The organism is Leptolyngbya sp. CCNP1308, assembly GCF_034932455.1.
In the GTDB taxonomy this organism is placed as follows: Bacteria; Cyanobacteriota; Cyanobacteriia; order Phormidesmidales; family Phormidesmidaceae; genus Nodosilinea.
This window is the reverse complement of sequence record NZ_JAYGIH010000105.1, coordinates 113603-170534: the sequence shown is the minus strand read 5'-3', so window position 1 is coordinate 170534 and position 56932 is coordinate 113603. Positions and strand designations below refer to the sequence as shown.

Genomic DNA, 56932 nt, shown 5'->3' with positions numbered 1-56932 from the left:
CTCCAAACCGTTTACGACCAGGCCGAAAGCCTTGATCTGTGCGATGGGTTTTACCAGCCTGAGGTCGCCCAGGCAGACTCTCGGGTCTATCGGGTAGGCGATCGCGCCCTGGTAGAGCTGGTCTGCGCCAACGCCGCCTACCAGGCGGTCTACGCCTACGTCGCCTACCAACCCGATGGCTCGTGGCAGCCGCTGTCGCTCGACGTGTTTTATCCCGACGAAACCGGGCAATTTGTGCGCACCAGCGAGGGCACCGTGGGCGGCCTGGCCACCTTTGACCCCGAGCAAGGTCTGCTGACGGTGTTCAGCAAGGCGCGGGGCATCGGCGACTGTGGCTCACTGGCCGACTACCGCTGGTCGGGGGGCGAGCTAGCGCTAGAAACCTTCCGCTATCAAGAGTGCAGCGACTCACCCGAGGAGAACTTTGTCGATCCCGCCGACTATCCCCAGGTTTATCCCTAACTGGCGCTAAAGCTTTAGCTCCGCCCCACAGCCCTTGCGCTACCCTGGGGGCAACCCTACAGCCATTACCCATGCTGGATCTACAGCAGTTTTACGATGCCTGCGACCCCACCCAGCCGCTGCGGGGCAAGCGCTACTATATCGACTTTTCGGCGGTGCGCGGCGGCGACATTGTGCAAGAGCTAGAGCGCAAAATCGCCCGCCTGGCCCGCAACCGACCCACCACTCAGCTGTTCACTGGCCACATTGGCTGCGGCAAATCAACCGAGCTGTTTCGCTTGCAAGACGCCTTAATGCGGCGCAGCTTCGAAGTGGTCTACTTTGAGTCAGACCGCGACCTGGAGATGGCCGATGTGGAGATCTCCGATATTCTGCTCAGCATTGCCCACAACATCAGCGAGCATCTGGACAAATTGGGCATTGCGACTAAGCCCACCTACCTGCAAGGCCTGTTTCAAAACCTGGCCGACACTCTGCGCACCCCGATGGAAATCTCCGACGTGAGCTTTTCGGCGGGCATTGCCAGCATCACCGCCTCGGCCAAGCAGAGCCCCGACATGCGCAGCCAGCTCCGGCAGTACCTGGAGCCGCGCACCCGCAGCATTATCACCGCCATTAACGACGAGCTGCTCACCCCCGCCAACGATCGCCTCCAGGCCCAGGGCAAAAACCGCCTGGTGGTGATTATGGACAACCTCGATCGCATCGACAGCGCCCCCCGCTCCCAGGGGCGGCTCCAGTCGGAGTACATTTTTGTCGATCGGGGGGAGCAGCTTAGGCAGCTCGACTGCCACATGGTTTACACCATTCCTCTGGAGCTGATGTTTTCGAACGATCTGGTGCGGCTGTCGAACCGGTTTGGCACCAACCCCATGGTGCTGCCTATGGTGCCGGTGCGCGATCGCAGAGGCAGCTCCGACGAGGCAGGCATGGCGCTGCTGCGGCAGATGGTGCTGATTCGCGCCTTTCCAGAGCTGAATGTAAACCAGCGCATCGACGCGGTGGGCCACGTATTTGACGAACTGGCCACCCTCGATCGCCTCTGCCAGATGAGCGGCGGCCACATGCGCAACCTGATTCGCCTGCTGGATGGCTGCCTGCGCAAGCAAGACCCGCCCTTCTTGCGCGACACCCTAGAGGCGGTGATTCGCAACGAGCGCGACAGCCTGATGGGCCTAGTCAGCGACCACGAGTGGGATCTGCTGCTCCAGGCCGTCTCCCGCCGGGATGTGCAGGGGGATGAAGACTACAACATTCTGGTGCGCAGCCTGTTTTTGTACGAATACCGCGATGCCCAGGGCCGCTGGTTTGGCCTCAACCCCCTGCTGGCCGAGACCGATCGCTACCGCAGCTGGCGCGCCCAGCAGCCCCAGCCATGAGCGGTCTGCAGCGCTTGGGAGCCAGCGATATGGTGGCCCACAACCAGGCCGCCCTGGCCGAGCTGAAGCGGGCGATTACCCTCAGACCCAACCGCTTTTCGCTGGTGCTGGCCCGGTGCAACTACTCGCGTTTGCAGCGGTTGATGGTTGACCATTTGCAGACTCAGACGCCTTTGGTAGAGCGATCGCTGCCCGCCCACGTCACCACCCTACTCCAGGCCCTCACCCCCGCCGCCGCGCCGCTGCTCCCCGCCCTGATGGTGACCGGCCTAGAGCAGGTGCAAAACCCCACGGCGGTGTTTAAAGCCGCCAACCTGGGGCGCAATGCCTTTCCCAAGATCCTGCCGTTTCCGGTGGTGCTGTGGGTGAGCGATCGCACCCTGGCCATGCTCAACCGCCACGCCCCCGACTTCAAAAGCTTTGCCGCTGCCCCCATTGCTTTTGAATACCCCCCCGGCGAGCTGATCGACTCGCTCCACGCCAACGCCAACGACCTGTTTGCCACCATGCTCTCGCTGGGCGACAGCAGCCCCCACTCCACCGAAGCCCCCGACTACCAACCCGGTTCGACCCTGCGCACCGAGCTGGAGTTTGCCCTGACCGACATTGCCCAAACCCACGCCACCCTCGACAGCGAACTCAGGGCCAGCCTCGACTTTCTCAAGGGCCGCGACGCCTTTAGCCGCAGCGACCTCGATGTCGCCCGCTACCACTTCGAGCAAAGCCTCGCCTACTGGCAAAAATCCCCCCGCCCATCAAAAATCGAAAATCGAAAATCGAAAATCGAAAATTCCCCGCAGCAGTCTGAGTCCTCTCTGCCCCCACCCCCCTTCACCCCCCCACCTCCCACCCCCCGCCAAAAACAGGCCGTCCTCCTCTTCTACCTCGGGGCGACCACCCGCAGCCAGGCGACCCTGCAGCGGGTGGTGTACGATCGCCTGCTCCACAAGGCCGAGAGCTACTTCACCGCCTGCCTGCGCATCTTTCGCGATCTGGAGCAGCCTGACCTGGTCGGCAAATTTATCCACGCCCTGGCGGAGGTGCAGCAAAAGCTCGGGGCCTGGCCCGCCCTGGCCCGCACCGCCCAGGAGGGGCTGACCCTGCACCGCCAAGACCCCATTCGCCTGGCCCGCAACCACGGCTATCTGGCAGAGGTGGCCCTGGCCCAAGGCGATGCTGCCACCGCCAAAACCAACGCCGAGCGGGCGCTGGATATTCTGGCGATCGCGGGGGCCGTCACCGCCGGTTCCCCTAGCGAAACTGAATCCAGGACAGAGCAAAACGCCCTGGCGGTGGCCAACCAGTATCAGCGGGGCTGGTACCTCTACCTGCTGGGGCGGGTGTATATTGCCCAGGGCCAACCCGAGGCGGCCACCACCCTGCTCGAAGCAGCCTACACCTACACCGACCCCAAAGCCGACCTGCCCCTTTACCGCAGCATTCTGCAAACCCTGCAACAGCAGTACTACCAGCAAAAAAAATACCGCGCCGCCTTTGGGGTCAAGCTCAAGCAGCGCCAGGTTGACACCCGCTTTAAGCTGCGGGCCTTTATTGGGGCAGGTGAAATTCAGCCTCAAGAGCTGCCGCTGAAGGGCGCGGGCTCGATCCAGGCGCTGCTGGCCACCGAGATTCAGGCTTCGGGCCGCCAGGCCGATGTCGAGGCTCTTACCGATCGCCTTGAGCAACCCCGCTACCCGCTGGTGATTATCCACGGGCCGTCGGGGGTGGGCAAAAGCTCGATTCTCTACGCCGGGCTGGTGCCGGCCTTGGCTAAGTCGTTCCCCGAGGGGCGATCGACCCTGCCCGTGCTGGTCAAGGGCTACCGCGACTGGCCCGACGAGGTCAACCAGGCCCTGGCCCGCGCCCTGCAGCAGCAGAACGAGGCCGACGGCGATGGCATTCCGCCCGCTGCCCCCATCGACCCGACCGATCTCAGCGATCGCCTCCAACGCCTCACCGAGCAGCGCTATCGGCAAATTGTGCTGATTTTTGACCAGTTCGAAGAATTTTTTGTTGATGCGGTAGAGCTCACCCAGCGCCGCGATTTCTACGCCTTCTTGCTCGACTGCCTCAACACCCCCTACCTCAAGGTGGTGCTGGCCCTGCGGGAAGACTACCTCCACCACCTGCTCGAAATTGAGCGCGGCTTTGACCTCGATATTCTCAACAACGACATTCTCAGCCGCGACTACCGTTATTACCTAGGCAACTTCAAGGCCACCGATGCCAAGTTTTTGATTCGCCGCCTCACCGACGACGCCCATTTTTATCTCGAAACCGCCCTGATCGACCAGCTGGTGGCCGACCTGTCTACCCCCATTGGCGAGGTGCGCCCCATTGAGCTGCAGGTAGTGGGTGCCCAGCTCCAGCGTCAGGAGATCAACACCCTAGAGGAATACCTCGACCTGGGCGACCACCCCAAAGAGACGCTGGTGCAAAACTTTTTGGGCACCGTGGTGGACGACTGCGGCGCTGAAAATGCCGATTTGGCTCGCCTGGTGCTTTACCTGCTCACCGATATCGATCGCGACAGCCGCCCCTATCGCCCCCAAAAAAGCCGCGAAGACCTCGAAGAAGAACTCAGCCTGCGCGGTGCTGCCTATCAAGCCGACCAGCTTGATCTGGTGCTCGACATTTTAGTGGGCTCGGGCCTGGTGTTCTTGCTGCCCGATATCCCCATCGATCTCTATCAGCTGGTGCATGACTATTTGGTCAGCTACGCCCGCCGAGAACCGCCTGGGCGCTTACTTAACAAGCTGCGGCGCAGTCGAGTCTTAGGGTAACGCTAGAGGTCGAGCTGCTCCACGGTTGCGGACAGCAGGGAAACATTGGTAGACGGTCGAGCCGACCAACGGGGTGAGCACGCCACTTTGGTTTAGGGCACCATTGATTTACATCTACCTTAGGGCGTAGTCTGAATCTATGCCTCAAGGTAGATGCAACGTTGCCTGATAGAGTTCCCCATGAATGACACCTGGCTTTCGGATTACGTTATTTACTCTGAACGAGCCGGACAGGGCTATGCGCGACGAGCCTGTCGACCCTTAGAATCCCACATCAAAAAGATGCTGGGGCTGCCAGTTAGCGAATTCTCTATCCATGCCGAAATTAAATATCTCACCCTGGTTGAGGGGGGCGCGACCTGCGAGTGCCCAGCCTGCAAGCTCAGAGCCCCAGGCAGTGCCGGGATTTTTTGGGCTGTCAACCGCATTGATTCAAAGGAAGCGGTTTCTGAGGCAGAAGAAATTTGAGGCCTTGCCAAGTCATACTAAATTCCGCTCAGGAGATTTCTAGAAAAGAAGATCGCCGCTTTGTTGGGCGATTGTAGCCACCGTAGAGGGGCACAGCCCACCATTGGGGAGAAGGTTTTCCGAAAATCGCCTTAATTGCCCAGTTTGCTGGAGCGAATGGTTATTCGCCCCGACAAAACCCTGCTTTCTATAGCTATAGTCACTGGGTTAGGACATTCAGAAAACGTTGGAACTTTGGAACGTTTATGAAGAGAAATGACTTAACCAGACTGGCTACAGCTATAGATTTAGCAAAATCTAGGCTACCGCTGCTGCCGCCAGGTAGCCCATGGCTTCGAGCTTGTCGATCACCTGGGCGACGCTTTCCTCAACGCTTTGCTGGTCGGTGTGGCAGTGTACTTCGGGGTTGAGGGGGGCTTCGTAGGGGTCGTCAATGCCGGTGAACTGCTTAATTTCGCCAGCGCGGGCTTTTTTGTAGAGACCCTTCACGTCGCGGTCTTCGCAGACGCTGAGGGGGGCATCGACAAAGACTTCGACGAAATCGCCGATGCGATCGCGCACCGTATCCCGCGCCTCGCGGTAGGGCGAGATCGCCGACACCAGCACCACCACACCGTTGCGGGTCAGCAGGTGCGACACAAAGCCAATGCGGCGAATGTTTTCGTCCCGGTCTTCCTTGCTAAAGCCTAGGCCTTTGGTGAGGTTGGTGCGCACAACGTCACCGTCGAGCACCTCGAGCTGGCACCCCCGCTGGCGCAGTTCGGCCTCCAGGGCGCGAGCAATGGTCGATTTACCCGACCCGCTCAACCCCGTAAACCAGATCGTGACTCCGCGCTGCGCTGTAGCCATTGGCCTATTCCGTAAACTGCTCTATAAATTAAACCACTTACTGGCCCGCCCTTTCACTGGCTCCCTATCTTGGCCGTCAGCTTTTTCTGCCCCCTGCGGCTGCCAAACTGGTGGGCATAGACATAGGTAAACTCGCCCCCCAAAAAGAAAATCTGGCTGGTGAGATAGATCCACAGCATTAGCACCATCACCCCGCCCACCACCCCGTAGGAGCGAAACTGGCTGCCCAGGCTAATGACGCTGTTGCTGATTAACTGCTGCAAAATCAGCCACAGAATGGCGGTGAGCAGCGACCCTAGCCACACGTCTCGCCAGGCGACGCGGGTGCTGGGCAGGGTTTTGTAGAGCACCATTACCACCAGCGTCAGCGTCACAAACGAGACGCCCAGCCGCAGCCACGACAGCAGCTGCACCTGGTCGATTGCCAGCACCGTCACCCACTGGTTGACCCCTTCCAAAATTTTGGTAATGGTGTCGATGGCAATGTTGGAGAGCAGCGACACAAAAATCAGGCTGGTAGCCCCAATCACCAGCAAAAACGCCAGAAACCGCCGCCACAAAAAGATAAACGCCACTTCCCCCACGCCGCCGAAGCGGTGGTGGCTGGGCCTGGTATGCCAAATTTTGTCAAAGGAGCGACTGAGCGCCCCAAAAAAACCGCTGGAGGTAAACAGCAAAATGCCAAAACCGACGATGCTGGCACTGGTGCTGCCGTTGTGAAATTCGATCAGAGTAGCCTGCACCAGGGGAAAGGCGTCGGGGGGCAGGGTTTCTTGGGCGAAGTGGAGCACGGCGTTGTAGGCGTCGGTGCTGGGGCCAATCAAAAAGCCCACTATACTCAACGACACCAAAATCATCGGAAACATTGAGAACAAGGCGTAGTAGGCGAGGGCGGCACCCATCTCGAGGCAGTCGTCCTGCTGCCACTTCATGAGGGTGCGGCCAATCAGCTTGGTCCACGCTGACTGCCCCACTCGATATTTAAAAAAATCGAGCATAGCCGCGTTATTGATCCAGTGGTGTGCCAGTGACCATGCGCGTCGCCAGTGCTCAAACCGCGCCAGTTGTCTCCTCATTCTACCGACCCTGTATGTTCGTTAGAGTGCTGTGCCAGCTACCTACATTGGCACAAAACCTAAAAAGTAGAGCACCACCGCGAAAAATTGGCCGAATTTCGGGCGAGTCTCTTCCAGAGAGGCTTTCTCTGAAAGAAACGCTTCGCGAACGCCAGCGCCCTCAGACCCCCAGGGTTTTGGTTCCCCAGGGCTCTAGATACCATCCTGTCAAACCCCTGTCGGGAAAGACGGGTCACTGTGGCAGTTTTCTCGTCTATGGTTTAGCAGAGCGCGCTATCCACCCTCTTGGTACGCAGGGCATAACGCTACGGATGCGTCGGGCTAGGCGAGAGGCGCAGCTGGTTGGCTCTGCACTGCACGACGGTGGCACTACTGCTAGGAGCAAGACGCATTGGCATCTATCACCCCAGCAAAATTGTTAATCTCTAATTCTGTTTTTATAGACGTGCAAGTGACGTTACCGCTGATACCAGGCCGCTAGCGCCAGCGCCAGTCCATCCGCCGCATCGTCAGGGCGAGGAATGCGCTCTAGACCTAGCTCTCGGGCCACCGCCTGCTTCGCTTGGGCCGGGGTGAACTCCACAAAGGGTTGGCTCTGCTGGGCCAACACCAGCAGAGCCAACCCCCCGCGTCTGGGTTTATCAAGATGGTGTTGCCCTATGGTAAAAATTGCCCTTCTGCCAAAGCCTGACGTATTTTCTTGCGAGAATTCCCAGCTTTGCGAGCTGAGTCAATTTCTTCAATTAGATAACCTGTGATTGTCTTGCAGGAAGGAATTAATTGAAATAACTTGTCACTGAATTCTTCATTTGGCCGGTTCGACAAAATCTCAATGTCTTCAGGCGACAAAGAATAGCTGTCACCATTACTCGAACAGTATTCGAGATCACGACTCAAGTGTTTGACTCGCAATAAGCTAGCTTCTTCATGTGATATGACCCTCATCGATTCCCACATGGCTCTTTCGGAATCGTTCATCAGTATCATTGGATCGCTACATCCTGACATAACGATCGCTAATAAAAATATGGTTGAAGCCGAAAGAAAATTCACTGCTTTTACTCAATCATGCCGAGAAGACAGCGATCGCAATACTTATCTGCTAGCAAGGAGTCTATTATAGTCAGTAGCTTGAATGTATATCCATTTATGTTCCGTCACTCAATATTGCGCATAAAGGTTTTGAGGTATTCATAGTATTTGGGATTTTCGCCTTCGAAGATTTCTTGGCCACCACCCAAATATGCTCTTGCCAGTTCATCCTTCGCTTTGTCAAAATTGCTCAGTTCAAATAATGCCTGTCCCAATCTTAAGTGTATAAATGGATTGCCAACTGCTTCTGGGCAATACATCGCCTCTTCTAAAGCATGTAGAGTATTTGTGTAGTCTTGCGCAAGGAAATACGTATCTCCGGTTGCCGTTAGCAGCCAAGTGGAGGCTTTATAGTCCTCAAAGGGTTCGGGGATTAAGTCAAATGCTTTGTGATACTGCTTAATGGCTTTTGAGTATTCTTTTTTCTCCGAATGACTATCACCTATCTCCGACAACTCACAAATATTTTTATAGATGTCATCGCTAATCTCACCATTAGCAGCTTTATCGCTATCCGCAGCACTATTTTTTCTGAAGAAATTCATGTATTTGTCAGGACAAAAAACTACCAAGCTCAGGTCACTTAATTTTTCTCATGTAGGTAGGTAAAATAGAGCATAATGAGCGATCGCCTTCTAGTTGCTTAAGCCTTCCTTCTCTCCGCAACATCGCCTCGTAATACGCCGCTTCCGAGTCGCTGAACGTTAATGTGTTGACGTTTGCACAGCTTGCGAATAAGGCTGCTGAAATGCCTAAAATAGAAGCCAAAATACTTAGAAAAGTCGTAAGTATGTAGAGCTTGAATTTAATCCCGTCGAGAGGCATGATTGTCAGTTTTTAGACAGATCTTTGATTCGCCTAGCTAACAATAAAAACTGTGTAGTGGACTGAATGGTTCATCTCTAATTCTATTCGATAGAAATGCAAGTGTCATTACCGCTGGTACCAGGCCGCCAGCGCCAGTGCCAGCCCATCTGCCGCATCGTCCGGGCGGGGAATGCGCTCTAAACCCAGCTCTCGGGCCACCGCCTGCTGCACCTCAGACTTATCAGCATTGCCGTAGCCCGTCAGCGCCTGCTTCACCTGCGCCGGGGTGAATTCCACAAAGGGCAGGCTGTGCTGAGCCAGCACCAGCATTACCACGCCCCGCGCCTGGGCCACCAAAATGGTGTTGCCCATGCGGTAAAAAAAGAATTTCTCGATCGCCACCAAATCGGGCTTGTACAGCTCTAGCAGGCTGTGCAGATCGGTATAGATGGTGCAGAGGCGATCGCCCACCGGAGTCTTAGCTGGGGTTTCAATCACGCCAAAATCGACCACAGTGGCCTCGGCATGGCCTCGGGTGGCTGGCAGTAAATTAGGGTCGTCGCCGTCGATTACCCCAAACCCCAGAATGGCTAACCCTGGGTCAAGCCCGAGAATGCGCTGACCCACAGGGGTGCTTACCGTGCCCCCACCGGCTGGCGACCGTTGACCGCCGCTTCGTCGGGATCGGCTAGGCCAAACACCTTGCAGAACACCTTCTCGACCTTGTATCCCGAGTCGATGCTCTCTAGGGGGTCTTTGCGCAGACGGTGGCGCAGGCAGAGCACAATCACCCGCTTGATGTCGTCGAGGGTGACTTCGGTGCGGCCCTCGTAGGCGGCGATCGCCTTGGCGGCCCGGTTGGTGACAATATCGCCCCGCAGCCCGTCCACATCTAGCTCTGAGCACACCTCAGAGATCCGCACCCGATCTTCGTGGTCGAGGTTGACCGAGGCCAGCCGCTGCTGGGCCTCAACTAGCTTGACCTGAAGCGCCTCTTGCTCGGCCTGGTGCTTGGTCAGGTAGGCGGCGGGGTCGGCGTCAAACTCAGAGCGCTGCTCCACAATTTGCACTCGCAGCTCGGGGTCGCGCACGGTGCGAATTTCGGCATGCATACCGAAGCGATCGAGCAGCTGGGGCCGCAGTTCGCCTTCCTCGGGGTTGCCGGAGCCCACCAGCACAAATTGAGCCGGGTGGCGAATGGAGATGCCCTCGCGCTCTACGGTGTTCCAGCCGGAGGCGGCGGAGTCGAGCAGCACGTCAACGAGGTGGTCGTCGAGCAGGTTGACCTCGTCCACATAGAGAATGCCGCGATTGGCCTTGGCCAGCAGGCCCGGCTCAAAGGCTTTGACGCCCTCAGACAGGGCTTTCTCGATGTCGATGGTGCCGCAAACTCGGTCTTCGGTAGCGCCCAAGGGCAGATCCACCATGGGCACTTTCTTGTGCGCCACGGGTAGGTCATCGGTGCCGCGCTCGGCCCACACGTCGCGATCTTGAGGCGAACGGCTGAAGGGGTCATCGGCTACGACCTCGATTTCGGGCAGCAGGTCGGCCAGGGCGCGAATGGTGGTGGATTTGCCGGTGCCGCGATCGCCCATGATCATCACCCCGCCAATTTTGGGGTCGATGACGTTGAGCAGCAGGGCCAGCTTCATGTCGTCTTGGCCAATCACGGCGGTGAAGGGAAATACCGCGCGGCGGGCGGGGGCAAAGGTGGCCGAGGGGGTCGCAACAGTAGAATTCACAGGCGTTTCAAAGATGACGGCAAAATTTAAGACTGTCTTTCATTGTGCCACAGTACCTGCGTCCCTTCGGCAGCGGCGATCGCAAACCCCAGTATTCTCCATCGGTGGCTGAGCGGCGTCGAAGCCACCAATGGAGAAACTACTGGAATTACTGAGCCATCAAAGTGCCAGGAGTTGATCCAGGGCATCGAGCGCTTCGCACTTAGGTGAGATAGGAGCCGATCGCTTAGCCTGAGCAGACTTTGCCTCCCCATAGAGCGGAAAGCTCTCTTCCCGCGCCGCAAAACTATCTACCCCTTCGGGAGGGCGACCGTAGAGATAGTCGTCGCAATAGCGGCGAAATACGGCTTCTACGGCGGCGCGGGCGTTCTTAAGGCCCCACTCAGCGGCGATGCGATCGGCTTTTTCCAGCACGTCTTGACTCAGACGCACTTTGTTGTCGTGTCGGGCTGGGCGACCCGAGGTAGGGACGTGTTGAGTTACTTGGTGGTCATGCATAGTTGGGTATCCCCGGTCATCAAAAACAAGCCGCGAACGTTGGCAAACTGAGGGTCGCCCATGACGGCGAACAGATCGTGCCCTTGCAGGCGATCGGCGATCAGGTGGGAGCCACCACCGGTCACCAAAAAGCGCGTCACTCGGGGCATATAGGGGGTGTACTGAGCTTTCACAGTTTGGAAGATGCCCTTAAACCACGGGTCTAAATACTCATCGAGCCAGTCGGCCCAATCTAAGCCCGTGTCAGCGTAGACGTGGTCAATGCGAAAGCCATCCATGACGATGCAGGGATCGGCGCTGCTGCCGAGGAGATCGGTGAGGCGGTGGTCAAAGCTGATGGCGGTGGCCAGTTCGTAGGTGCCGCCGCGATCCATGATGTTTTCATCGATGACTTCGCCATCGGCATCTACCAGACGGGTGAGCCAGGTGCCGCCGCCAATATCGACCACAATGGTGTAGCCCTGGCCGGGGATAATGCCCTGGGCCTTGGCGTAGTGGTAGGCCCCCATGCCTTCGCGTCCCACCTCCACCGATGCCACATTGACGCGAAACTCAACGTCGTTGCGGACAAACTCATGGACACCGAGTAGCTGCGCCTGGATGTCTTCGCCGTTGCGGGCCGGATCGGGGGTAGAAACGTGGAGATTGAGATTGTAGTCGGCCACATCGCCAGCCAAGGGCTCTAGGCAGGCGTAGAGGTGCAGCTTGGCCAGTTCCACTTTGTTTTCAATTACGGTTTGTTGCTGGCGGCGATATTTGTAGGCCTGGGCACCAAAGTGGTAGCGGCGACCATCGGGCAGCTCGATCAGCGGGGAAGCCTCTGAAAAACTGACGGCGTCGCGCCCCTGGGGCAGCTGATAGCGCACCGAGCGAATGGCCTTGGGGTGGCCGCTGCCGGTAAAGAATTTGAGGTCGTAGTTGCCGGCATCGAGGGCAAGCACCGGGGTGGTGGCGCTGGCCGCCTGGGTGCCGCGAGCCTTGGCCGAAGACCGGGTCGCACCAGCGGCGGAGCGGCTGCGGGGAGCGGTAGTCGTGGTCATAGGAAACTCTCGTGGGGGATATCAGGTCAGCGGTGCGCTGGGCTACCGTTGCAGCAGGGTTGGGAACGGTTGTACCCATAAGTACGCATGAACCAATACTAATGCATCTGTACTGTAGTGGCAAGGGTATGATTCAGGGTCCGGAGCCAGGCATTCCTTAAAATTTGTGGGATCTTTGTTTGGGCCTGGGGCGATCGCCTACAGTCTCTAGTAGCAAGCTCGTTTTTGGATGGAGACCCTGGTATGGACGGGTGCACAGTCACGGATCTGACGGTTCACGGCAAGCACAACTGCTTTCAGTTTGGCCCTGAGCAGATGGAGGCTTTGCAGCGCACAGGGGTCTCGGTGCGGCTAGAGCCGGGTACTAATATTGTCAAAATTCGCGCGGGCTCCTTTGGCTACGGGGCCGATGCCCTGCGCAATGAGCCGGTGGTGCTGCTGTGGATCTACGGCGGTCGGGTGATCAACCAAAAGACCAATGTGGCGGTGAATGCCACCTGGGTTTCGCTCAACGGCTACGACGATGCCCTGGTGATGGAGGTGGTAGAGTCTGCCACCCTCTGCGCCTTTTTCTTTGATACCTATCTAGAAGACAACGACGAAGAACTGACCCTCTCGATTGTGCGAATTTAGCGGAGCGGTTAGGGATACTACCATGGCAACTCAATCGCCTTTTTCGGCGCTTTCTTGGGCGCTTTCTCTGGCTCGGGCGGGGGCGCTGCTGCTGGCCACGGCAGCGGTTTACCCGATCGCTGCCGATCGCCTCCTGGCCCAAGCCCCCGGCACCCTGCCCGACCCAGTCTCAATCCCCACAGAGCTACCGGCGGGTGCGGTGCTGCGTCTCGATGGCTCTAGCAGCATGGCGCTGGCTAATGAGGATTTGCGCGATCGCTTCCTCGAACGTTTCCCCAATGCCTCGGTGGATTTGGGGGTCAGCCGCACCGATCAGGCGCTGCGGGCGCTGCTCAATGGCGAGCTAGATATTGTGGCTGCCGGGCGGCCTTTAACCGCCGCCGAACGCAGTCAGGGCCTGGTAGAAGTGCCCATCGAGCGCGAAAAAATTGCCGTGATTGTCGGCCCCCAAAACTCCTTTGACGGCAGCCTCAGCTTCGACCAGTTTGCCCGCATGTTTCGCGGCGAAATTAGGAACTGGTCAGAGGTGGGGGGTGCCTCTGCTCGGATTCGCGTGGTCGATCGCCCCGACTTCAGCGACACCCGCATCGCCCTGAGCCGGTACGCCGCCTTTGAAGGATCGTCTTTTGGTACCGGCTCCACCGCCGACCCTGTCGATGACGATGACACCGAGGCCGTAGTCGAGGCCCTGGGCGCTGACGGCATTGGCTACACGGTGGCCTCCCAGGTGCTGGGCCGCAGCGATGTGCGAATTTTGGCTATGCACGAGACCCTGCCCGACGATCCGCGCTACCCCTACTCCCAGCCTCGGGCCTACGTCTACAACGCCGAGGAGCCGACCCCGGCGGCACTGGCCTTCTTAGGTTTTTTAATGAACCTGCCCGATCAGGCCAGTGAGGATGCCGCCGCAACTCCTATCCCAGCGCCAACAGCGACACCATCTCCCGCTGCGACGGCTACTCCAGCCCCCACCGTCACGCCAACTCCCACCGCTACCCCCGACCAAGACCCTGCGGTAGTGCCCCCCGCTGGCACCACCGAGACGGTTCCGGCAGGGCGGTTTCCCTGGTGGCTGCTGGGCATTCCCCTGTTGGGCGGGCTGCTGTGGTGGTTGCTCAAGGGCAAGGGCATGCCCGCTGCGGCACCTAGGGCAGCACCGGTAGGTACGGCACCGCTAGGGGCTGGGGCCGATGCCCCAAGCCGCATCATTCTTACCCCGCGCAACTGCCGCCGCGCCTATGCCTATTGGGAAGTGTCCCACCGGGCCCAGGCAGAAGCCCGCGATCGCGGCGGACGCGACCTAATGCTGCGTCTGTATGACGTCAGCGATTGCGACACCGATCGCCATCCCCCCGCCCGGATTGAGCAGTACCCGGTCAGCGGCGACCAGCCAGACCTGCACCTGCCCATTCCGCTGGGCGATCGCGACTACCAGGTGGAGCTAGGCTACGTGACCGGCGAAAACCACTGGCTGTCCTTGGCCCAGTCTGACCCAGTGCGGGTGCCCGCCTGCCCCCCGGGTGAAGAAGTCGGGGTGGGCATTCCTGGATCAGCTGTGGCGGGGGGAGCAGCGGCAGTCGGGGTCGGATTCCTCAGTCGAGACGCCACCGTCGATGTCACCCCCACCATCATCGAGGCACCTGAACCCCACGAGGCTGGGGCGGTGCCGCCGATGGATGCTTTTCCGGTGGTTGAGTCAGTGGTGCCCCCCAGCTCCGTTAGTCTTCCTGGGGCTAGAAGCTGTGCGATCGAAACCGTGGCCGTACACAGCCGCCACAACGCCGTTCTGCTCGACGGTAGCCAAATGCAACACCTGCAAGACCAGGTCGCGGCCACCTACAGCCTCGATCCCGGCTCCTACATCCTTCGTCTTCGAGCAGGCAGCTTTAACTACGGCAATGCCCCTAACGCTGGCGAGCCCTGGGTACTGCTGTGGATCTACGGCGGCAAAGTCTCTAACCTCAAAACCGGCGTCTGGGTCAATGGCACCTGGTCAACCCTCAACGGCTACGCCGACACCCTTTCCCTAGAGGTCGATGAACCGGCTCAGCTCTGCGCCTTTTTTATCGACACCTTTCCTGAAAACAACACCAGCGCCGTCACGCTGTCGGTGATCGGGCTATAGGTTTGGATCCTGACGGAGGGTGGAAAGTTAGATCGCTGGAGCGTCTGAACCTGTGAACCGGCCAACGGTCTAACCCTACTATCCCGATCCCGATATCCCATAGCTCAGAACTCAGCTCACCCTATGGGGATCATCAAAAATCGCTATCGTGTCCCAGGTCACATTCCGTCACAATCTTTCCAGATCCCCCTTGTCAAGCGGTACCCTCAGGCTCACACTGGAAAAGTGAAACAGACGGCGTGAACCGAGCCATATGGGGCTTATCGAGGGAATCTTGTGAAATCAGTTCTGGCCATCATTCTAGGGGGCGGTGCCGGCACTCGCCTTTATCCATTAACTAAGTTTCGGGCTAAGCCAGCGGTTTCTTTGGCCGGTAAATATCGCTTAATTGATATTCCCGTAAGTAACTGCATTAACTCTGAAATCCACAAAATCTACGTGCTGACCCAGTTCAACTCCGCCTCGTTGAACCGGCACATTGGCCGTGCCTACCAGTTCTCGCAGTTTACCGAAGGTTTTGTAGAAGTGCTGGCGGCCCAGCAAACCCCCGAGAGCCCCAGCTGGTTTCAGGGCACTGCCGACGCCGTGCGCAAATACCTGTGGCTGTTTGACTCCTGGAATGTAGAGGACTTCATCATCCTCTCCGGGGATCACCTCTACCGCATGGACTACAGCCTTTTTGTGCAGCGTCACCGGGCCACCAATGCCGACATCACGCTGTCCGTGGTGCCCATTGGCTACAAGCAAGCCTCCGATTTTGGTCTGATGAAGGTCGATGGCAGCGGTCGCGTAGTCGACTTTAGCGAAAAGCCCAAGGGCGACGCCCTAGAGCAGATGAAGGTCGATACCACCTCCCTAGGCCTGAGCCCCGAGCAGGCCGACGAGAAGCCCTTCATTGCGTCGATGGGCATCTACGTCTTCAAAAAGCAGGTGCTGATCGATCTGCTGCGCAAGAACCTCGACCAAACCGATTTCGGCAAAGAGATCATCCCGGCCTCGGCGGGGGACTACAACGTGCAGGCCTACCTGTTCGACGGCTACTGGGAAGACATCGGTACCATTGAGTCTTTCTACGAGGCAAATCTGGCGCTGACCCAGCAGCCCTATCCCGATTTCAGCTTCTACCACGAAGACGCGCCCATCTACACCCGCGCCCGCTACCTGCCGCCCAACAAGCTGCAAGACTGCCACATTACCCAGTCGAGCATCACTGAGGGCTGCATTCTCAAAAACTGTCGCATTCATCACTCGGTGGTGGGTCTGCGCCAGCGCATCAACGCCGACTGTGTGATTGAAGACTCGCTGCTGATGGGGGCCGACTTTTACGAGCCGCTGTCAGAGAGCAGCCAGCACCTCACCCAGGGCAAAATTCCCCTGGGCATTGGCGAAGGCTCGGTGATTCGCCGCACCATTATCGACAAGAATGCCCGCATTGGTCGCAACGTGCAGATCGTCAACAAAGACAATGTGCAGGAGGCCGAGCGCGAAGACCTGGGCTTCTACATTCGCAGCGGCATTGTTGTGGTGCTGAAGAACGCGGTGATTCCCGACGGAATGATTATCTAGGCCGGTTATCCGGTGACGCAAGATGCGATCCCTGTGCCCCTGTTGATGCTGGTGGGTATTCCCGGCAGCGGTAAATCAACCTGGGCCAGGGATTTTGTGTTGGCCAATTCCCGCTATCGCATCGTCTCTACCGATGACCTTCGTGCCCAGCTCTACGGCGATGCAGCCATTCAGGGCGACTGGCTGCGGATCTGGCAGCAGGTAGTTATCCGGTGGCGGCAGGCGATCGCCGCCATTCACCAAGGCGAGCTAGAGGGTGTGATCTACGACGCTACCAATGCGCGGCGGCGGCATCGGCGTGAGGCGATCGCCGCTGCCCGCCAATCTGGCTTTGCCCCCATTACCCTGGTTTGGTTTGATCTGCCTTTGAGCCTGGCGCTGGAGCGCAACCGGGGGCGATCGCAACCAGTCCCCGACGACATCATTGCTGCCATGCATCGCCAGCTCCAGGGCGCGCCGCCCTCGATGCAGGAGGGGGTGGATAGGGTGCTAGTTTTGAGAACAGATCTGTATCCTGGCTTACCATCTCAATCTGCCGACCCGCTACGCTAATGCCTGGGGATCGCTGAGGCTCACTTGCGGTCAACCCGGCGTTGCTGAATAGCGGTATGATTCTGCAAAAAATTGGACGAGGTTCCAATACCTACAGAGATCGATTCATACCTGGAATCAGCAACGCCGTCAACCCTGATCTCAAGCCGCGCTTCGCGCCGCCCCCCAACCGCCAATTTCCAGGATTTTACTGAGCTGCCCATGAACGTTCGTGCCGTCGCTGCCGCTGGTCTATGTTTGCTGCTGTTTGGCGGGTGTCGGGCACCGGAGAGTTCTCAAACTGAAACTGACAGCGATACAGCCCCTGCCGCCGCTGACGACACCCTGCGACTGCTCTACTGGCAGGCACCCACCATTCTCAATCCCCACTTCTCCAGCGGGTTCAAAGATTCTGAAGCCAGCCGCATTACCCTCGAACCTTTGGCTAGCTTTGATGCCGACGGCAACATGGTGCTGTTCTTAGCCGCCGAAGAGCCCACCCTCGACAACGGCGGCGTGGCCGACGACGGCACCTCCGTCACCTGGAAGCTCAAGGAAGGCCTTACCTGGTCAGACGGCACCCCCTTCACCGCCGAGGATGTCGCGTTTACCTACGAGTTCATCGTCAACCCCGAGGTGGCGACAGTCAATGCGGGCACCTACGAGCTGGTGGAACGGGTAGAGGCGATCGACGATACCACGGTACAGATCACCTTCAAAGAGCCGAACCCAGCCTGGTACTTGGTGTTTACCGGCACCGAGGGCATGGTGTTGCCCAAGCACATGTTTGAAGACTACAACGGCCCCAATGGCCGCGAGGCCCCCGCCAACACCATGCCCGTGGGCACCGGCCCCTATCGCGTCACCACCTTTACCCCCGGCGATGTGATTGTCTTTGAGGCCAACCCCAACTACCGCGACGCCGACCAGCTCGCCTTTAGCCGGGTGGAGCTGAAGGGCGGCGGCGATGCCACCTCGGCGGCGCGGGCGGTGCTGCAAACCGGCGATGTAGACTACGCCAACAACCTCCAGGTCGAGGCCGCCATTCTCGAACAGCTGGAGGCGGCGGGCCAGGGCGAGGTGGTGGCCAACTTTGGCTCCCTGGTCGAGCGGGTCATCTTCAACTTCACCGACCCCAACCAGGCCACCGCCGACGGCGAGACCTCTAGCACCGAGTTTCCGCACCCCTTCTTTAGCGATCGCCTGGTGCGCCAGGCCATTAATCTGGCCCTCGATCGCGACACCATTGCCGCCCAGATCTACGGCCCCACTGGCCAGGCTACCACTAACTTTCTCGTCGCCCCCGACCCCTTTGCCTCGGGCAACACCAGCTACGACTATGACCCCGAAGCCGCCGCCGCCCTGCTCGACGCTGCGGGCTGGGTCGATAGCAACAACAACGGCACCCGCGACAAAGATGGGCAAGAAATGCAGGTCGTCTTTCAAACCTCGGTCAACCCCGTGCGCCAGAAAACCCAGGAGATTGTCAAACAATCCCTAGGGCAGATCGGCATCGGGGTCGAGCTAAAAAGCATCGACGCCAGCGTCTACTTTTCGGGCGACCCCGCCAGCCGCGAAACCCTAGAGCGCTTCTCCGCCGACCTGCAAATGTTTGCCACCGGCAACACCAACCCCGACCCCAGCTCCTATATGCAGACCTACACCTGCGCTGAAATCGCCCAAAAGGCCAACACCTGGTCGGGCAGCAACTACGCTCGCTACTGCAACCCCGAGTACGACACCCTCTGGCAGCAGGCCGCCGCCACCCTTGACCCCGAAGAACGGCAGGATCTCTTCATTCAAATGAATGACTTGCTGATCGAAGATGCCGCCGTCATGCCCATCGTCCACCGCGCCGATGTCTCCGGCGTCAGCAACCGCCTCACCGGCATCAACCTCACCCCCTGGGATCTTACTACCTGGAACATCGCCGACTGGCGCAGACCGTGATGGGGTAGATGAATTCAAAATTTTGAACTTTGAATTTTGAACCCACCCTACCCCACCCCACCCCACCTCCCTTACCCCTCTCCCCTCATGCCTGAAATTCGCTTCCAAATCCAGTGGCCCGACGGCAATCAGGAAACCTGCTATTCTCCCTCTCTCGTGGTGAAGGACTACTTTGCCCCTGCCACCAGCTACCCGCTGACGGATTTTGTGGAGCGATCGCGCACCGCCCTGACTATCGCCAGCGATCGCGTGCAGGCCAAGTACGGTATGCCCTGTAGTTTGGCTTTGGGCCAGCTGCGCCAGATCGAGGCCACCGCTAGCCGCTATGACCACCTATCCACCCCCACGGTGACGGTGCTCCAATTCTTTGAATAGCCCAGTTCAAGGAAGATTTTAGAAATTCCCGCCAGTCGTTTGACAAAAGCTCCCCCAAGCCCCAATATAGAGATTGCCTAAGCCATGGGCCTGTAGTTCAATTGGTTAGAGCACCGCCCTGTCACGGCGGAAGTTGCGGGTTCGAATCCCGTCAGGCCCGTTCTAGTTACAAGCACCCGCAACTTCCGCCGTCCCGTCGGCTGTTGCAGTTATGGGCATAGCCCAGGCTTCGCCTACGAATCCCGTCAGGCTCGTTCTAAATAGCAAAAGTATCGGGGCGTGAAATAAATTCACGCCCCGATACTTTTTCAGGCAGGGCGGTCATTTCAAGGCCAGAGGGTTAGACTAGTGAACAGCCCATCCGGTATCTGGGGATACTTGCGTCGGGTAAAGTTTCGCTGAGTAAAACCGTCTATGACCCTTCGTTTTCCTGGTAAGCAGACCGCAGGCCGCACCCGTGCTGGCGCAACCGCTACGGGCGTCATGACCATCGGCTGGTTTTTGCTGCAAACTTTGATGCCGCTGCCCCCCGCCCTGGCCCAGGCCGAGGCCGAGTCGGAAGGTCTGTCTTACGGGCAGTTTTTAGAGAAAATTGAGCAGGGCCAGGTCGAACAGGTTGACTTAGACGAAACCCGAGGCATTGCCTACGTCACCCTGGAGGGGGCTGCTGAAGATGCCGAACCTGAACAGGTGGCGCTGTTTTCAGGAGAGCGTAACGCCGAGCTGATTCGCCGCCTGCGGGCCAACGATGTCGATGTCGAAATTCGCGACTCGTCGAGCAGCGGTGCCCTGGCCTGGCTGGCCACCAACTCGCTGCTGGCGTTGATTCTAATTTTTGGTCTGCTTATGCTGCTGCGGCGATCGGCGGCGGGGGCAGGCAACGCCATGAGCTTTGGCAAGTCGAAGGCCCGCTTTCAGATGGAGGCCAAAACCGGCGTCGTGTTTGACGATGTGGCGGGTATCGAAGAGGCCAAGGAAGAGCTGCAAGAGGTGGTCACTTTCCTCAAGAGCCCAGAGAAATTTACCGCCATTGGGGCGCGCATTCCCAAAGGGGTGCTGCTGATTGGTCAGCCCGGTACCGGTAAGACTTTATTGGCCAAGGCGATCGCAGGCGAGGCCGCTGTTCCCTTCTTCAGCATCTCCGGTTCTGAGTTCGTGGAAATGTTTGTGGGTGTGGGCGCGTCCCGGGTGCGCGACCTGTTCCGCAAGGCCAAAGAGAATGCCCCCTGTATTGTGTTTATCGACGAGATTGACGCCGTGGGTCGCCAGCGGGGCGCGGGCATCGGCGGCGGCAACGACGAGCGAGAGCAAACCCTCAACCAATTGCTCACCGAGATGGATGGTTTTGAGGGCAACAGCGGCATCATCGTGATCGCCGCCACCAACCGGGTAGATGTGCTTGACCTGGCCCTGTTGCGTCCGGGCCGCTTTGACCGCCAGGTGGTGGTTGACCTGCCCACCTACAAGGGGCGGCTGTCAATTTTAGAAGTGCACGCCCGCAACAAAAAAATTGAGCCCGATGTTTCTCTATCCGCCGTAGCGCGGCGCACTCCTGGGTTTTCGGGGGCTGAGCTGGCCAACTTGCTCAATGAAGCGGCCATTCTTACCGCCCGCCGCCGCAAAGAGGCTATGGGCATGACCGAGATTGAAGATGCGATCGATCGCATCACCATTGGCCTCAGCCTCACCCCTCTGCTCGACAGCAGCCGCAAGCGCATGACCGCTTATCACGAGGTTGGCCACGCCCTGCTCACTACGCTGCTCACCCACTCTGACGAGCTAAACAAGGTGACGATTATTCCGAGATCGGGGGGCATTGAAGGCTTTACCCAGTCGTTGCCCAACGAAGATATTATCGACAGCGGCCTCTACACCCGCAACTGGCTGGTCGATCGCATCACCGTGGCGCTGGGGGGCTATGCCGCCGAGGCTGAGGTATTTGGCGACGACGAAACCACCACCGGGGCCAGCGGCGACATTCAGCAGGTGAGCAACCTGGCCCGCCAGATGGTGACCCTCTACGGCATGTCTGAGCTTGGCCCAGTGGCCCTCGAAAGCATGGATAACCAGGTGTTTTTGGGCCGTAACCTGATGCCCCGCAGCGAAGTCTCAGAGGAAATGGCCAGCAAGATCGACGCCCAGGTGCGCGGCATTGCCCTGACCTGCCTCGATCGCGCCCGTAGCCTGCTGCGCGAGCACCGCGTGCTGATGGATCATCTGGTAGATGTGCTGCTGGAGCGCGAGACGGTAGACGGCGAAGAATTTCGCCAAATTGTCAGCCAATACACCCAAATTCCGACCAAGTTTTTGGTTAAGGCTGGCTAAAGCGTTCTGGGGCGGCTTTTCTCTATCTAGGGATGGAGAAGTCAGGCTCGCAACCTCTACCCTGTGCCTATGTCTATGGGACGATTCAAGGGGGGGATCTAAATCGGTAAAACTAGAGAGCTTTGGTGAGTGGCGGCTCGGGTGAGTTGCCAAGGTGCCAAAACAAGCTTTTTCTATCCGATTTGGAGACCGATTATGAATACCGTATTTGCTTCGGCAATCACCTGGGTGCGCAATGCTGCGATCGCCCTTTCTTGCCTGCTGGTGCTGCTGACCGCCACCCCCGCTTTGGCCAACAGCAGCACCCCAAGCCGCCCTAGCGAAGGCACTGCCCCGCTCAACAGCATCTACAACGAAGCTGAAAAAGCGGTGCAGCCCGAGAATGCCCTCGACGGCGACAAGATGATCGACCGGGCCAACAAAGGGCTCAACGAAGTGCAGAAAAACGCCGACGCCAATCAGATGAACAGCCCCGCCAACTCTGGCCAGGCCACCTCGCCCATCGATAAGATCAAAGACGCTCTGAGCAATGTGACCAACTAAGGCGCAGACGTTAGATTCTGGCATTTCAACACCCTTCCTGATGCCGTTGGCCAGGGAGTAGCGCGGTAAACTAGGAGGGTTTTCTCCTGGAGCTGGCTACCCCGGCCAGCGGTATTTTGTATGGCCCTTGCGATCGCAGACCTGATCTCTAAACTCGAAGCCTGGGCCAACCCCGCCTGGCAAGAAGACTGGGACAACTGCGGCTGGCAGGTGCAGCCCGGCGTGCTCGACGAACCGGCCCACGTGCTGGTATGCCTCACCCCAACGCTGGCGGTAATGGCCGAAGCCCTCAAACTCCGCCAGCAGGGCGTGGGTGTGAACCTAATTTTGGCCCACCATCCGCTGATCTTTAGCCCGCTGAAGCGCGTTACCCAGGGCGACCCGGTGGGGGATATGGTGCAATCGGCGATCGCCCACAACATCGGCATCTACACTGCCCACACCAACTTTGACCAGGTGCAGGATGGCACCGCCGACCTGCTGGCCCAGGTACTGCACCTGCAAAATTCAGTCCCTGTAGTGCCCACTCAACCGGACATTGGCTACGGGCGCGTGGGCGATCTCAGCCCCGCCCTCAGTCTGCAAGAACTGCTCGATTTAATTCAGGCCAAGCTCTCGCCGCCGCGACTGATCTATTCCCCCGCCGCCGACCTCAATCAAAGGATTGATCGATTAGCGGTGCTGGGGGGCAGCGGCGCTAGCTTTATGGGGGCGGTGGCCAAAACTGGGGCACAGGCGTATCTGACCTCAGACTGCAAATTTCACCAGTTTCAGGAAGGGCGCGATCGCAACCTGATTCTCATCGACGCGGGCCACTACGCCACCGAGCGCCCGGCCTGCGATCGCCTGGCGGAGATTGTGCGGCAGTGGGGTGCCCCCTGGGCGCAGCTCAGTGACCAGGACGAAGATTTTCGCCAATTTTGGGGCTGAGACTATAGTTAAAGGGAACTGCCCAGCCCTGCTATGCAAAAAATTCTGATTCTCGCGGCGAACCCAAAAAACACCACTCGCCTGCGCCTCGACGAAGAACTGCGCGACATCGAAGAGGGGCTCAGGCGGGCGCAGCACCGCGATCGCTTTGCTCTGACCCAGCGCCTAGCGGTGCGCCCCCGCGACATTCAGCGGGCTATGCTCGAAGAAACGCCGCAGATCGTCCACTTCTCGGGCCACGGTGACGGTGCAGAGGGGCTGATGTTTGAGGATGAAGGTGGGAATGCCAAGCTGGTTTCTGGGGCAGCCCTAGCCGGATTGTTTGCCCTATTCGCTGACCCGGCAGAGTTTCCCGACCCGATACACTGCGTGGTGCTGAATGGGTGCTACTCGGTGGTGCAGGCCGAAGCCATTGCCGACCATGTGCCCTACGTGGTGGGTATGACCAAAGCGGTGGGCGACAGAGCGTCGATCGAGTTTGCCGTAGGGTTTTATGATGCTCTGGGAGCTGGACGCACCGTAGAGTTTGCCTTTAAGCTCGGCTGCGCTGCGATCGACCTGGCAGGCAAGCCGGAAAGCGCCACCCCACTGCTGATTAATAAGAAGGCCCCACCCTCCCCACCTTCCTCACCCTCCCCATCTTCCTCTTCCTCTTCCGCCGTGCCCATACCCCAAGACCGCACCAAGCTCTACCAGTTCTTGCTCAGCCTACCCGGCCCGCAGTTTGATGCCGTGGTGTTTGACCTCAACCCGCCCAGGGGCAATTTACCGCCCTCAAGCGCCCCCCAGGGCGATCGCGTATCGGCTCTGCTGAACTGGGTCGAAAGCCCCATTGGCCCGGCCACAAAACTAGAGGCCCTCAGAACCTCTTTGGACAATCTGCTAAACCCTCAATAGCCCCTTCGGCAGAGGGCAACCCACCGTCGGAGGGGCTACAGGGGAATTTTGAATCCGGTAGGATGGCGGAGAATGGAGCTGCCGCCACCGGGGAGCGCAACATTGGCGTAGGTGAGTCGGTGGATGACTCGGCGCTGGTATCGGGAGACGGCAACCGCATCGACCAGTCGCGCACGGTCAACATTTACTACGGTTTGCCCCAGCAGCAGCCCGCCCCTAACCGCACAGACCGCAACGAAAAAACGCTGATCAACGCGGTGTGGACGGAGGTAGATGACCGCCTGCGCCAGTCGCTGCACAATGCCATTTTGATTCGCCTAGATATGGCTGAGCAGCGCAGCCAGGTGAGCCGCCCCTGGGATAGCGAACTGCGTACCGCCGACCAAAAGCCCAAAACACTGGCCCCTGGCACTCCCATTGCTGAGGTATTTGACCGCCGCGATGTGGGCGGCAAGCTGCTGGTGCTGGGCAACCCCGGCGCAGGCAAAACTACCACCATGCTCGACCTGGCGGCAACCCTGGTGCAGCGAGCCAATCGCTACCCCGATGAGCCCATCCCGGTGATGGTGAACCTATCGTCGTGGCAGAACCCCAAACAGAGCTTTACCGACTGGCTGCTGAATGAGCTAAAGCTGAAGTATGGTGTGTCGGCAAAGCTGGGGCAAACCTGGCTGGCTGAGAAAAAGCTGCTGCCCCTGCTCGATGGCCTCGATGAGCTGCCCCCCGCCCGACAAGAACCCGTAGTGCAGGGCATCAACACCTGGCTGCCAAGCGACACTGGGGCACCCCGCCTTCTGGTGTGCAGCCGCCTAGAAGAATACGAACTCTACGCCGCCAAGCTTGACCTGAATGGGGCCATTTGCCTTAGCCCGCTGACCGACGAGCAGCTAAAAGACTACCTGACCTCGCTAGAGATGTCGCACCTGTGGGAAATCCTACAGCACGACGAAGATCTGCTAGCGCTGGTACGCACGCCGCTGCTGCTGAGTGTGTCGATTTTGGCCAATGACGACCTCAATGCATCCCAGTGGAGCCGTTTGCAGACCACCCAAGAACGGATGGACTACCTGCTGAATGCCTACATTGTTCGGCGGTTGCATGAGCTAGTAAAAAGTAAAGGTTACTCACCAGGGCAGCAGCCTACGGCACGGCAAACCCGCCGCTGGCTGGTGTGGCTGACAAAGCAGCTACAGGCGCAATCGGAAGATGAATTTTTGATTGAGAAAATGCAACCTGCGATGCTGGCCAACCGCAGGCAGAAACTGCTTTACGGGCTGCTTTACGGGCTGCTTTACGGGCTGAGTTTCGTGCTGATTATCGTGCTGATTTATGGTCTGAATGGCAGGCTGATTGAGGGGCTGCTTCTTGGGCTGATTGGCGGGCTGATTGTTGGGCTGCTTCTTGGGCTGATTGGCGGGCTGAGTTTCGGGAATGAGTCTATTACGTTAGTAGAGGATTTCGATCTTTCTTTTTCGAGCTTCGCGCGGAAAAGTTTCTTTAAAGAATTGAGAAAATCACTGCTTTTTGGGCCGCTTTTCGGGCTGAGTTTCGTGATGATTGTCGGTTCGTTTTTCGTGATAATTGAGAGGCTAAGTTTCGTGATGATTGGTGGCCTGATTGGCGGTCTAATTGGCGGTTTGATTGTCGGCCTGATTGGCGGCTTGAAGACTGAAATCTCTATTCGAATAGAGCCTAATCAAGGAATTTGGTTATCTTTCAAAAATACTTTTATACTTCTTGTAATATCTATTTTAATGGCGGTGATTTTTAGAATTGGACTGCATTACCTACTTGGAAATAGCTTAGAATCTGTACAGATTGCTTCCTTCTCAGGCTTATCCTCTGCCATATTGATTTGTGCAAGCATATTTGTCAGTAGCAATGCCTGTGTCCAACACTTCGCTCTCCGACTGGTGCTCTACCATACCAACGCCATTCCCTGGAACTATGCGCGATTTCTTAACCACTGCACCGATCGCCTTTTATTACAGCGCGTAGGGGGTCGCTATCGGTTCATTCACCGCCTGGTGCAAGAGCACTTCGCCGCCATGCCGCTGCAAAAATGAAAATATTCCGTTGGAATGTTGAGAAGAACAGAGAGTAAGCCATGCCGTCACTAGATGCCGAAGAAGCAGCGATTTTAACATCGGTCGAATTGGGCGAATGGCAGTCTGTGCCCAACCTTGCTCAAGACATTGAGCGATATCAGCACTACGCCCATGTTCAAACAGACGGTCTAGAGTCGGTCACTATTGAGCTGCCAGCCAGTGATTTGCACAGTTTAGAAGCATTTGCCCAACAATCGGGTGTCTCAGTTGCTCTGCTGATATCATCGGTACTGCATCAGTTCATTGCTAGCCGTCAAGATTATTAATCTGGCTCAAGACAGAAACGATTGTGCCCTATAGAACCTTTACAGAGGATGGGTTAATATCGGCAGTAACTTAAGCAGCTAGGAGGGTTACGCCAATGTTTCATCTCTATTTTGGGGCGTTTGATATTGTGCTCTATTTGGGGGGCATCTACGCTGCCATGGCCCTCTCCAAAGCCCTCTGCGACCAAGTGGATGAAACCGAAGCCGCCCAGAACGTAACCACCACGGCACCCCATGTTGCCCCCATGCAGACCATTGCGCCCCGCCTCGTAGCCCCTGCCCCCAAGCGCGACGAAGTCAGCGTCAGAGTGTCGGCAAACGGACGTTAGGCAAAGCTATTCTCGGCAACGGCTAGTTCTCTAAGGCCTTGAGCGTAACCCAGGCGCTCAGGCCAAAATCTGATGACCGCGATCGCCAGGTCAGAAAAGCTCAGCAGCTGACCATTCCAGCTTTTATCGCCTCAATGGCCCCATAGCCCTCATCTGTAGGCTGGCGATGCACCCAGAGCGTGCAGTTAAGAATCCAGCTTATTGCGAGTCAAAAACTTGAGGCGTGATCTTGAATACTGTTCGGGTAATGATGGCAGCTACTCTTTGTCATCTGAGGACTTTGAGATTCTGTCAAACCAGATGCAGCAGGTGCTGACGGGTTATGGCATTGCCGATAAGTCTGAGGTGCAGCAGGCGGTAGCCCGAGAGCTTGGCCTAGATCGCATTCCCCGCCCTAACGATGCGGCGGATGGGTTAGCGCTGCCGCTAGCAGCCTGTTGTCAGCGCTAGTTCCCTACCGTGACTGCCGCAACCGCCTGCTGGCCCTGAGGCGACAGCACGTAGCCCAAAAACGCCTGCACCGCTGGGCTGTTGGCATCGCGGTAGACATAGTAGAGCGATCGCTGAAACGGGTAGCCCGGTGCCTCTGGGGTCAGCCCATCAATGGCCAGCACCCGCGCGGTCTGCTGGTTTGCCACCTGGCTGTAGGTGGCATAGCCAATGCCATCGGTACCCAAGTCTTGCAGCATCGGCGTCGTGGCATCGCGGGTCATGGTGGTGATGTTGGGGGTGGTGCCAAATTGCCCCCCGCCTAGCACAATCTCTTGAAACGCCCCGTGGGTACCGCTCACGGGGGCACGGTTAATGACGCGAATGGCTTGATCCGGCCCACCGAAGGTAGCCCAGTTGGTAATTTGCCCCTGAAAAATCTGCGCCACCTGGCTAGCCGACACTCCGCGTTTGAAGGGGTTTTCGTTGCCGACAACCACCGCTAATTGGTCTGCGATTACAGCTACAGCCTGCAACCCTTGAGCTTGTTCTTGGGGGGTAAGCGGGCGCGACGAGGCGGCAATGTCAATGCTGTTGCCGAGAATAGCCTGAATGCCGTTTTCTGAACCAGCGGCGGCAATGTTGACCACGGTGCCGGGGTACTGCTGCTCAAACCCAGTCTTGAGGGCTGCATTGATCTGGGCCATGCTGGTCGAACCGTCAATGGTGACGGTGGTGCCCGCAGCCACGCTAGGCTGAAGCGCGAAATTAGCAGGGGCCGCTTCCCCTGGGGTAGCGCCATCAGGCTGGGGGGCTTCTACGCCAGGTATAGCAACTGGCACATCCTTACTCTTAAAAAAGAACCAGTAGGCTCCGCCCAGCAGACCTAGCAACAGCAGAATAAAGACAATGGGCGGCGGGCCACTGCGTTTTACGGTGTTGTTTGTCATAGGACTACTCAGCTAATTCTTTAGGGGTGGTGCCTTCGAGCAGTTGCAGGCGGCGGGCGACTTCGTCGTCGATGGTCATTTGGTCGAGGTCTGCCGCCAGCTTTTCGTTGGGGTTTTCAGACAGTTCGGCCAGGGCATTGCTGCGCAGGTGGCGACCTTCGACCGCGTTTTTGGCCGACTCAAAGGAAGACCGGGCTGAGCCAATGTCAAATTCGTTGTTGACCTGGGCGATCGATTCTAGGGCGCTGTTGATCTCGGCTAGATCCTTCATGTTTTGCATGTCGGTCTTGTATTGCTCTAGCTTGAGCCGTTCGCGGTTGAGCTTGTCTTTTGAGGCGGTGACAAACTTTTCCGCCTGTTTGACCTGGCCTTCGAGCTGGGGCAAAAGCTGCTCGATCTGAATGGCCCTGGTCATAGCTAGTCGGGCGGCATCTTCGTTGCCCGATTTTTGGGCCAGTAGGGCCTGCTGCTCAGACTTTCTCAGTTCCTGGGCTTTTTCTTCGTATTTTTTTTTGGCCCGCTCGTAGGAACCAACCTGTATGGCGACGGCCTGGGTCAGCTTTTGCACCGATTCCTGCATTGACTGAAGCGACTCTTCGGCTACCGATACTGCCACCTTACCGCCCGACTCAACGGGGATGCCCCACAGCCAGTTCCAGGTGCCGACAATGGTGCGCCCGGCTTTTTCACCCATTACCCAGTAGACAACATTTTTCATAAAGCTCTCCAATGTGTTGAGCGATGGTGCAGTTTAGGTCTAATTGCTAATCCTTCCCAGGGTTCCCCGATTATTCCGGACGCTTTACAGTAGCCATGGCGGCTAATTGTGGCGTTATATGCCTATGGTGGCTTTGAAAGATTAAGGTTGCGCAAAGACCTTAACTGAGCGTTACAGCCCGCCGTTAGCGGTAAATGTTTTTTTCAGCAGAATGGCCTCGGGAAGATAGCCCAGCGATTGATATAGCGCCTGGGCCGCCGGATTTTCGCTAAACACTTGCAGGCTAATCTGCCGGTGCCCCTGCTGCTGCGCCCATCGATGGGCCACCGCGAGTAGGGCCGTGGCAAGGCCGCGCCGTCGGTGTTCGGGGGCAACGTAGAGCATCAGCACGTAGGGATGCAGAACGCCGCTGCGCTGATCGGTCGCTTGCCCTAGCCAGATCGCCCCGACTGGAGCAGCGGTAGAATCCTCATTCACCCACCAGAGGGGCGTATCTCGACTGAGGTAGCGATCGACTGTGGCCGCAATGTGGCCCGTGGGCTGCTGGGGGTCAAGCTCGCGGTAGGTGCATTCCATGAATTTGACTACGGTGGCGCGATCGAGGGTTGAGCCCGTTCGCAGGCTATAGCCCGGTAGCGCAAAGGATTGCTCAGCTGCCATGCCCTTCCATTGGTGAGATGCGAATGATGCGATGCGAATACACTTGGCTCATCCTACTTTTTTCTGGCCAGAGAGAAACGAACTTGTTACGCTGAGGGGAGTTTGCGCGGCGTTGGTATTGACCTATGGCAACCCAGTCTAAAACCCTGTTTGAGCAGTTCTTAGCGCCGATCTTTTCGCACCTGGTCGATCGCGACGCTCTGATTCGCCTGCGCGACAGCATCGATTGGGACGCTGGGGTGGCCGAGTTCACCAATCCCCAGGTGGTGTACCCCAACTACTACAAGATCAGCAACTTCCACGGCATTAAAAACGGCTACCTGAATGTCGATGCCGCCCTCACCTACGACCCGATCACTCAATACGTGCTGCCCCCTAGCGAAACCTGGGTGAGAGAGAGCCTAGTGAAAGCTATCCAGGGTACGCCTCGACGTATGTTAGACCTGGGCTGTGGTACCGGCACCACCACGCTGATGTTGAAGCGCCGCTTTCCTAACGCCGAAGTAATTGGCCTCGACCTGTCGCCCCAGATGCTGGTAATGGCCGATTACAAAGCCCAAGCGGCGGCGGTGGATGCGACCTTTTGCCACGGCAACGCCATGGCCACGGGGCTACCCGCCGCATCCTTTGATGTGGTGTGCGCCACGCTGCTGTTCCACGAAACGCCGCCTGCGGTGGCCAAAACTATTCTCTCAGAGGCATTTCGGCTGCTGACCCCTGGCGGGCAGATGCTGGTGCTCGACGGCAACCAGCGCACCCTGCGGGCCACCGACTGGCTCAGCAACATTTTTGAAGAGCCCTTCATTCGCGACTACGGCCAGGGCAATGTGGATGCCTGGCTAGGCTATGCCGGGTTTGAGAAGGTGCGAACGGAGGATGTGTTTTGGCTCAACCAGCTGAGCTATGGCCGCAAACCGCTGCCGGTGGCGGAGCAGGCCGTGACGGATGAGGGCGATTCCGCAGCGGAGCGCTTCGCGAAGCGCCAGTCCGATGACCTTCCCCTCGCCCAGCCCGCCTAGCAAACTAAGCTAACGTTCGGTTATGGATGCCCTGGATTTTAGCGAACCCTGCTTACACTAAAGACGTTGGCTATGTGGGGATAGGGCAATGGTGCGGCTTAAACCCTGGCAATGGGCGGTGCTGGCGCTGCCTCTGGTGGCGATCGCTGGGTTCATTATGACAGCGGCGGCGGCCCAAATTCACGCCTGGGGGCTGAACTGGATTTGGGGTGTGATCATTCTCATGCTGGTGCTGTGGCGAGGGCTACTGGCCCGCTGGACCAAGCCCGTATTTAAGCAGATGGAAGCGGCTCTAGAGCAGGCCCAGCAGGAGCTAGATGAGGTGACCGAAGCAGAAGCGCCCGTCGGTATTCCCAATGCCGCATCCGCCGCTGCCGCTCTAGAAGACATTCTCGTTGCCGCCCAGCAAGACCCCCCGGTATGGGAAGACTGGAACCCCTTTTGGGAGCGCTGCCGCGAGGTGGTGACGGCGGTGGCCCAGGCCCACCACCCTGGCGTGAAGTACCCGCTGCTCAATATTTACCTGCCCGATGCCTACGGTCTGCTGCGGGGCACTGTAGACGATGTCGATCGCTGGATTGATACCCTAACCCCGGTGCTGGGCCAGGTGACTGTAGGCCAGGCGGTGCAGGGCTATGAGGTCTATCGCCAGGTCGAACCCTCGGCCCGCAAGCTCTGGCAGGTATGGAACTGGGCGCAGTGGTTGATCAACCCCGCCGCTGCCGCCGCCCGCACCCTGAGCGAACCCACAAATAACTTGGCCAACCAGCAGCTCTTGGGCAACTTAAATGCTCTGCTGCGGGAGGCCACCCTGCGGAATCTCTACCGCCAAGCGGTGGCGCTCTACAGCGGCGAACTACCGACCATGCCCGGCCCCCAAAAACCCTTGCCCCAGGCCCAAACCCAAACGCTGCGCGACATTCTCAACCAGGCCGATTCGGTAGAGGCGGTGGCCGAAAAACCCGTGAATATTTTGCTGGTGGGGCGCACCGGGGCGGGCAAGAGCAGCGTGATCAATACTTTGTTCGACGCTGACCTAGCCGAGGTCGATGTGCTGCCCAGCACCGACACCATCAGCACCTACCGCTGGCAGGGCGACGGCGGCGAAACTCTCACTCTATGGGATTCCCCCGGCTACGAGCAGGTCGATCGCACCGACTACCGCGACCAACTGCTCGACTGCGCCCGCGAGGCCGATCTGCTGCTGCTGGTCACCCCCGCCCTCGACCCGGCCCTGCAAATGGACGCCGATCTGCTGCGCGACATGCGCCAAGAAGTGCCCGATTTGCCTGCCATTACCGCCCTGACGCAGGTGGATCGGCTGCGGCCTCTGCGGGAGTGGCAGCCCCCCTACGACTGGCAGTGGGGCGATCGCTCCAAGGAAATTTCCATCCGTGAGGCCACCCGCTACCGGCAAGAGCAGTTGGGGGAATTGTGCGATCGCATCTTGCCCCTCGTCACCCGCAACACCGATCGCCCTGGGTGGAATGTCGAGGCTCTGTCCACCGCCCTAGTCGAGCTAATCGACCCGGCCAAGGAACTGCGGCTGGCGAGGTTTTTGCGCGATCGCGAGACCAAAATCACCGCCGCCGCCCGCCTGATCAACCGCTACCGCTTGCAGATGAGCACGACCCAGGGGGTGACCGCCTTTCTCAAAAGTCCGGTGCTCAAGTTTCTCGCCACCCTCACCACCGGTTCCCCGGCCCTGGCCTACCTACTGGCCGAGCAGATTCCGGTCGAGCAGCTGCCCGTGGTGCTGGGCAAGCTTCAGCTCGCTTACGATCTGTTTAAGGTGATTGGCCCCGACCAGGTGCAGCTCGATTTGCTCGCCCTGTGGCCGCTACTGCTCGACCACAACGCCCAGCCCGATCGCGCTGCCTGGGCCTTTGGCCACGCCATGGTCGAATACTGGAGCCAGGGGCTGGCGATCGCCGACACCCGCCAGCGAGTTGAATACTACCTGGGGCAGTACGACAACCGCTAAGAACGGCGATCGTCGGTTTCTCGCTATCGGTGGGGGCCATTGGGCGGCGGCTCATCACTGCCAGGCACCTACCCCTGCCATCCAATGGTGTGCCCACTGACCCCTGAGTAGATGAAGATCTGCGATGGCGGTGGTAAGTTAAAAACGCAGTCTGCTGCCCTACACATCCCCTGAGAACAATGCTGATTTTATCTGCCACCAACGGCAAAAACCTTGACCTGGCCCACGCCTTTGCAACCGAAGTCACCACCAGGGGCCTATCTGCAGAGCTGATCAGCCTCCCCGAACTGCAACTGCCGCTCTACGATTCTCTAGAGAGTAGCGGTGCTGGCGACGGCCTCCTCAAGCTGGCCCAAGCTCTGAGACAGCACAAGGCTCTGATTATTTGCGCACCGGAGTACAACGGCTCCATTCCGCCAGTGCTGAGCAATGCGATCGCCTGGCTTTCGGTCAGCACCGACGACTTTCGCGCCCTGTTTAACGCCCGCCCTGTGGCCCTGGCCTCCCACAGCGGCGGCGGTGGGCAAAAGGTGGTGCTGGCCATCCGGCAGCAGCTCTCGCACCTGGGCTGCACGGTGCTGGGCCGCGAGGTGTTGAGTAATTCTCAAAAGGCGGCTAACCCTGAGGCGATCGCCGCCCTCGTCGGTCAGCTTAGCGCCCTCGAATCCGCCTATCAAGGCGTCCCAGCAAAGGTCTAGGCAGATTTGGGTGAAGCGTTGCAGGCGGCAAAAGAACGAAAAGTCAAGCCAAAAAAGTGCCCGATACGCTCTTCGATCTTTATGTTTCGTTCTTTTGCTACCCCCTCACTTCTTATCCCACTGGTCTTTCATGCGCTGAATGCGCTCTAGCAGGGTTTCGTTCGACATCCGCGAATTTAGCCGCTCCACCAGTAGCGGAAAGGCCAGGGGCGAAGGGCGCTTGGTGTCTTTCCACACGACCGATCGCTGATCCAGGCGGCTAAGGGTTTTTGCCAATCGGTGCGTCTCAAGCTGGTCTTGCAGCACCTCCCGCTCCGCCTGTTTCAACAGCAAATTCTCTGGCTCGTACTTGCTAAAGACCTCGTACAGCAGCGATGTGCTGACCTGAAGCTGGCTCGATGTTTTGCGCGACCCCGGATAGCCCTTAAACACCAGCCCCGCCACCTGGGCTACGCCGCGAAACTTACGCTGGGTCAGTTCCGAGATGTTCAGACTGGCGCGAATGTCATCCTCCAAGTTTTCTAGGCTAAAGAAGTCGCTAGAGAACAGGTCTTGGTAGGGGTAGCCCTTGGGGCCGAGGATTTCAAAACCGTAGTCGTTGACCGAAATGGTGAACGTAGCGGTCTTTTGCTTGGCAAACCGATAGCCCCAAAGGAACCCCAGCCCTTCATGGACAAACCGACCCTCAAAGGGGAAGACATAGAGGTGCTGTCCCTCGCGAGTTTTGCAGCTTTCGACTAATAATTCATCGGCGGTAGGTAACGTCGAGAGACGCTGTTGGGCTTCGAGAATGGGTGCAATGGTGAGAATTTCTTCGTTGGCGAGATCCCCCCTGCTCCCCTTATTAAGGGGGGTAATGGATGGATCGTCTACGGCGGGAAACTGGGGGGATCTAGTCTCGTCAGAGGTGAATTTTACTGAATGGGAGGAAGCCGTACCGCTGGAATCCTTCGGAAGCGTTGGCGCAGCTTCTCCGCAGAAAAATCGTACCCGCTCGACCTCCCGCCGCAAATGGTGGCTGAGAGTATCTGAGATCGCCAGCTGCCCACCGCCCCAGGTGGGCGTCACCGTGGATTTTTTGCGGGTGCCTTTGACGTAGAGCACCATATCTTTCATCTGAAAATATTCCAACTGCCGCCCAGCGAAGAAAAACACGTCCCCTTTCTTCAGCCGCGACACAAAGGATTCTTCTACGGTACCAATTTCTTTGCGGGTGGTGTAAACAATTTTGACCGGCGTGTTGGAAGTAATAGTGCCAATGCCCATGCGGTGAATGCGGGCCAATTTCGCATCGCTGACCTTGCAAAGCCCCTCTTCGCGCACCACTTTTTTGTAGCGAGGATAGGCTCCCAAACACTGACCGCCGTTTTCAATAAAATCCAAGATCCACTGGTATTCTTCGTCGGTGAGATCGGCGTAGGCGACGGTTTGACGCAAATTTTCCAGGATCTTTTGCGGCTCAAAACCATCGCCGCAGGCGAGGGTGACCAGATGCTGCACCAGCACGTCGTAGGGCTTGTATTGGGGGCGGCGCGTTTCCATATCGCCCATTTCTAGACCCCGACGAAAGGCGGAGATTTCGAGCAGTTCCAGCGCATTGGTGGGCAAGAAAAACACCTCTGAGGTGCCTTCGGGCACGTGGGCGCTGCGCCCCGCTCGCTGCAACAGCCGCGCCAGGTTCTTGGCGCTGCCGATCTGCACCACCCGCTCCACCGGCTGAAAATCGACGCCTAGATCCAGCGATGAGGTACAGACCACCCATTTAATATCGCCAGATTTCACCCCGGCCTCGATCGCCTCCCGCTCTTTCACATCGATCGATCCGTGGTGCAGGGCAATTCTGTCTGCCTCCTCCGGCAGGGCAAAATTCAGCGCCTGATACCACCGCTCGGCCTGGTTGCGAGTGTTGGTAAAAATCAGGGTGGATTTTTCGATGTCCAGCGCCTCTACCAGGGTCTCAAACATCCGCAGGCCCAGGTGCCCCGCCCAGGGGAAGGTATCCACCGACTCGGGTCGAATGCTTTTGATCACCGTGTCGCGCTTCAGGTTCGAGCGAACGATTACCGGATCGGTACCCAAGCCCACAGCGGTTTGAGCTGCTTCCTCCAGATTCCCCAGAGTAGCGGAGATCGCCCAGGTGCGGAGGGTGGGTTGGAGCGATCGCAGATACCCCAAACACAGCTCAGCCTGGGTGCCCCGCTTCGAACTCATCAGCTCGTGCCATTCGTCTAGCACCACCGCCCGTAAGGTGCTGAACCGCTTAGCCCCATCTTTGTACGACAGCATCACCGCCAGCGACTCCGGCGTGGTGATCAGAATATTCGGCATATTCTTGAGCTGCTTGGTCTTGCGGGCCGAGCTAGTATCCCCCGTGCGCGACTCGACGGTGATGCCCCAGCCCATGGCCTCGATCGGAGCTTTGATCGCCTGCTCAATATCTCGCGACAGGGCGCGTAGGGGGGTGATGTAGAACAATTGCAAGCCTGGGGTGGGGTTGGCCAGCATTTCTGCGATCGCCCCCATCACCGCCGCGTAGGTTTTGCCCGACCCGGTAGGCACCTGCACCAGCCCGCTGTGCCCCGCGAGGTAAGCCGCCCAGGTTTCGGCCTGAAACGTAAGGGGCTGCCAGCCACGGGTGGCGAAGTATTCAATAATAGGGGCAAGGCGTGGGTCAGCCGTCACAGAGCGTTCCTGAAATTCGGATAAACTCATCTATTGTAGTGAGTCAGGGCGATTGAGCCTTGCTGAGAAACTGACTGTCAATTCTTAGTTTGGGGATTCATTCCTAAATTTCTGAATTACAAATACTTAGACTTCTTTTGCACAGGCTACTGCTCTTTGGGCTTCTTCGAAGGTTGGCTCATCGAGATCATCATCGGGATATCGCACGCCGGTTGCGTAGTCTTGTAGTTCTGAGGCGACATCGATCAGCTTAGAGAACTCAGGCTCTTGCTCTATGCAAAGCTGGGTGAGGTAGGCTAGCTCGTGCACAAACTTAAAGGGCACCTCGCAGGCTATGAGGTAGCCCTTCAGATATTTTTCTGCGCATTGCTGAGCGTGGTAGCAGACGATATCACGCAAAGGATTGGCTGTATTGAGCAAAAGCTCAGCGGCTTGGAGGTCGGTTTCAGCTTTGGCAAACCAGGCTTTAGGTAGGTTGCTTTTGGCGGTCATACAGCACAATTCCTTCGGTAAGCACCTGGTGGGCAAAGCTGCCGGGTATGTGTTCCCAAGCTTTTAGATTGTGAGCTGAGCGAACCACTATGTCGATGGGTTCGGCATAGTGCTCAGCCAGCATCTTAACGATGGGTGCACTGCGCTGCCCTCGTGGGGCTAAGGCTTCCATGACAACCAGTAGATCTATGTCGCTGTTTTCATGGGCCGCGCCGCGAGAATAGCTGCCAAAGAGAATGATCTGCTCTGGCTGAAAGCAATCGACTATGCGATCGGCGATTTGTTGAATGGTGCCTTGAGTAAGCATCGCGTAACCGTGGGATGAGGCAAGACGCTGTCTATGGATCTTAGCCACAAATCGATTCATTAGGTTCGCCTGCCAGGGTTGTGTTCAACTGGGGCAGTGGTGCGATCGACTATTGAATCTGAGATCAGCACTGGTATGAATTCTTAGGCTGGGCTAATTTTACGGTGTTCTATCAGGGGTGAGACCCCCTAAGCTACCGTAAAAGGTTCATATATTGAGGGCTGCTGTGTAAGGAGTTTGACAACTCATTCGGAACTGGAATCTTTGGGTTGGCGTCCATCATCTTAGCTACCAGGTGTGCATTCTACCTTTCGGCAGCTAACTTCTATGACGAACGCCAAGTCTATTTTTATCTCCTACCGTCGGCTGACCAGCATCGACATTACAGGGCGAATCTACGACCGGCTGGTGGCTCATTTTGGCGAAAACAGCGTCTTTAAGGACGTCGATTCGATTCCCTTTGGGGTGAATTTTCGCCACCATTTAGAGCAAGAGGTCAGCCATTGCCCGGTGCTGCTGGCGATTATTGACCCCCAGTGGTTGGGGGTTACCGATGACCGAGGCAGGCCCAAACTGGCAAACCCCGCCGACTGGGTGCGGGTTGAAATTGAAGCGGCTCTGCGGCGCGATCGCCTCGTCATTCCAGTACTGGTGGGCGGGGCTACCCTGCCTGAGGATGATGCCCTACCCGAGGGGATGAGGGGTTTGGTGCACCGCCAGAGCGCCTTGGTGCGCTGCGACCCCGACTTCCACCGCGATCTGGATCGGCTGATTCATCGTATTGAGGGCGTATTCAGCAGCTTGGCGATCGGTAGTACCCCCTCCACCCCGTCGAGCTTACCCGCTCCTAGTTTGATTGATGAGCTGGCGGCGGCCCTGGCGACCGCTAACAAAACCGCCCAAGAGTCGGCAATTCGCCCTATGGGACGCCGCCGCTGGCTACGCCTGGCAGGATTAGGGCTGCTGGGGGGCGGTACCGCTATGGCAGTGCGTCAGCAGGTGCCAGCCCTACAAACCCTCACCCCTGGGGAGGTCTCTAAAGCCATGCCTGCCTTGGCTACGCTGCCCGATCGCATTCAAAACGCCCTAGCGCAGGGAGAAGGTGCAGCGCTCACGCCTACCCTAGAGCCGCTAGATTTGGGCACCTCTACCTCTGCCCTGGAGTCCCCTGGGCTAGCGACTCCTGACCCAGATGCACCGACCCTAGGGGCGTCAGATTCGGGTGAGCTGTACAGCTATGAATCGGTGACGGTCGATGAGTTTGGCATGGGGCGATCGCAGGTCAAATTCTCCACCCCCGCCCACAAGGCTCTGCGGCTAGAGACCCCCATTGGCCCGGTGACTCTGCGGCTAGTGTCAATTGTGGGCGGTCAGTTTGTGCTGGGTGCCCCCGCCACCGAGCCGGGTCACGACCCATTGCAGCCCCCCCAAACCATTGCCGCCGTAGAATCGTTTTGGATGAGTGTGCACCCCATTACCCAGGGGCAGTGGCGGGCGGTGGCGCAGCTGCCCGCCGTCAGCCGAGAGCTTGACCCCAACCCGGCTTACTTCACCGGCAACGATCGCCCGGTGGAGCAGGTGTCGTGGCTGGAGGCGGTCGAGTTTTGCGATCGCCTCAACCAGCTAGTCGAAACTCACCCCGATCAGCCCGGTCTGCGGCGCTATCGCCTGCCCACCGAGGCCGAGTGGGAATACGCCTGCCGCGCCAAAACCACTACTCCGTTCCACACGGGCCAAACCCTCACCACTGAGCTGGCCAACTACAACGGCACTCAGCCCTACCGCCAAGAACCCGTGGGCCAGTTTCGCGGCACCACCACGGCGGTCGGGGCCTTTGGCAAGGCTAACGACTTCGGCCTCTACGACATGCACGGCAATGTGCTGGAATGGTGCTCTTCAAGCCGAGACGCATCCCCTGGCGATGTTTGGCAGGTAGTGCGGGGTGGCTCGTGGCAAAGCCCGCCCCAGCAGTGCCGCTCGGCATTTCGCTCGGGTCGCAAGGCCGACACCCGCAGCAATGAAGTGGGCTTTCGTATTGTGGGCGAGGCTGTTCTGTCCTAGGCTACAGAACCCGATCTTTAAAAAAACCGGGTTCTGCATCAGCCAGCTAGTAGACACTATTTAGACCACTGTAGGTTCAGTGTTCTGCGGCTGCTCAACTCAGCTGCCTGTCGCGCCTCAGCAGACTAAACACCTCGCCCTGCTCTGGGGTGATCAAAATCCCAGACGGTGGAATCGTAATCAACTGGCTCCAGGTGGCCTGCTCGGCATAGGTCAGCACATGCAGTAGGTTGATCGTTGCTCGCACCCCGTCGGGTGAGCCAATCACCAAATGGCGCAAGCGATCGCGCCCCGGCTGGGCTTCTGGATTCGCTAGCAGCAGCGGACTGGTCGCCTCGCCCCGACGGGCTGACGACACCAAATAGGGTAGACACAACATGAGGAATTCCTCCAAAACAACAGTGGGTAGGAAATTCCCCAAAAACTTGGCCGCCCCAGACATGTGCAGTTCAGGACGGCCAGGTAAAATCACCTTAGCCTCCGAGACAGCTACTCCTGTCGACGGGGTTAGCCGCTGGTTGGTGTTGACAGCACCTTCCAGTGGCGTTAGACCAAATTTTTGGGAAGCTCAGACTGCACGCAGACAGCCATAGCTCAGTAAAATACCCCATTCGGACGCCCAAATCAAGTCACAATCGCTACCTGGTGAGAAACCGAATTCAACGTTGCGGTTGCACGCTAAAGCATCATTCCCATGCTCTGCGTGGGAACGTCGCCCTTGGCGCTCTAGTGCCCTGGCATAGATGACGCTGGAGCGTCTAGGATGCGTCGATAACCAAGGCTTTGCTAAGCCTAATTGATGCCGTCAAATGCCTTCTTCGGGAGTTGTGCTCAGAGTATCGATGTAGGTGATTAAAGCCTTGGCCCAAACGCTTTCTTCCAAAAAATGCTTTAAAACCTCTACCAGGGTGGCTTTGCTGGCTTGAAAGTGACGCTCTGGGTTAAGGAGTTGTTGGCGGAGGATAGCCAGCCTAGAAGCTCTGTCTTGCTGAATTTCGGTGAACTCCGCATCAATGATGGTTAGCGCCTGAGATTCTGTGGCTACTGTTGGGTTCTGTGTTTGCAAGTCAACGAGGGTGCCGTTGAGTTCGGCAATCAATGCCTGAAGTTCTGGGCTGGTGGCATAGTTGTATTGGATACCAACTTGGTCGCCCTGAATGGTGACGTCGCCTGTGTTGATGTTGCCGACGCTGCCAATGTTAAAGGTGGGTTGGTTTTTCGGTGGGTCGGCCATAGTGGTTAGATTGGATTTAGCGATTGAGACCAGGGCATCCATGGCATTTAAGCGTACCTGAACGTCACTGTCGGTTGATACAGCCTGACACAGGGTAAGGATCGCATCGGGAATGCCCAATCTTCCCAAAGATTTAGCAGCCCGTGCGCGAAGGCGAGGATTTTCGGATTCCAGCAGAAGTTGACAGAGGATTCTGACGATTTCTGCTTGTTGATCTGGTGTGATGGACACTCACGATTCCTCACGCCACGGAGTAATCTTGAGCGGCGGTGCCTAGAGCCTCTACGGCTGTTTCTCGCACGGCGGCGTCGGGGTCTTGCAAGAGGCGAACCAGCATGGGGATGGTATCTTTGCGGCCTAGTTTGCTAAGAGCGATCGCGGCGTTTTGCCGTAGGTTGGGGTTGGGGTCAGCAACTAGCTCAACTAAGGTATCGATGGCGAGTTGTGAACCAATGGCTCCAATGGCTTCTACCGAATGGGCTTCGACGGTGGGGTCGGAATCTGTAAGCATGTCGAGCAAGGCCGGAATGGCGACTTCGACCCCCATTGCCCCTAAAACGCTGGCTGCTGTGCCGCGTACAGAGGGGGCTTGGTCGTTAAGGGCGTCGAGTAAACCTGGAATTGCTGACTCAGAGCCAATGTGGCCCAGTGCTGCTGCCGCTGCTTGACGGGTGGTTGCGGCCCCGTTTTCAAGCACTTGAAGCAATTGGGGAACAGCGGATTCATGGCCAAGATGCCCTAGTGCCTGGATGGCGCTGCATTGTACAGCCACGTTTGAGTCTGCTAGGGCTGTCAGCAACAATGACGTGACGGCTTGATCACCTAGTTTGCCTAAAGACTCTGCGGCTTTGGCTCTCACCTCTGGGTTAGTGTCATTGGTGAGAGCATGCGCAATGGTGTCTAAGACCATCTGGCGGTAGTTGGTTGATCGCTCCATTAGTTCTCTCCAGCGAGGGATGTAATTAGCGGCATGAAGTACCTGGGCCATACTGTTTTGAAGAACTGAAATCAGTTAAAGCCTTTTTGATCACCTTCAATTGTTACTGAGCCAGTATTTACGACACCGACTGGGGCATGGAAATGAAATGTTTGACCGTTGTCTAATAACGATTGATCCTCAACAGACTCTAACTGTAGCTGAGCAACTTCATAGTTGTAGAATTCACAACGAGATTGTATGGATTCAATTACCCCGACAGATATACTACCCCCTTCTGAGAAATACAGGTTTTGTAGTTCGGGAAGATACATAACCGTTACTTCAGCTGGCATATATTTTAAAGACTCTGCCGCGCCTAAAGAGACCATCAAGTCAGAATCTGTAAGTAGTCTCATCAAACTATCTATGACGTTTCTGCTGGAAAAGTATCTTAGGGTTCTTACAACCTTGCTGCGCAAAAGATTGTCTTTTGATTCTTCTAACAAAATTAGCAATGCATTTTCTAATCGTTCATTTTGAGGCAATCCGGGCACAAAGGAGCAAAGATTTCTTAAGACTTCAACGTCATGACTGACAGTATTACTGTCTTCCCTAAATTCAATATAATATATTAACTTTGAGAGAGTATTGCTGGATACAACAATCTGATCAGGAGAATTCTTAGCAATAGCTGATAATCTCTGTGCAGCAATTTCGCGCACATCACGATGTGGGTCATCTAAGGCTTTTATCAGAAGGTGAATCGCATCCTCTCCGAACAACTTCTCTAGATTGCCAATGGCATGTCCTCTCACATAATGATGTGGATCTGATATGGCCTCGAGAACCATTTTTGTAGCATCTTCTTTTGGAAGAAGACTAGATAAGCTATCGATAGCATTGCCCCTACAAGTAGAATTTTCGGAGTTCAAATTAGAAACCCAATAATTGATTTTTTGTTGTTTCGCCGTAGCCTTATCCTTTAGAGCGGATGGCGAAGTGCTATGTATCCTATCTTCTATCTTACGAATGGCAAAACAGGCTTCGATGTGAATATCATCGTCATTAGATAATTTTGCTTCAAATAAAGAGATGAGACATGTTTCATCACCAACTCTGGCTAAAACTTCAATGGCACTTTTGCAAACAGCCTTTTCTCTGTACCTGAGAAGTTTGATCAATGTAGGGAAAACCTCAGGCATCATCTTTTCTACCTGATATGAAGCCATGGTAGCTGTATTGTAATCAACATCTTGTGATGCTCGTAAAAGTTCAGTAACAGATTCTTCAGAATTGTCTTTGCCTAATATATTGATTACTATTGCCATGCGAACATTTGCTTCTTTTTCCTTGTACAGGAGGTTACGGACTATCTCAAAGACGTGTTTTTGATCCAGCGTTGATAATGTTCTTATAGCAGTTTCACGAACAGAGGGGTTGGTATCCTGAAAGGCTTTTAGAATGATAAATTCAGCTCTTGACGGGTTTAGCTTTCTTGATGCCCAAACTGCCTTTTTACGTGTCTCCAAGTCTGCATCGTTCAAGAATTCGAGCAATACATCTGATGCATCGAGAGACTTGATTTCACTAAGGATATGGATTTGCATCCATATAGGGCAATTATCAATATCAAGTAAACTCAAATTTCTGTTTTGGTTATCTGGATGAACTGCGCCTGCTAGTCGAGCACCTAAAACCAAATCTATACTACGAGCTAAATCAATGATTTTATCAACATGATTCAAGTTTTCAAGGATTGATAACATTAATTTTATCGGCTCGGTCCACTTCCGTAGGTTCAAGTAAAAGTGCTGAAAGTGCTGCGCATCAGAGAGAAAAAAGTATTTTCTTGTTCTACTCAAAAGCTCCTCAGCAGCATAATATTCTTGAAGAGATTGGTGGCAAAACTTGATACGACGATTACCTGGCTTTCCCTGTGATTTAAGTAAATGGCAATTGCTTAAAAGCCTTAATGTTACTTTAGAACCTAAAAGAATCTGCGCATCAGCTTCAGAAATCTCTAACCGGAAGTCAGTAAGATTTTCCTTGCTGGTAGACCGCATCATCTCAAATGCTAGCTTGCTAAGCAAGGTTTGAGACTCAGTCAGATTAATACCTTCTTTCGAGCGTTCTAAGTAAAGCGTGGTAAATCTTCGATATGCTTCTCCGCGAGTTTCTGGAATCTCTTTATTGGTATTAAATATGCTGTACAGCATCCACACCATCAAAGGAGTGTCTCCAAAATCTCTCACTCGATTGCATAGAACCTCTAAGTCTGTCTGGCTGTCATCAGGTAAATGCTTATGGAAAAAGTAAGTGACTTCTTTATGAGTCAGGGGCTGAATTTCTAGACTTTGACCAAGTTCTCTCCAATCCCCTTCATTCCGGCTAGTAGCAACTATAGGGATATTCCTACAATATTTCTTGATTTTTGGTTTCGCGCTCTCGTTAGGCAATTCATTGAAGCCATCTATAAATAAAGCAAGGTGTTTTTTCCGGATTTGCTTCAGGCCATCTTTGTCTAAGTCAAAATCATGACTTTGCAGAGAACTTAGAATCAAGCCTTCTAATCCGCTATCTTCTCCTTCGGTTTCATAAGACTTTAGCTCTACTAGTACAGGAATCAAGTCAGACTTACCTTGTCGCGCTTTAAGCGCAGCTTCATAGAAAAGCCTTGCAAGCAGGGTAGACTTTCCAGAACCTGAACTTCCATATATGAGCAAACTTTGATTTTCAACTTCCTGAATTACCTGCAAGATTGGCTTTCTCTTTGTTTGCTGCGGTTCGTTGTCTTGCGGTGGTTCATTCTTCTCTTGTTGTTTGGCTTTAATTTGGGTATCCAAACTAAATTCAAACCACGTTGATTCATTAATCTCGTCTATGAAAGCATAGTGCTTCCAGTAGTTTTGATAGTCTTCACAAACCGAATTCAAATAGTCCTTAAATTCTGCAAGAATATTTGAGTTAGAACAGCTTTCCACTCTGCCAAGTTTGCTCAAACGAGCCTCAACCTCAACTAAATCGCATCCAATATAACTTTCAGCCCACGCCAGTAAAGCCGCTACCCGTTCTCCAGGAGAAGCAGCAGGCCCAGGAATATTCTTCCTCGGAACATGCAACTCAAAAAGTAGCCTTTCCATGTCCTGGGGCGGAAGTTCACTCAGAGCGTCGAAGAGTTGAGAGCGTTCGGTTAGAGTCATCACTGACGCTGGAATACTGGACTTTGGGCAGGTTGCCTTTTACACCAATGTTACTTCAATCAAGATGGCTTGGCTTTTCCAGCTATTCAGTACGAGATTAGCCTCCATACTGCCCGCTAATCCCACCAGTAGGAGACGACGATCGCATCTCGATCCTGGTCAGCCTGCTTGCCCCACAGGCCATCCTTCAACCGCAGCGACAGGTAGTTCCTAAACTTCCAGTCTTCCTCCTCTTCGAGGGAGCCATCAAAGGCAGAGACCTCATCGGCCTTCCACTTTTTACCCAACTCCATCAGCTGCGCCACGATCGCATCCCGGTTCTCCGTCAAAATATAGAGCGTATCTGCCGGGTACTGCACAAAGTGAATGATGCTGGCGTCTGGCATAGGGCGATAGTTCGCCATCGCCAGCAGCGTATCCACCACGCCGTTAAAACTTAGCCCGTGTTTGTCGGGGGCAAAGACAGGCTTGGTAAACAAAAAGCTCTCCCACAGGTCAGGATGGTTCGCTAAGTCAGTAATCACCTGCGGCCCGTCGAACAGATTGAACTGCCGCTGCCACACCAGAGCCGCAAACAACTCTTGGGGCGCGTAGGTTTCTGCCAGATGTTGTACTTTGCTCAGCTCAAGCATGGGGGCACCTCAAAACTAGGCCGGGTTGCGCTGGGCCTGCTGTAGCTCTGCGATCGCAGCCTTGACCTGCTGCTGGTGCTGCCGCCGCCGTTGGTAGTGGGCTACACCCTGCTCAATCTGTGCGTTCCTAGGGTCATCGGCGTTACCGAACACCATGCCACCGAAGAACGAGACCCAGCCCTTCTTATCGGGTTCAGCCGTTTCGTAGTCGCGAATGCGCTCGTCTACGCATTGGCTCACATGGTCTAAAATCTCTGCATCAGACTTGTCAGCCCAGGATAGATCAATACCGGGATACTGCCGAATCACCTCCCAGATGTGAACCGGAATCGGCACCGTTACCCGGTTGTATGAAGCCTCAAACTGCACCTGCTCTAACTCCAGGTATACGTAGTTGTCGTCCAGCGCTTCATGATAGAAGTGAAACGTCTGCCCATAGGCGATAGTAGCTTTTGTAGACATGGTGAATACCTGCCCTAGATGAACGTAAAGTGAGCATAGGAAACAAGTCTATGCCCATCCTTACGAAGTTTGGGGCAGCTGGACAAAGCAGAACGTGCCCAGCCTATACCTTCATTAATCCACGGGTCTGTCGCGCCTCAGCAAGCTAAACACCTCCCCCTGCTCTGGCGCGATCGCCCCCTGCAGCACCCCACCACTCTATTGTCAGAGCTGCATCCTTTAGTGTGAGGCCGCAACGCTTTAGTGCGAAAGCCCAACATTCGATTGTCAGACCGCAATGCTTTAGTGCAACGGCGCAACATTCGATTGCAAGGCCGCAACATCTTAAGTTGCGGCGCGACAATGCTGCTGCAACAGCACAACCCTTTAAGTAGTCAATACACAATGCTTCTGTCATAGAGCAACTTCGAATAGTCGCCCGCTGCACCATTAACTGCTCAATATACAATGCTGCTGTCATTGCTGCAAATCAATCATTCTCGCCCTGCATCACTATTGTTGCGCCACACCTTGCTTCGACCCGTTGTAGCAGTCATCCAGGCTTTATCAAAACTGCTGGTGTTGGGTCACAATCTTTCAAATCGAGGCCGCAGTATGCTTCCTGCACCGGGCAATCTTGGCCATAGACGAGACAACGCCATTTTGGCCATGCAGCAAAAAGAAATCGAGCTGCAAGTCATGGTCAAAGCCGCATCCGATGCCGCCCGCCAGGCCGAATGGGACTTTCACAACTCGATTTTGGGCATGAAGGAAGCCGTGCGGGCGCAGTTTGGCCCCGACAGCAACGCCGCCCAGGCGATCGGCTACAAGAAAAAGTCAGAGCGCAAGCGCCCCCGCCGCCGCAGCGCTTAGTGCAGTTGTAGATACTGTTTAAGCTGCTTGCTGTAAGCTAAAGAACCCCGAACTTTTTGAAAAATCCGGGGTTTTTGGTCAGGGAAGATACTTCTTCAACAGCAGGCTGAGCTTATCTAGGGTCGCCTGGGGTGCTTTGTCGAGGGGCGTAATGATGGCGTACTTTAGCGCCGAGTGGGCCTCCGACTCGGGCGGATTGGCCGCAATGCGGTTCACCACTTCGCGAATCACCCGCTGGGCGTTGACGGCGTTCTTTTGCAGGTTGCCGATCACCATCTCAACGGTGACGCTGTCGTGGTCGGGGTGCCAGCAGTCGTAGTCGGTGACCAGGGCCAGGGTGGCGTAGGCGATCTCGGCCTCGCGGGCCAGCTTGGCCTCGGGCAGGTTGGTCATGCCGATGATGGTCGCACCCCAGCTGCGGTACAGCTCCGATTCGGCCTTGGTAGAGAAGGCTGGCCCTTCCATGCAGACGTAGGTGCCGCCCCGGTGCAAATCAACATCCGGCAGTTCCAGGCTTTCGACGGCATCGGCCAGCACCTTGGCCAGGGCATTGCACACCGGGTCGCCAAAGGTAATGTGCCCCACCAGCCCCTCGCCAAAGAAGGTGTTGACGCGGTTGCGGGTGCGATCGATAAACTGGTCGGGCACCACCATATCCAACGGCTTGGCCGCCTCTTTGAGCGAACCCACGGCGGAAGCCGAAATCAGATATTCCACCCCGAGAGATTTCATCGCGTAGATGTTGGCGCGAAAGGGCAGCTCGGTGGGCATGAGGGTGTGGCCGCGCCCGTGGCGGGCCAAAAATGCCACGCGAGTGCCATCCAGCGTGCCGAGAATAATCGCGTCGGAGGGGCTGCCAAAGGGCGTGTCAATGCGAATTTCTTCGATGTCGGTGAGGGCTTCCATTTGGTAGAGGCCGCTGCCGCCGATGATGCCAATCTGTGCCTGTGGTGCCGCCATGGTGGTTACTGTCTAAAGCTGGACTGCCTTATGATACCTGGGGTTGCTGTAATAGCCAGAGGCCGGTGGTGGTCATGCCTGAGTCATCTGGGCGCACCAGCAGAAAGTGGAGCCCCTGGCTCTCTCGTTTGCGCTGCTCAAAGCGCTGGCCAGCAGTGGCGACATCGGGGTCGCTAAAGGTGGTGAAGACCCAGCGATCGCACAGTCCCGCCTCCAAAATCAGCCCATCCGGCTCCCCCCGCACGTAGCTCAGCCAGGCGGGAGCATTGGCCTGAATCCACTGGGCCAGGGCCATCGCCTGCCGCCCCGCATCCACCACAATGCCAGGAATTGGCGTGGTGCTGGCCAAGCCCAGACGAGAGGGCATGAGATTGGGCGGCAGGTGGCGTAAGGGAATGGGTTCGTGGGGCAGGGTTTGTTCAAAGTCGTAGGCCGATAGCGCCGTAAAGCCCCAGCTATCCCCCCAGAGATTTTCCGGCAGGGGCAGCGGCGGTGGCGACTCGATGTGCAGCGGGTTGTAGGGCACCGGAATGGCGTTGGGCTGACTGGGATACCACTTGGCCCGCTGCTGAAGCCACTGGTGCAGGGTGGGGGTATGGCGCGTCGGTTCGACCGCAATCCCCAGCGACTTACAGCTAACGGTCAGCAGCGAGAGCGCCTGGGGCCGAAACACCTGAATTTTCTCGGGGGGGGTGCCAGCTTTTTCTAGCGCGAGGCCCACCTGTTCGCTCACCCAGGCTTTGTTCACCGCTGCTTGGGGAGCCGTAGCCCCGTAGCTAAAGGCAAAATCATCGCTGCATAGCAAGATTTCCCAGAGGGGTTCGCCGCTAGGGCTAGCCAGGGGCGGACGGTGCAGATCTGCCTGCCAGATAGTCATGATCTGGAGCTGGCCGAGACGGGCTCAGCACTGAGAGTATACCGCTGGGTGACAGCGCAGCAGGACAGCGACGCCCGCAGGCCAAACTCGTTGCGAAAGTAGGCCACCGGGCGATCGGGGCTGAGGCGGGGAACCCAGGAGGTGGCGGAACTCATACCTGAGATCTGTACTGGAGGAGAAGACTGCGTATACATTACCCAAGAGTACTCCAACCGATCAAATATTCAGATTTTTTACAGGGAGGATGCAGCATGGCGGAGGTGTACTGGCTAAAAGTGAGCCAACTCCGGTTTCAGCCTCTAACGTAGAAGGCACGGTCGGTTGGGATTTGGGTAAATAGCCCCGCCATAAATTGTAAATTGAGCGATCGCAAGGGTAAAAAACTGGCCAAGCTGGGACTTCCGCTGCCGATGGGCAACCATCCCCTTGACCAGCTTTGATTTTTTAACCGCTGCGGCCAAAACAGCGGCTTTTGTACAACCTGCTCACTCAAAATTAAGGTACTAGACTACTAGTCCATCGCATTACAGCGACCATAGCACTGACTCCGACGACGATCCACAGTAGAAAGGCATGGCGGGTGAGGGTGAGGGCTTGATCGATGCGATCGCCCCCAATCTCCCCCACTGCATCCCCCAGCAGCGGTTTCTCTTTCACCTGACCTCTATATATATTCTGTCCGCCCAGCTGCACTCCCAGGGCAGCGGCGTAGGCGCACTCGCTCCAGCCCGCGTTGGGGCTGGGGTCGGCAGGGGCATCACGGCGGCAAATAGCCCAGACCCGGCGGGGATTTCCCGACAGCAGGGCAATGGTCGCTACCGTCAGGCGGCAGGGCAGCCAGGTCAGCCCATCCTCAAAGCGGGCGCTAAACCAGCCCAGGTGGGTGTAGGGGCTTTCTCGGTAGCCAATCATCGAGTCTAGGGTGCTGGCGGCTTTGTAGGCTAGGGCCATGGGTACACTGCCCCAGGGCAGAAAAGCTCCTACCAAGGCGTAAAACAGCGGAGCCAGCACGCCGTCGGTGGCGTTCTCGCTGACGGTTTCGAGCACCGCGCGCAAAATCTCAGGCTCATCCAGGTTCTCGGTGTCGCGACCCACGTAGAGGGCCAGCCGCTGCCGCGCCAGGGGAATATTGCCCGACTCCAGCGGGGCCAGCACGTCTTCCGCCGCCCGCCGCAGGCTGCGCCCAGCAAAGCAGCTGGCCAAGAGCACCACTTCACACCCTAGCCCGACAGCAGGATGAACCATCCCGGCCAGGCGCACCATGCCCCATCCCACCAGCCCGCTGCCGAGAATGATGCCCAGACCGAGGAGAACGCCTAGCGATCGCTCCCCCAATGACGACAACTTGAGGCGAAAAATGCTCTGCGAACCCCAGGTAATCACCTGGCCGATCGCCTGTACGGGATGGGGCCAGCCCCAGGGGTCGCCGACGATGCGATCGAGGGCGGCTGCCAGTACCAGTGCGATCGCGTGGTTAAACCACAAAGCTGACATCATCCCCCTGGGCCGCCTGCCAACTGCGGGCATCGAAATACAAGTCTTCCAGAGAAATACTATAGAGGGCTTCGTTCAGCTTTTGGGAAAGCCGGTTCCACACCGCGAAGGTAACCCAGTCTTCGGCCTGGTCGGCCTGGGGGCTGTGGCGCGGCAACGGGTCAACCTGTTCACCTACGGCGGCTAATATTTGGCCCAAAAAAATTTGGTCAGCGGGCTTAGCTAACCGATAGCCGCCCTGGGGGCCGCGCACCGATTCCACAATGCCGGCCCGCCGCAGTTCAATCAGTAATTTTTCTAGGTAGGGCGGCGGCAGCCCCTGACGCGCCGCAATGGTGTGTACCGAGACAGGGCGGCGGGAGGGATGCAGCGTCAGGTCGAGCAGTGCCTTAACACTGTAATGTCCGCGAGTTGTTAGTTTCATCTGATTTAAATCATCCCGCCGGTTGCCACTATTCTACGGTGTTCATGGAGGACAAAAAGACGGTTCTTTTGTGCCCTAGGGCTACACAGTTAGGAGCGCAAAAAAAGAGAGTGCAAAAAACTATTTCGCTGTAGTATCATTTTGCGTGTTGTCATTAAAGTAGAGCCAGGTAGAACAGGTCTGCTGTTCCTGCTCAAAGTGTTTGGAGCAAACCGTTGTGAACGAGAATAGAGTGAATGGCTAAGGCAACCCAGGTAGAACCACTGATTGGTCAAGAGCTACTACAAAAGGTCAAAGATCTCGACGAGCTTAGCAAAGAAGACAAGGCAAAAGCCTGTGGCTATTACACGTTGACCAAGGCGGGCAAACCCCGGGTCAACATGATGAAATTTCTCAACGCCCTGCTTGAGGCGGAGGGTATTCAGTTTGATAGCGTCCAGAACGGCAACGGGCGCGGCGGACGGAGCGCCAGTTTTCGCATTACGGTGCAGTCTAACGGCAACCTACTGATCGGCTCGGCCTACACCAAGCAGATGGGGCTCAAAGCGGGCGACGAGTTTGAAATTACCCTGGGGCGCAAGCATATCCGGCTCAAGCAGCTGGGAGAAAATGGTGCCCTGATGGACGACGATGAGTAGAAAATCTGAGCGGTAGGTACTCCCTTTAGGTTTTGGGCGAGAGTGATCCGTTTTTAGGTCGCTTGAGTACAATGGGCGAACCAAGTCCACAAGGGTTTGGTTCGCCTTTTTTTAGTGCTCCTTAGCCCTCTACCGGGCTCACTCTTTGCCAATGCCTTTAAGGGGGCGAAGTGGCTCTTTTTACTGCTGGAAAGCGGGAGATTTTTTCATCGCCCAGCAGCAGGCAAGATGGGTTTGAAAATACAGAATCGTACGATTGGTTCATGAACTTTCCTATAGTTTTAGACATTGCCCTAGGGCTAGTCTTTATCTTTTTTGTGCTGAGCCTGCTGGCGAGTGAGGCCCAGGAAATTATTGGCACGCTTTTGCAATGGCGAGCGGAGCATCTTAAGCAGTCCATTGAAGTGCTGCTGGCGGGCAACGATCGCGATCGCGAAGCGTCGGCCCAGGCTCTGGCGGACGCCCTCTACGAAAGCCCCTGGATTCGCGGGTTGAACCAGGAGGCTAAGGGGTCGATCGCGCGATCGTTTCGGCGCATTTCGCACTTGATTGGCCGCGTTTACCGCACCCTGACCGGCCAGCGCAATGTGTTTGGGGTGGGCAAAACCAGCGGCCCCAGCTACATTCCGCCCGAGGCCTTTGCCAACAGTCTGCTAGAGCGCATGCAGCTGGGCAACCTGTGGCAGGTGCTGGCCAACGATCGCATCCACGGTTTTGCCCGCGATCGCGTCCTCGGCCCTGTCACCAACATTCTCAGCGACCTCAAGGCCAGCACCGGCAACGAGTTTTTGCTCAACAGCGAACTTCAGCAGCTAGAGCAGGGCATCCGTACAATTATCGACGACTTTCAGGCGGGCATTGTCTCGCTGCCCGAAAGCCTCGATCGCGTTGTCAACCGTCTGGAGGAGTTTGGGCTGATGGCAACGGATGTATTACCTGACGGCCATCCCCTCACTGAAACGTTTTTGCGTCGCCTGGAGTATATCAAGCGCGGGCTGGCCAGCACCCCCACCGAGCGGGCGGCTATGCTCAGTAAACTGCGACCCAACGTGGCCCAGCTGCTCGACATTTTTGACGACAACAGCCCCGCCTACAGCGAGTTAAAGCGTCTAGCTCAGGGCGGCAACCTCGATGCCCAGGCGCTGATCGATCGCCTAGCTCAGGCTCCCATTACCCCGGCTTTGCGCAGCAGTCTGGCGGCGATCGCCCGCAAGATCGAAGTTACCGCCGACAGCACCCGCGACGATGTCAAACTGTTTGGCCTCGAACTCGAAAAGTGGTTCGATCGCGGCATGGAGCGGGCCACCGGGGTCTACAAGCGCAACGCCAAGGCCGTCGCGCTGATGATTGGCATTGCCACGGCAGTTTCCATCAACGCCGACTCGTTTCACATCGCCACTCGCCTGGCCGTGGACCCGATTCTGCGCGACTCGATTACCCAGACCGCCGACCAGCTGGTAGCCGAGTCTACTGGCGACTTGGGCCAAGACATTGAGCAGGTGCAGACCGCTGTAAACCAAGCTCTTGATGAGATTCCCTTTCCGCTGGGCTATGGCGAGATGGTGATGCAGCAGCAGCTCGCCGCCGAGGAGGCCTGGCCGATTCCCTTTGTGCCGCGCCGCCTGCTGGGCTGGCTAATCAGCGGGTTTGCCATCTCTATGGGGTCAACGTTCTGGTTTAACGTGCTGAAGAAGGTGGTGAATGTGCGCAATACGGGGGAGAAGCCGGAGTAGGTGAGGTGGATGAGGGAGGTGAGGGAGATAGGGGTGATGGGGGAGTTGTTTGGGCAGGAATATATTTGTAGGCAGGCACTGAATCTCTATAAAACGGCTGAACTGGAGGGGTTGGTGACCCAGGCGGCGGTGGGGCGGCATCTGAGGCGGGTAGAGGCTGAGCAGCAGTCCTCCAATGCCTACGCCGTGGTGCTCTGTGAGGATGACTATCCTGGCTGGATCAATGCCGCTGATTGGGATGCGCTCCAGCCTGCCGAGCAACCCTATCAGCCCGTTTCCCTCGATCGCAGCGCCATTGCGCCTCGCCTGCCGGAGGCGATCGCCTTTACAGAGCGGGCGATGGCGATGCCAAATACCTATCTGTGGGGCGGCACGGTTGGCCCCAATTACGACTGCTCGGGGCTGATGCAGGCGGCCTTTGCCTCGGTGGGCATTCGCCTGCCCCGCGACTCGTACCAGCAGGAGGCCTTTACCCAGCCCGTCGCCTGGGATGAGCTGACGCCGGGGGACTTAATCTTTTTTGGCACGCCTGAACGCACGAAGCACGTTGCCCTCTACCTAGGCCAGGGCGACTATATTCACAGTTCGGGGATTGATCAGGGCCGCAACGGGATTGGTATTGACTCGTTAAGTAATCTGTCGCATCCCGTGAGCGCGGCCTACCACCAGCAGCTGCGCCGGGCGGGGCGGGTAATGACCAGCTACTGCTCGGGCGGCGCGCTATAGTCCAAGCAGCGTTTGCCTGTTTGAGGGTCGCCCTTGTCGTTTTTGCATGCTGCCTGGCTCAAGCGCCTGAAGCCTCTGGCCCGCTGGGTGGTGGTGGGTGCAGCGATCGCCTTCTTGCTCCACACCCTGGTGCGCCACTGGGATGACATCAGCTCCCTGCGCATTAGCCCCCAGGGCTGGAGCCTGCTGCTGCTGGCCCTGGGCGTCACGCTGCTGGCCCACACCTGGGCAGGCTGGGTGTGGAGCTGGGCCCTGCAAGCCCTGCAACAGCCCATCCCCGGCAGCTGGAGCGCCCCCGTTTACCTGCAAACCAATCTGCTGAAATATCTGCCCGGCAACGTCTGGCACTTTTTTGGCCGAGTGCGCGCCCTGCGGAGTGCGGGGGTCGATAACGGCACGGCCATCATCGGCGTCGCCCTAGAACCTCTCCTTATGGCCGCCGCCGCCCTAGTAGTGGGTATCGCCACCCCTACCCACTACTGGCCCTTGCAGCTCTTGAGCTTGGGCGTCGTCCTCGCCACCCTTTCTCCCCGCTGGCTCAATCCCTTGGTCAATCGCCTGGGCCGCTCCAAAACTGCTGCTATCACCGCCAGCGAATCTCCCTCACCTCCCCCAATTCAAAATTCAAAATTCAAAATTCAAAATTCCCCCTCTCCCGGTCTCCGCCACTACCCCCTCAAACCCCTCCTCGGCCAGTTCGGCTACATAGCCCTGCGCGGCATCGGCTTCTGCCTGGTGCTCAACGCCGTGACACCGCTGGCGGCGATCGCTTGGCCCAGTACGATCAGCGCCTTTAGCCTGGCCTGGCTGGGGGGATTGGTAGTGCCGGGCGCACCGGGGGGGCTGGGCGTATTTGAGGCGATCGCCCTCAGTCTGCTCCAGGGTCAGTTCTCTGCCGCCGTGGTGCTGAGCGCGGTGGTGCTGTACCGGGTGGTCAGTACCCTGGCCGAGGCTCTAGGAGCGGGGTTGGCCACGCTTGATCAAAGCCTTTCCAGTACACTCAAGTAAATTGCCTATCCCCAGACGGCAGTGATACGGTTTTTGATGGTCTTCCCCGTTGTGCCGAAGCTGCCATGACATCTACCCAGTCCCCCTCGGTTTCTGCACTGCCCGCGCTCACGGTTCCCATCGACATTTCGGTGGTGGTGCCGGTGTACAACGAGTACGACAGCCTGCCTGCCCTGGTTGAGGCCATCACTAGAGCGCTCGACGGGCTGGGCTACAGCTACGAAATTTTGGGGGTAGACGATGGCTCTACCGATGGTTCGAGCGATCGCCTGCGCGAGCTGGCCCAGCAGTATCCCCAACTGCGGGCGGTGATTTTGCGCCGCAACTACGGCCAAACCGCCGCCATGGCCGCCGGATTTGACCATTCCCGGGGCCAGATCGTGATTACTATGGATGGCGATCTGCAAAACGACCCCGCCGACATTCCCCGCCTGCTCGATCGCCTCAACGAGGGCTACGACCTGGTCAGCGGCTGGCGCAAAAATCGCCAAGACAACACCCTCACCCGGCTGATTCCCTCCAAAATTGCCAACTGGCTGATTGCTGGCGTTACCGGGGTTGAGCTGCACGACTACGGCTGTTCCCTCAAGGCCTACCGGGCCGAGGTGATTCGCGACCTCAACCTCTACGGCGAGCTGCACCGCTTTTTGCCTGCCCTGGCCTTTATCGAAGGGGCACGCATTACCGAAATGCCCGTCACCCACCACCCCCGCCGCTTTGGCACCAGTAAGTACGGCCTGGGCCGCACCCTGCGCGTGGTGATGGATATGCTCACCGTCTACTTTATGAAAAAGTTTCTCACCCGGCCCATGCATGTGTTTGGCAGCCTGGGGCTGGCGTCGATGGCGGCGGGCATTGCCCTGGGGGTTTATCTCACCCTGGTAAAGATTTTGGCTGACCAGGATATCGGCGATCGCCCCCTCCTTGTCCTTGCCGTTGTCCTTCTGCTGGCAGGTATCCAGCTCTTCAGCTTTGGCCTGCTGGCCGAACTGCTGATGCGCACCTACCACGAATCGCAGCAGCGACCCATCTATCGGGTGCGTGAGGTGGTCAGCAACGCTGCATCTCAAGATTAGACTGTCCTAACTAAAGAAATTTCTAGAAAAGAAGATCCCTACTTTATTCGGCGACTGTAGCCACCGTAGGGTGGGCACTGCCCACCATTAGGAAGAAAGTTTTCCGGAAATCGCCTAAATACTTTACTTTTCCGGGATCTCACCGCGACCGGCCCAACGGGAGGAGTTGGCGTTTTTGGAGTCCTTGGAAAGGATGTGTTTTTGGGTGAGATACGCCTAGCCCGTCCTCGGTATCCGGTGGCCCGTGAGCATTTGCGGATTGTTGAATCTGGGCAAACGTGCTAGATTCTGCTTCAACTCAATAGTTACGCTGCCTAATTCAGCGCTCGTTAAGAGTTCGCTGAAGCGGAGGAACCAACTTTTGGGGCTTATCTCAGGGCGAAACGCATCGCCAGAGAAGGGGATCTCTCACCCCTCGCCCGTCAGCTAACTCCGTCGGCCTTGGGAGAGAACGTACTGGAAGCTTTTTTTAACGCTATCCGTAGTTCTCCTACGACAGTTAACCCCTCGATGACAGTCGTCATCGAAGGGTTTTGTTTAGCACCACAACAAGGAGACAGGCTATGGAAATCTGGTCTGAGATCACCGCGTCGGTGGTCTTTTTTGGAGTCTTGGCCCTGATTGCCACCGAGCGCATGCACCTCACCGTTGCGGCCTTTTTGGGAGCAATGCTGCTGATATTTTTCCATGTGCTCACCCTCGACCAAGCGATTGGCTACATCGGCAACAGCCACGCCACCCTGGCGCTGTTCTTTGGGGTGATGGTGATGGTGCGCGCCTTTGAGCCCACCAAGATTTTTGAATACCTGGCTACCCAAATGGTGATTATGGCTCGCGGCGAAGGCAAGCGGTTGCTGCTGGGCATTGTGGCCATCACCACGCCGATCTGCGCCATGCTGCCCAACGCCACCACGGTCATGCTGCTGGCCCCGCTGATTCCGCCTATGGCGGCAGAACTCAACATCAACTTTGTGCCCCTGCTGATTTTGATGGTTTTTGTGGCCAACAGCGCTGGCCTGCTGACCCTGGTGGGTGACCCGGCCACCTTTATCGTGGGCGACGCAATCAACATGAGCTTTTTGGAGTATCTCACTAAGCTCAGCCTGGGGGGTGTGGTGGCGATCGCCACCATTGTCGTCATACTACCCATCCTCTTTCCCAACACCTGGAACAAAAAGCTGGCTGACCTTGACCACCTGCCCCACCCGGTCGTCAACCATCCCCGCATGCTGGCCCTGGGCGGGCTGATTGTCGGGCTGGTGCTGGTGCTGTTTGTGGTGGGCGAAAGCCTGCCGGTGCCGATATCTCCGGCGGCGATAGCTCTGCTCGGTGCCGCCCTCTGCCTGCTGCTCACCCACCACAGCGGCATTGACACAGTGCACAACATTCTGCGCGATGTTGACTGGAGCACGCTGGTCTTCTTCATGAGCGTGTTTGTGCTGATTGGCGGCCTGCAAGAAACTGGGGTGATCAGCTCGGCCTCGGGCCTGCTGGGGGTGGTGATCGGCCAAAATATTGCCCTGGGCGCGATGCTGCTGCTGTTTGTCACCGGCATTCTCTCCAGCCTGATTCCCAACATTCCCCTGGTGGTGGCGATGGTGCCCCTGCTGAAGGAATACCTGGTGAACGTGAATCTTGCCGGGCCAGAGCTGATGTCACCCGACTTTGCCGGGCAGATTCCGCCCGAAATTTTGCCGCTGTTTGCGGCGATGATGTTTGGCGCAACCCTGGGCGGCAACGGCACCCTGGTAGGCGCATCGTCGAACATTGTGGCGGCGGGAATTGCCGAGCAGCACGGCAAACCAATTTCGTTCCGGCAGTTTTTGAGCTACGGCCTGCCGATCATGGCGCTACAGCTCATCACCATCAGTGCCTACGTGGGGATTCGATTTCTGCTGTAGGCTGCGACTCCAAGGGGGCGAT

55 protein-coding genes, 1 tRNA gene and 1 riboswitch (1 of these 57 only partly in view) are annotated in these 56932 nt (G+C 57.0%); of the genes, 30 read left to right on the top strand and 26 right to left on the bottom strand.

From position 1 onward, the window contains the following. From VB780_RS26470 to VB780_RS26455, 4 genes are all read left to right on the top strand, one after another. Positions 1-462 carry the 3' portion of a DUF1176 domain-containing protein gene (locus tag VB780_RS26470; RefSeq protein WP_323354186.1) on the top strand. 162 nt of this gene lie to the left of the window's left edge, so 462 of the gene's 624 nt are visible here — the last part of the coding sequence; its start codon lies beyond the left edge, outside the window; the stop codon is at positions 460-462. A 71-nt stretch (positions 463-533) separates the two neighbouring features. Continuing rightward, positions 534-1841 (top strand): ATP-binding protein, encoded by a 1308-nt coding sequence (locus VB780_RS26465; RefSeq protein ID WP_323354185.1) that lies wholly within the window; start codon positions 534-536, stop codon positions 1839-1841. After that, entirely contained in the window at positions 1838-4624 is a 2787-nt protein-coding gene (locus VB780_RS26460; protein ID WP_323354184.1) for an ATP-binding protein, read from the top strand. Before VB780_RS26465 ends, VB780_RS26460 begins: the two co-directional genes overlap by 4 nt. 180 nt (positions 4625-4804) lie before the next feature. Continuing rightward, on the top strand, positions 4805-5092 hold the full coding sequence (locus tag VB780_RS26455; RefSeq protein ID WP_323354183.1) for a hypothetical protein: 288 nt from the start codon (positions 4805-4807) through the stop codon (positions 5090-5092). Positions 5093-5389: 297 nt separating this feature from the next. Here the strand turns inward: VB780_RS26455 and cysC are convergent, their stop codons facing one another. The 9 genes from cysC to VB780_RS26410 all read right to left on the bottom strand — a co-directional run bounded on the left by cysC (position 5390) and on the right by VB780_RS26410 (position 12196). Continuing rightward, entirely contained in the window at positions 5390-5941 is a 552-nt protein-coding gene (gene cysC / locus VB780_RS26450; protein WP_190523019.1) for an adenylyl-sulfate kinase, read from the bottom strand. Positions 5942-5994: 53 nt separating this feature from the next. Then, complete coding sequence (locus VB780_RS26445; RefSeq protein WP_323354182.1) at positions 5995-6939, bottom strand: YihY/virulence factor BrkB family protein; 945 nt, start codon at positions 6937-6939, stop codon at positions 5995-5997. A 535-nt stretch (positions 6940-7474) separates the two neighbouring features. Further along, positions 7475-7639, bottom strand: a complete 165-nt coding sequence (locus VB780_RS26440) for a hypothetical protein (RefSeq protein ID WP_323354181.1) — start codon at positions 7637-7639, stop codon at positions 7475-7477. A 35-nt stretch (positions 7640-7674) separates the two neighbouring features. Continuing rightward, positions 7675-8070: a hypothetical protein gene (locus tag VB780_RS26435; RefSeq protein ID WP_323354180.1), complete on the bottom strand. Its 396-nt coding sequence runs from the start codon at positions 8068-8070 to the stop codon at positions 7675-7677. Between the two features lie 104 nt (positions 8071-8174). Then, positions 8175-8654, bottom strand: a complete 480-nt coding sequence (locus VB780_RS26430) for a hypothetical protein (RefSeq protein WP_323354179.1) — start codon at positions 8652-8654, stop codon at positions 8175-8177. A gap of 388 nt (positions 8655-9042) precedes the next feature. Continuing rightward, positions 9043-9543 carry a crossover junction endodeoxyribonuclease RuvC gene (ruvC, locus tag VB780_RS26425; RefSeq protein WP_323354178.1) on the bottom strand — a complete coding sequence of 167 codons (501 nt, stop codon included), beginning with the start codon at positions 9541-9543 and terminating at the stop codon, positions 9043-9045. 8 nt (positions 9544-9551) lie between these two features. Further along, positions 9552-10658: a magnesium chelatase ATPase subunit I gene (gene bchI / locus VB780_RS26420; protein WP_323354177.1), complete on the bottom strand. Its 1107-nt coding sequence runs from the start codon at positions 10656-10658 to the stop codon at positions 9552-9554. Positions 10659-10817: 159 nt separating this feature from the next. Then, a complete protein-coding gene (locus VB780_RS26415) occupies positions 10818-11156 on the bottom strand; it encodes a hypothetical protein (RefSeq protein WP_323354176.1) in 339 nt (112 codons plus the stop codon). After that, the gene (locus tag VB780_RS26410) at positions 11138-12196 is read right to left on the bottom strand and encodes a ParM/StbA family protein (RefSeq protein ID WP_323354175.1); all 1059 of its coding nucleotides are present in this window, start codon (positions 12194-12196) and stop codon (positions 11138-11140) included. Before VB780_RS26410 ends, VB780_RS26415 begins: the two co-directional genes overlap by 19 nt. A 243-nt stretch (positions 12197-12439) precedes the next feature. On the opposite strand from VB780_RS26410, the gene VB780_RS26405 reads away from it, so the two are divergent. From VB780_RS26405 to VB780_RS26335, 15 genes are all read left to right on the top strand, one after another. Further along, positions 12440-12829, top strand: coding sequence for a hypothetical protein (locus tag VB780_RS26405; RefSeq protein ID WP_323354174.1), 390 nt, complete (start codon positions 12440-12442; stop codon positions 12827-12829). A 22-nt stretch (positions 12830-12851) separates the two neighbouring features. Next, on the top strand, positions 12852-14954 hold the full coding sequence (locus VB780_RS26400) for a substrate-binding domain-containing protein (protein WP_323354173.1): 2103 nt from the start codon (positions 12852-12854) through the stop codon (positions 14952-14954). Positions 14955-15230: 276 nt separating this feature from the next. Beyond that, positions 15231-16520, top strand: a complete 1290-nt coding sequence (locus VB780_RS26395; protein WP_323354172.1) for a glucose-1-phosphate adenylyltransferase — start codon at positions 15231-15233, stop codon at positions 16518-16520. 12 nt (positions 16521-16532) lie between these two features. After that, entirely contained in the window at positions 16533-17072 is a 540-nt protein-coding gene (locus VB780_RS26390; RefSeq protein ID WP_323354171.1) for an AAA family ATPase, read from the top strand. 201 nt (positions 17073-17273) lie between these two features. After that, a complete protein-coding gene (locus VB780_RS26385) occupies positions 17274-19001 on the top strand; it encodes a peptide ABC transporter substrate-binding protein (protein WP_323354170.1) in 1728 nt (575 codons plus the stop codon). Between the two features lie 87 nt (positions 19002-19088). Then, on the top strand, positions 19089-19376 hold the full coding sequence (locus VB780_RS26380) for an MSMEG_0570 family nitrogen starvation response protein (protein ID WP_323354169.1): 288 nt from the start codon (positions 19089-19091) through the stop codon (positions 19374-19376). An 86-nt stretch (positions 19377-19462) separates the two neighbouring features. Further along, a tRNA-Asp gene (locus tag VB780_RS26375) sits at positions 19463-19536 on the top strand. A gap of 254 nt (positions 19537-19790) precedes the next feature. Continuing rightward, positions 19791-21701 carry an ATP-dependent zinc metalloprotease FtsH gene (gene ftsH, locus VB780_RS26370; RefSeq protein WP_323354168.1) on the top strand — a complete coding sequence of 637 codons (1911 nt, stop codon included), beginning with the start codon at positions 19791-19793 and terminating at the stop codon, positions 21699-21701. 195 nt (positions 21702-21896) lie between these two features. Then, entirely contained in the window at positions 21897-22244 is a 348-nt protein-coding gene (locus VB780_RS26365; protein WP_323354167.1) for a hypothetical protein, read from the top strand. 120 nt (positions 22245-22364) lie between these two features. Continuing rightward, positions 22365-23174 (top strand): Nif3-like dinuclear metal center hexameric protein, encoded by an 810-nt coding sequence (locus VB780_RS26360; RefSeq protein ID WP_323354166.1) that lies wholly within the window; start codon positions 22365-22367, stop codon positions 23172-23174. Between the two features lie 33 nt (positions 23175-23207). Continuing rightward, on the top strand, positions 23208-24071 hold the full coding sequence (locus VB780_RS26355) for a CHAT domain-containing protein (protein ID WP_323354165.1): 864 nt from the start codon (positions 23208-23210) through the stop codon (positions 24069-24071). A 62-nt stretch (positions 24072-24133) separates the two neighbouring features. After that, entirely contained in the window at positions 24134-26137 is a 2004-nt protein-coding gene (locus tag VB780_RS26350) for a hypothetical protein (RefSeq protein WP_323354164.1), read from the top strand. Between the two features lie 41 nt (positions 26138-26178). Beyond that, positions 26179-26445, top strand: a complete 267-nt coding sequence (locus tag VB780_RS26345; RefSeq protein ID WP_323354163.1) for a hypothetical protein — start codon at positions 26179-26181, stop codon at positions 26443-26445. A gap of 95 nt (positions 26446-26540) precedes the next feature. Continuing rightward, positions 26541-26774 carry a hypothetical protein gene (locus VB780_RS26340; RefSeq protein WP_323354162.1) on the top strand — a complete coding sequence of 78 codons (234 nt, stop codon included), beginning with the start codon at positions 26541-26543 and terminating at the stop codon, positions 26772-26774. 264 nt (positions 26775-27038) lie between these two features. Continuing rightward, the gene (locus tag VB780_RS26335) at positions 27039-27224 is read left to right on the top strand and encodes a crossover junction endodeoxyribonuclease RuvC (RefSeq protein WP_323354161.1); all 186 of its coding nucleotides are present in this window, start codon (positions 27039-27041) and stop codon (positions 27222-27224) included. Here the strand turns inward: VB780_RS26335 and VB780_RS26330 are convergent. From VB780_RS26330 to VB780_RS26320, 3 genes are all read right to left on the bottom strand, one after another. Next, complete coding sequence (locus tag VB780_RS26330) at positions 27221-28153, bottom strand: phosphate ABC transporter substrate-binding protein (protein WP_323354160.1); 933 nt, start codon at positions 28151-28153, stop codon at positions 27221-27223. The genes VB780_RS26335 and VB780_RS26330 overlap by 4 nt on opposite strands. A gap of 4 nt (positions 28154-28157) precedes the next feature. Beyond that, positions 28158-28871: a PspA/IM30 family protein gene (locus VB780_RS26325; protein ID WP_323354159.1), complete on the bottom strand. Its 714-nt coding sequence runs from the start codon at positions 28869-28871 to the stop codon at positions 28158-28160. Positions 28872-29042: 171 nt separating this feature from the next. Next, complete coding sequence (locus tag VB780_RS26320; RefSeq protein ID WP_323354158.1) at positions 29043-29531, bottom strand: GNAT family N-acetyltransferase; 489 nt, start codon at positions 29529-29531, stop codon at positions 29043-29045. Positions 29532-29656: 125 nt separating this feature from the next. Between VB780_RS26320 and VB780_RS26315 the strand changes: the two genes are divergently transcribed. From VB780_RS26315 to VB780_RS26305, 3 genes are all read left to right on the top strand, one after another. Continuing rightward, positions 29657-30550 carry a class I SAM-dependent methyltransferase gene (locus VB780_RS26315; RefSeq protein ID WP_323354157.1) on the top strand — a complete coding sequence of 298 codons (894 nt, stop codon included), beginning with the start codon at positions 29657-29659 and terminating at the stop codon, positions 30548-30550. An 88-nt stretch (positions 30551-30638) separates the two neighbouring features. Beyond that, the gene (locus VB780_RS26310) at positions 30639-32534 is read left to right on the top strand and encodes a GTPase family protein (protein WP_323354156.1); all 1896 of its coding nucleotides are present in this window, start codon (positions 30639-30641) and stop codon (positions 32532-32534) included. 179 nt (positions 32535-32713) lie between these two features. Continuing rightward, entirely contained in the window at positions 32714-33232 is a 519-nt protein-coding gene (locus VB780_RS26305; protein WP_323354155.1) for an NAD(P)H-dependent oxidoreductase, read from the top strand. 105 nt (positions 33233-33337) lie between these two features. On the opposite strand, the gene VB780_RS26300 is transcribed toward VB780_RS26305, so the two are convergent. From VB780_RS26300 to VB780_RS26290, 3 genes are all read right to left on the bottom strand, one after another. Further along, positions 33338-35914 (bottom strand): ligase-associated DNA damage response DEXH box helicase, encoded by a 2577-nt coding sequence (locus VB780_RS26300; protein WP_323354154.1) that lies wholly within the window; start codon positions 35912-35914, stop codon positions 33338-33340. A 126-nt stretch (positions 35915-36040) separates the two neighbouring features. Then, positions 36041-36406, bottom strand: coding sequence for a HEPN domain-containing protein (locus tag VB780_RS26295; RefSeq protein WP_323354153.1), 366 nt, complete (start codon positions 36404-36406; stop codon positions 36041-36043). Beyond that, positions 36381-36713 (bottom strand): nucleotidyltransferase domain-containing protein, encoded by a 333-nt coding sequence (locus VB780_RS26290; protein ID WP_323354152.1) that lies wholly within the window; start codon positions 36711-36713, stop codon positions 36381-36383. The genes VB780_RS26295 and VB780_RS26290 overlap by 26 nt, the downstream gene beginning before the upstream one ends. Positions 36714-37040: 327 nt before the next feature. On the opposite strand from VB780_RS26290, the gene VB780_RS26285 reads away from it, so the two are divergent. Next, positions 37041-38774 (top strand): SUMF1/EgtB/PvdO family nonheme iron enzyme, encoded by a 1734-nt coding sequence (locus tag VB780_RS26285; RefSeq protein ID WP_323354151.1) that lies wholly within the window; start codon positions 37041-37043, stop codon positions 38772-38774. A gap of 94 nt (positions 38775-38868) precedes the next feature. On the opposite strand, the gene VB780_RS26280 is transcribed toward VB780_RS26285, so the two are convergent. From VB780_RS26280 to VB780_RS26255, 6 genes are all read right to left on the bottom strand, one after another. Further along, positions 38869-39153, bottom strand: a complete 285-nt coding sequence (locus tag VB780_RS26280; RefSeq protein WP_323354150.1) for a hypothetical protein — start codon at positions 39151-39153, stop codon at positions 38869-38871. A gap of 426 nt (positions 39154-39579) precedes the next feature. Further along, a complete protein-coding gene (locus tag VB780_RS26275; RefSeq protein WP_323354149.1) occupies positions 39580-40239 on the bottom strand; it encodes a HEAT repeat domain-containing protein in 660 nt (219 codons plus the stop codon). A gap of 10 nt (positions 40240-40249) precedes the next feature. Further along, entirely contained in the window at positions 40250-40945 is a 696-nt protein-coding gene (locus tag VB780_RS26270; protein ID WP_323354148.1) for a HEAT repeat domain-containing protein, read from the bottom strand. A 71-nt stretch (positions 40946-41016) separates the two neighbouring features. After that, the gene (locus VB780_RS26265; RefSeq protein ID WP_323354147.1) at positions 41017-44127 is read right to left on the bottom strand and encodes a HEAT repeat domain-containing protein; all 3111 of its coding nucleotides are present in this window, start codon (positions 44125-44127) and stop codon (positions 41017-41019) included. Between the two features lie 116 nt (positions 44128-44243). Continuing rightward, positions 44244-44759, bottom strand: a complete 516-nt coding sequence (locus tag VB780_RS26260) for a hypothetical protein (protein ID WP_323354146.1) — start codon at positions 44757-44759, stop codon at positions 44244-44246. Between the two features lie 15 nt (positions 44760-44774). After that, on the bottom strand, positions 44775-45221 hold the full coding sequence (locus tag VB780_RS26255) for a hypothetical protein (protein WP_323354145.1): 447 nt from the start codon (positions 45219-45221) through the stop codon (positions 44775-44777). A gap of 594 nt (positions 45222-45815) precedes the next feature. Between VB780_RS26255 and VB780_RS26250 the strand changes: the two genes are divergently transcribed. Beyond that, positions 45816-46073, top strand: a complete 258-nt coding sequence (locus VB780_RS26250; protein ID WP_323354144.1) for a hypothetical protein — start codon at positions 45816-45818, stop codon at positions 46071-46073. A 78-nt stretch (positions 46074-46151) separates the two neighbouring features. Here VB780_RS26250 and VB780_RS26245 read toward each other — a convergent pair whose 3' ends face one another. From VB780_RS26245 to VB780_RS26225, 5 genes are all read right to left on the bottom strand, one after another. After that, positions 46152-47033, bottom strand: coding sequence for an S-methyl-5'-thioadenosine phosphorylase (locus VB780_RS26245; protein ID WP_323354143.1), 882 nt, complete (start codon positions 47031-47033; stop codon positions 46152-46154). Between the two features lie 28 nt (positions 47034-47061). Continuing rightward, on the bottom strand, positions 47062-47910 hold the full coding sequence (locus tag VB780_RS26240) for a Tab2/Atab2 family RNA-binding protein (protein WP_323354142.1): 849 nt from the start codon (positions 47908-47910) through the stop codon (positions 47062-47064). Further along, positions 47907-48065: a hypothetical protein gene (locus VB780_RS26235; protein ID WP_323354141.1), complete on the bottom strand. Its 159-nt coding sequence runs from the start codon at positions 48063-48065 to the stop codon at positions 47907-47909. Before VB780_RS26235 ends, VB780_RS26240 begins: the two co-directional genes overlap by 4 nt. 340 nt (positions 48066-48405) lie before the next feature. Next, on the bottom strand, positions 48406-49407 hold the full coding sequence (gene cbiB, locus VB780_RS26230) for an adenosylcobinamide-phosphate synthase CbiB (protein ID WP_323354140.1): 1002 nt from the start codon (positions 49405-49407) through the stop codon (positions 48406-48408). Continuing rightward, on the bottom strand, positions 49385-49828 hold the full coding sequence (locus tag VB780_RS26225; RefSeq protein WP_323354139.1) for an Rrf2 family transcriptional regulator: 444 nt from the start codon (positions 49826-49828) through the stop codon (positions 49385-49387). Before VB780_RS26225 ends, cbiB begins: the two co-directional genes overlap by 23 nt. 236 nt (positions 49829-50064) lie before the next feature. On the opposite strand from VB780_RS26225, the gene VB780_RS26220 reads away from it, so the two are divergent. The 6 genes from VB780_RS26220 (at position 50065) to VB780_RS26195 (ending at position 56910) form a co-directional block, all read left to right on the top strand. Continuing rightward, on the top strand, positions 50065-50466 hold the full coding sequence (locus VB780_RS26220; RefSeq protein WP_323354138.1) for an AbrB family transcriptional regulator: 402 nt from the start codon (positions 50065-50067) through the stop codon (positions 50464-50466). Positions 50467-50729: 263 nt separating this feature from the next. Next, entirely contained in the window at positions 50730-52199 is a 1470-nt protein-coding gene (locus VB780_RS26215) for a hypothetical protein (protein WP_323354137.1), read from the top strand. 36 nt (positions 52200-52235) lie between these two features. Then, complete coding sequence (locus VB780_RS26210; RefSeq protein ID WP_323354136.1) at positions 52236-52925, top strand: C40 family peptidase; 690 nt, start codon at positions 52236-52238, stop codon at positions 52923-52925. 33 nt (positions 52926-52958) lie between these two features. Further along, positions 52959-53933 carry a UPF0104 family protein gene (locus VB780_RS26205; RefSeq protein WP_323354135.1) on the top strand — a complete coding sequence of 325 codons (975 nt, stop codon included), beginning with the start codon at positions 52959-52961 and terminating at the stop codon, positions 53931-53933. 65 nt (positions 53934-53998) lie between these two features. Continuing rightward, on the top strand, positions 53999-55009 hold the full coding sequence (locus tag VB780_RS26200) for a glycosyltransferase family 2 protein (protein WP_323354134.1): 1011 nt from the start codon (positions 53999-54001) through the stop codon (positions 55007-55009). A gap of 301 nt (positions 55010-55310) precedes the next feature. Further along, a riboswitch (cyclic di-AMP (ydaO/yuaA leader) is annotated at positions 55311-55464 on the top strand. A 108-nt stretch (positions 55465-55572) separates the two neighbouring features. Then, positions 55573-56910, top strand: coding sequence for an SLC13 family permease (locus tag VB780_RS26195; RefSeq protein WP_323354133.1), 1338 nt, complete (start codon positions 55573-55575; stop codon positions 56908-56910). Positions 56911-56932: the final 22 nt, after the last annotated feature.

What these genes read in the sequence shown, in the direction of transcription:
- VB780_RS26465 (WP_323354185.1), top strand. Translation starts at nt 534, where the DNA reads ATGCTGGATCTACAGCAGTTTTACGATGCCTGCGACCCCACCCAGCCG.
- VB780_RS26460 (WP_323354184.1), top strand. Translation starts at nt 1,838, where the DNA reads ATGAGCGGTCTGCAGCGCTTGGGAGCCAGCGATATGGTGGCCCACAAC.
- VB780_RS26455 (WP_323354183.1), top strand. Translation starts at nt 4,805, where the DNA reads ATGAATGACACCTGGCTTTCGGATTACGTTATTTACTCTGAACGAGCC.
- cysC (WP_190523019.1), bottom strand. Translation starts at nt 5,941, where the DNA reads ATGGCTACAGCGCAGCGCGGAGTCACGATCTGGTTTACGGGGTTGAGC.
- VB780_RS26445 (WP_323354182.1), bottom strand. Translation starts at nt 6,939, where the DNA reads ATGCTCGATTTTTTTAAATATCGAGTGGGGCAGTCAGCGTGGACCAAG.
- VB780_RS26430 (WP_323354179.1), bottom strand. Translation starts at nt 8,654, where the DNA reads ATGAATTTCTTCAGAAAAAATAGTGCTGCGGATAGCGATAAAGCTGCT.
- VB780_RS26415 (WP_323354176.1), bottom strand. Translation starts at nt 11,156, where the DNA reads ATGCATGACCACCAAGTAACTCAACACGTCCCTACCTCGGGTCGCCCA.
- VB780_RS26410 (WP_323354175.1), bottom strand. Translation starts at nt 12,196, where the DNA reads ATGACCACGACTACCGCTCCCCGCAGCCGCTCCGCCGCTGGTGCGACC.
- VB780_RS26405 (WP_323354174.1), top strand. Translation starts at nt 12,440, where the DNA reads ATGGACGGGTGCACAGTCACGGATCTGACGGTTCACGGCAAGCACAAC.
- VB780_RS26400 (WP_323354173.1), top strand. Translation starts at nt 12,852, where the DNA reads ATGGCAACTCAATCGCCTTTTTCGGCGCTTTCTTGGGCGCTTTCTCTG.
- VB780_RS26385 (WP_323354170.1), top strand. Translation starts at nt 17,274, where the DNA reads ATGAACGTTCGTGCCGTCGCTGCCGCTGGTCTATGTTTGCTGCTGTTT.
- VB780_RS26380 (WP_323354169.1), top strand. Translation starts at nt 19,089, where the DNA reads ATGCCTGAAATTCGCTTCCAAATCCAGTGGCCCGACGGCAATCAGGAA.
- ftsH (WP_323354168.1), top strand. Translation starts at nt 19,791, where the DNA reads ATGACCCTTCGTTTTCCTGGTAAGCAGACCGCAGGCCGCACCCGTGCT.
- VB780_RS26365 (WP_323354167.1), top strand. Translation starts at nt 21,897, where the DNA reads ATGAATACCGTATTTGCTTCGGCAATCACCTGGGTGCGCAATGCTGCG.
- VB780_RS26360 (WP_323354166.1), top strand. Translation starts at nt 22,365, where the DNA reads ATGGCCCTTGCGATCGCAGACCTGATCTCTAAACTCGAAGCCTGGGCC.
- VB780_RS26355 (WP_323354165.1), top strand. Translation starts at nt 23,208, where the DNA reads ATGCAAAAAATTCTGATTCTCGCGGCGAACCCAAAAAACACCACTCGC.
- VB780_RS26350 (WP_323354164.1), top strand. Translation starts at nt 24,134, where the DNA reads ATGGCGGAGAATGGAGCTGCCGCCACCGGGGAGCGCAACATTGGCGTA.
- VB780_RS26345 (WP_323354163.1), top strand. Translation starts at nt 26,179, where the DNA reads ATGCCGTCACTAGATGCCGAAGAAGCAGCGATTTTAACATCGGTCGAA.
- VB780_RS26340 (WP_323354162.1), top strand. Translation starts at nt 26,541, where the DNA reads ATGTTTCATCTCTATTTTGGGGCGTTTGATATTGTGCTCTATTTGGGG.
- VB780_RS26330 (WP_323354160.1), bottom strand. Translation starts at nt 28,153, where the DNA reads ATGACAAACAACACCGTAAAACGCAGTGGCCCGCCGCCCATTGTCTTT.
- VB780_RS26325 (WP_323354159.1), bottom strand. Translation starts at nt 28,871, where the DNA reads ATGAAAAATGTTGTCTACTGGGTAATGGGTGAAAAAGCCGGGCGCACC.
- VB780_RS26320 (WP_323354158.1), bottom strand. Translation starts at nt 29,531, where the DNA reads ATGGCAGCTGAGCAATCCTTTGCGCTACCGGGCTATAGCCTGCGAACG.
- VB780_RS26315 (WP_323354157.1), top strand. Translation starts at nt 29,657, where the DNA reads ATGGCAACCCAGTCTAAAACCCTGTTTGAGCAGTTCTTAGCGCCGATC.
- VB780_RS26310 (WP_323354156.1), top strand. Translation starts at nt 30,639, where the DNA reads ATGGTGCGGCTTAAACCCTGGCAATGGGCGGTGCTGGCGCTGCCTCTG.
- VB780_RS26305 (WP_323354155.1), top strand. Translation starts at nt 32,714, where the DNA reads ATGCTGATTTTATCTGCCACCAACGGCAAAAACCTTGACCTGGCCCAC.
- VB780_RS26295 (WP_323354153.1), bottom strand. Translation starts at nt 36,406, where the DNA reads ATGACCGCCAAAAGCAACCTACCTAAAGCCTGGTTTGCCAAAGCTGAA.
- VB780_RS26290 (WP_323354152.1), bottom strand. Translation starts at nt 36,713, where the DNA reads ATGCTTACTCAAGGCACCATTCAACAAATCGCCGATCGCATAGTCGAT.
- VB780_RS26285 (WP_323354151.1), top strand. Translation starts at nt 37,041, where the DNA reads ATGACGAACGCCAAGTCTATTTTTATCTCCTACCGTCGGCTGACCAGC.
- VB780_RS26280 (WP_323354150.1), bottom strand. Translation starts at nt 39,153, where the DNA reads ATGTTGTGTCTACCCTATTTGGTGTCGTCAGCCCGTCGGGGCGAGGCG.
- VB780_RS26270 (WP_323354148.1), bottom strand. Translation starts at nt 40,945, where the DNA reads ATGGAGCGATCAACCAACTACCGCCAGATGGTCTTAGACACCATTGCG.
- VB780_RS26265 (WP_323354147.1), bottom strand. Translation starts at nt 44,127, where the DNA reads ATGACTCTAACCGAACGCTCTCAACTCTTCGACGCTCTGAGTGAACTT.
- VB780_RS26260 (WP_323354146.1), bottom strand. Translation starts at nt 44,759, where the DNA reads ATGCTTGAGCTGAGCAAAGTACAACATCTGGCAGAAACCTACGCGCCC.
- VB780_RS26255 (WP_323354145.1), bottom strand. Translation starts at nt 45,221, where the DNA reads ATGTCTACAAAAGCTACTATCGCCTATGGGCAGACGTTTCACTTCTAT.
- VB780_RS26250 (WP_323354144.1), top strand. Translation starts at nt 45,816, where the DNA reads ATGCTTCCTGCACCGGGCAATCTTGGCCATAGACGAGACAACGCCATT.
- VB780_RS26245 (WP_323354143.1), bottom strand. Translation starts at nt 47,033, where the DNA reads ATGGCGGCACCACAGGCACAGATTGGCATCATCGGCGGCAGCGGCCTC.
- VB780_RS26240 (WP_323354142.1), bottom strand. Translation starts at nt 47,910, where the DNA reads ATGACTATCTGGCAGGCAGATCTGCACCGTCCGCCCCTGGCTAGCCCT.
- VB780_RS26235 (WP_323354141.1), bottom strand. Translation starts at nt 48,065, where the DNA reads ATGAGTTCCGCCACCTCCTGGGTTCCCCGCCTCAGCCCCGATCGCCCG.
- cbiB (WP_323354140.1), bottom strand. Translation starts at nt 49,407, where the DNA reads ATGATGTCAGCTTTGTGGTTTAACCACGCGATCGCACTGGTACTGGCA.
- VB780_RS26225 (WP_323354139.1), bottom strand. Translation starts at nt 49,828, where the DNA reads ATGAAACTAACAACTCGCGGACATTACAGTGTTAAGGCACTGCTCGAC.
- VB780_RS26220 (WP_323354138.1), top strand. Translation starts at nt 50,065, where the DNA reads ATGGCTAAGGCAACCCAGGTAGAACCACTGATTGGTCAAGAGCTACTA.
- VB780_RS26215 (WP_323354137.1), top strand. Translation starts at nt 50,730, where the DNA reads ATGAACTTTCCTATAGTTTTAGACATTGCCCTAGGGCTAGTCTTTATC.
- VB780_RS26210 (WP_323354136.1), top strand. Translation starts at nt 52,236, where the DNA reads ATGGGGGAGTTGTTTGGGCAGGAATATATTTGTAGGCAGGCACTGAAT.
- VB780_RS26200 (WP_323354134.1), top strand. Translation starts at nt 53,999, where the DNA reads ATGACATCTACCCAGTCCCCCTCGGTTTCTGCACTGCCCGCGCTCACG.
- VB780_RS26195 (WP_323354133.1), top strand. Translation starts at nt 55,573, where the DNA reads ATGGAAATCTGGTCTGAGATCACCGCGTCGGTGGTCTTTTTTGGAGTC.